53 protein-coding genes (2 of these 53 only partly in view) are annotated in these 57671 nt (G+C 44.0%); 26 read left to right on the forward strand and 27 right to left on the reverse strand.

Annotated elements, in window-relative coordinates; all coding sequences use genetic code 11:
- The 3 genes from treR to treC all read left to right on the forward strand — a co-directional run.
- Window positions 1-234, forward strand: the 3' end of a protein-coding gene (treR, locus tag JKJ11_RS03665; RefSeq protein WP_038225420.1) for a trehalose operon repressor TreR. Its footprint begins 711 nt before the window's first position; 234 of the gene's 945 nt are visible here — the last part of the coding sequence; its start codon lies off the left edge, out of view; its stop codon occupies window positions 232-234.
- Window positions 235-467: 233 nt separating this feature from the next.
- Window positions 468-1892 (forward strand): PTS trehalose transporter subunit IIBC, encoded by a 1425-nt coding sequence (gene treB, locus JKJ11_RS03670; protein ID WP_062456962.1) that lies wholly within the window; start codon window positions 468-470, stop codon window positions 1890-1892.
- Window positions 1893-1968: 76 nt separating this feature from the next.
- Window positions 1969-3651 (forward strand): alpha,alpha-phosphotrehalase, encoded by a 1683-nt coding sequence (gene treC, locus JKJ11_RS03675; RefSeq protein WP_252038753.1) that lies wholly within the window; start codon window positions 1969-1971, stop codon window positions 3649-3651.
- 48 nt (window positions 3652-3699) lie between these two features.
- Here the strand turns inward: treC and JKJ11_RS03680 are convergent, their stop codons facing one another.
- Complete coding sequence (locus JKJ11_RS03680; RefSeq protein ID WP_006075748.1) at window positions 3700-4299, reverse strand: YitT family protein; 600 nt, start codon at window positions 4297-4299, stop codon at window positions 3700-3702.
- Window positions 4300-4647: 348 nt separating this feature from the next.
- Here JKJ11_RS03680 and glyA point away from each other — a divergent pair, with 348 nt between their 5' ends.
- Window positions 4648-5898, forward strand: a complete 1251-nt coding sequence (glyA, locus tag JKJ11_RS03685) for a serine hydroxymethyltransferase (protein ID WP_252038754.1) — start codon at window positions 4648-4650, stop codon at window positions 5896-5898.
- Window positions 5899-5978: 80 nt separating this feature from the next.
- Here the strand turns inward: glyA and JKJ11_RS03690 are convergent, their stop codons facing one another.
- The 13 genes from JKJ11_RS03690 to leuS all read right to left on the reverse strand — a co-directional run bounded on the left by JKJ11_RS03690 (window position 5979) and on the right by leuS (window position 18936).
- The gene (locus JKJ11_RS03690; RefSeq protein WP_031493179.1) at window positions 5979-6308 is read right to left on the reverse strand and encodes a hypothetical protein; all 330 of its coding nucleotides are present in this window, start codon (window positions 6306-6308) and stop codon (window positions 5979-5981) included.
- A gap of 153 nt (window positions 6309-6461) precedes the next feature.
- Window positions 6462-7427 (reverse strand): lipoyl synthase, encoded by a 966-nt coding sequence (gene lipA / locus JKJ11_RS03695; protein WP_062456972.1) that lies wholly within the window; start codon window positions 7425-7427, stop codon window positions 6462-6464.
- Between the two features lie 4 nt (window positions 7428-7431).
- Window positions 7432-8073 carry a lipoyl(octanoyl) transferase LipB gene (gene lipB / locus JKJ11_RS03700; RefSeq protein WP_031493180.1) on the reverse strand — a complete coding sequence of 214 codons (642 nt, stop codon included), beginning with the start codon at window positions 8071-8073 and terminating at the stop codon, window positions 7432-7434.
- A 175-nt stretch (window positions 8074-8248) separates the two neighbouring features.
- On the reverse strand, window positions 8249-8527 hold the full coding sequence (gene ybeD / locus JKJ11_RS03705; protein ID WP_031493181.1) for a DUF493 family protein YbeD: 279 nt from the start codon (window positions 8525-8527) through the stop codon (window positions 8249-8251).
- A 142-nt stretch (window positions 8528-8669) separates the two neighbouring features.
- A complete protein-coding gene (locus JKJ11_RS03710; protein ID WP_031493182.1) occupies window positions 8670-9848 on the reverse strand; it encodes a serine hydrolase in 1179 nt (392 codons plus the stop codon).
- Between the two features lie 100 nt (window positions 9849-9948).
- A complete protein-coding gene (locus JKJ11_RS03715) occupies window positions 9949-10749 on the reverse strand; it encodes a septal ring lytic transglycosylase RlpA family protein (RefSeq protein WP_038225413.1) in 801 nt (266 codons plus the stop codon).
- On the reverse strand, window positions 10749-11870 hold the full coding sequence (rodA, locus tag JKJ11_RS03720; RefSeq protein ID WP_124940695.1) for a rod shape-determining protein RodA: 1122 nt from the start codon (window positions 11868-11870) through the stop codon (window positions 10749-10751). The genes JKJ11_RS03715 and rodA overlap by 1 nt, the downstream gene beginning before the upstream one ends.
- Window positions 11867-13750, reverse strand: coding sequence for a penicillin-binding protein 2 (mrdA, locus tag JKJ11_RS03725; protein WP_006075609.1), 1884 nt, complete (start codon window positions 13748-13750; stop codon window positions 11867-11869). Before mrdA ends, rodA begins: the two co-directional genes overlap by 4 nt.
- Window positions 13751-13761: 11 nt before the next feature.
- Entirely contained in the window at window positions 13762-14232 is a 471-nt protein-coding gene (gene rlmH, locus JKJ11_RS03730; protein ID WP_006075610.1) for a 23S rRNA (pseudouridine(1915)-N(3))-methyltransferase RlmH, read from the reverse strand.
- A gap of 4 nt (window positions 14233-14236) precedes the next feature.
- A complete protein-coding gene (gene rsfS, locus JKJ11_RS03735) occupies window positions 14237-14554 on the reverse strand; it encodes a ribosome silencing factor (protein ID WP_006075611.1) in 318 nt (105 codons plus the stop codon).
- 69 nt (window positions 14555-14623) lie between these two features.
- Window positions 14624-15643, reverse strand: a complete 1020-nt coding sequence (gene holA / locus JKJ11_RS03740) for a DNA polymerase III subunit delta (RefSeq protein ID WP_252038755.1) — start codon at window positions 15641-15643, stop codon at window positions 14624-14626.
- Between the two features lie 19 nt (window positions 15644-15662).
- Window positions 15663-16229, reverse strand: coding sequence for an LPS-assembly lipoprotein LptE (locus tag JKJ11_RS03745; protein ID WP_252038756.1), 567 nt, complete (start codon window positions 16227-16229; stop codon window positions 15663-15665).
- Between the two features lie 133 nt (window positions 16230-16362).
- Window positions 16363-18936, reverse strand: coding sequence for a leucine--tRNA ligase (gene leuS, locus JKJ11_RS03750; protein WP_252038757.1), 2574 nt, complete (start codon window positions 18934-18936; stop codon window positions 16363-16365).
- Window positions 18937-19119: 183 nt separating this feature from the next.
- Here leuS and JKJ11_RS03755 point away from each other — a divergent pair, with 183 nt between their 5' ends.
- The gene (locus tag JKJ11_RS03755; protein WP_006075222.1) at window positions 19120-19590 is read left to right on the forward strand and encodes a zinc ribbon-containing protein; all 471 of its coding nucleotides are present in this window, start codon (window positions 19120-19122) and stop codon (window positions 19588-19590) included.
- A gap of 71 nt (window positions 19591-19661) precedes the next feature.
- Here the strand turns inward: JKJ11_RS03755 and cysZ are convergent, their stop codons facing one another.
- Window positions 19662-20399: a sulfate transporter CysZ gene (gene cysZ / locus JKJ11_RS03760; protein WP_031495762.1), complete on the reverse strand. Its 738-nt coding sequence runs from the start codon at window positions 20397-20399 to the stop codon at window positions 19662-19664.
- Between the two features lie 182 nt (window positions 20400-20581).
- On the opposite strand from cysZ, the gene zipA reads away from it, so the two are divergent.
- From zipA to JKJ11_RS03775, 3 genes are all read left to right on the forward strand, one after another.
- Window positions 20582-21580: a cell division protein ZipA gene (gene zipA / locus JKJ11_RS03765; protein ID WP_006075224.1), complete on the forward strand. Its 999-nt coding sequence runs from the start codon at window positions 20582-20584 to the stop codon at window positions 21578-21580.
- Between the two features lie 67 nt (window positions 21581-21647).
- Window positions 21648-23651, forward strand: a complete 2004-nt coding sequence (gene ligA / locus JKJ11_RS03770; protein ID WP_252038758.1) for an NAD-dependent DNA ligase LigA — start codon at window positions 21648-21650, stop codon at window positions 23649-23651.
- Between the two features lie 481 nt (window positions 23652-24132).
- Window positions 24133-25257: a porin gene (locus tag JKJ11_RS03775; RefSeq protein WP_006075226.1), complete on the forward strand. Its 1125-nt coding sequence runs from the start codon at window positions 24133-24135 to the stop codon at window positions 25255-25257.
- Window positions 25258-25456: 199 nt separating this feature from the next.
- On the opposite strand, the gene JKJ11_RS03780 is transcribed toward JKJ11_RS03775, so the two are convergent.
- The gene (locus JKJ11_RS03780; protein WP_198557409.1) at window positions 25457-26086 is read right to left on the reverse strand and encodes a YccT family protein; all 630 of its coding nucleotides are present in this window, start codon (window positions 26084-26086) and stop codon (window positions 25457-25459) included.
- A gap of 175 nt (window positions 26087-26261) precedes the next feature.
- On the opposite strand from JKJ11_RS03780, the gene cueR reads away from it, so the two are divergent.
- Window positions 26262-26672: a Cu(I)-responsive transcriptional regulator gene (cueR, locus tag JKJ11_RS03785; RefSeq protein ID WP_006075228.1), complete on the forward strand. Its 411-nt coding sequence runs from the start codon at window positions 26262-26264 to the stop codon at window positions 26670-26672.
- Window positions 26673-26704: 32 nt separating this feature from the next.
- Here the strand turns inward: cueR and JKJ11_RS03790 are convergent, their stop codons facing one another.
- Both JKJ11_RS03790 and JKJ11_RS03795 read right to left on the reverse strand, forming a co-directional pair.
- Complete coding sequence (locus tag JKJ11_RS03790; protein ID WP_006075229.1) at window positions 26705-26878, reverse strand: hypothetical protein; 174 nt, start codon at window positions 26876-26878, stop codon at window positions 26705-26707.
- Window positions 26879-27278: 400 nt separating this feature from the next.
- A complete protein-coding gene (locus tag JKJ11_RS03795; protein WP_252038759.1) occupies window positions 27279-28136 on the reverse strand; it encodes a TraB/GumN family protein in 858 nt (285 codons plus the stop codon).
- Between the two features lie 549 nt (window positions 28137-28685).
- Here JKJ11_RS03795 and JKJ11_RS03800 point away from each other — a divergent pair.
- The 3 genes from JKJ11_RS03800 (at window position 28686) to JKJ11_RS03810 (ending at window position 31051) form a co-directional block, all read left to right on the forward strand.
- Window positions 28686-29408, forward strand: coding sequence for an oligogalacturonate-specific porin KdgM family protein (locus JKJ11_RS03800; protein WP_006075231.1), 723 nt, complete (start codon window positions 28686-28688; stop codon window positions 29406-29408).
- A gap of 222 nt (window positions 29409-29630) precedes the next feature.
- Window positions 29631-29984 (forward strand): DUF2799 domain-containing protein, encoded by a 354-nt coding sequence (locus JKJ11_RS03805; protein WP_006075232.1) that lies wholly within the window; start codon window positions 29631-29633, stop codon window positions 29982-29984.
- Window positions 29985-30304: 320 nt separating this feature from the next.
- Window positions 30305-31051, forward strand: a complete 747-nt coding sequence (locus JKJ11_RS03810) for a porin (RefSeq protein ID WP_252038760.1) — start codon at window positions 30305-30307, stop codon at window positions 31049-31051.
- A 55-nt stretch (window positions 31052-31106) separates the two neighbouring features.
- On the opposite strand, the gene JKJ11_RS03815 is transcribed toward JKJ11_RS03810, so the two are convergent.
- Entirely contained in the window at window positions 31107-31556 is a 450-nt protein-coding gene (locus JKJ11_RS03815) for a DUF411 domain-containing protein (protein WP_006075234.1), read from the reverse strand.
- A 57-nt stretch (window positions 31557-31613) separates the two neighbouring features.
- The gene (locus JKJ11_RS03820) at window positions 31614-34361 is read right to left on the reverse strand and encodes a heavy metal translocating P-type ATPase (RefSeq protein WP_252038761.1); all 2748 of its coding nucleotides are present in this window, start codon (window positions 34359-34361) and stop codon (window positions 31614-31616) included.
- A 163-nt stretch (window positions 34362-34524) separates the two neighbouring features.
- Here JKJ11_RS03820 and gltX point away from each other — a divergent pair, with 163 nt between their 5' ends.
- The gene (gltX, locus tag JKJ11_RS03825) at window positions 34525-35952 is read left to right on the forward strand and encodes a glutamate--tRNA ligase (RefSeq protein WP_038225397.1); all 1428 of its coding nucleotides are present in this window, start codon (window positions 34525-34527) and stop codon (window positions 35950-35952) included.
- A gap of 105 nt (window positions 35953-36057) precedes the next feature.
- Here the strand turns inward: gltX and dxs are convergent, their stop codons facing one another.
- From dxs to xseB, 3 genes are read right to left on the reverse strand one after another with little or no spacing between them, the layout of a single operon-like run.
- Window positions 36058-37923 (reverse strand): 1-deoxy-D-xylulose-5-phosphate synthase, encoded by a 1866-nt coding sequence (gene dxs, locus JKJ11_RS03830; RefSeq protein WP_006074252.1) that lies wholly within the window; start codon window positions 37921-37923, stop codon window positions 36058-36060.
- Window positions 37924-37945: 22 nt separating this feature from the next.
- A complete protein-coding gene (ispA, locus tag JKJ11_RS03835) occupies window positions 37946-38830 on the reverse strand; it encodes a (2E,6E)-farnesyl diphosphate synthase (protein WP_006074253.1) in 885 nt (294 codons plus the stop codon).
- Window positions 38831-38850: 20 nt separating this feature from the next.
- The gene (gene xseB, locus JKJ11_RS03840; RefSeq protein WP_006074254.1) at window positions 38851-39093 is read right to left on the reverse strand and encodes an exodeoxyribonuclease VII small subunit; all 243 of its coding nucleotides are present in this window, start codon (window positions 39091-39093) and stop codon (window positions 38851-38853) included.
- A gap of 343 nt (window positions 39094-39436) precedes the next feature.
- Here xseB and pomA point away from each other — a divergent pair, with 343 nt between their 5' ends.
- The 3 genes from pomA (at window position 39437) to thiI (ending at window position 42866) form a co-directional block, all read left to right on the forward strand.
- Window positions 39437-40201 carry a flagellar motor protein PomA gene (pomA, locus tag JKJ11_RS03845; RefSeq protein WP_031493735.1) on the forward strand — a complete coding sequence of 255 codons (765 nt, stop codon included), beginning with the start codon at window positions 39437-39439 and terminating at the stop codon, window positions 40199-40201.
- Window positions 40202-40241: 40 nt separating this feature from the next.
- On the forward strand, window positions 40242-41177 hold the full coding sequence (locus JKJ11_RS03850; RefSeq protein WP_031493734.1) for a flagellar motor protein MotB: 936 nt from the start codon (window positions 40242-40244) through the stop codon (window positions 41175-41177).
- A 240-nt stretch (window positions 41178-41417) separates the two neighbouring features.
- Window positions 41418-42866, forward strand: coding sequence for a tRNA uracil 4-sulfurtransferase ThiI (gene thiI, locus JKJ11_RS03855; RefSeq protein ID WP_065311685.1), 1449 nt, complete (start codon window positions 41418-41420; stop codon window positions 42864-42866).
- A gap of 92 nt (window positions 42867-42958) precedes the next feature.
- Here the strand turns inward: thiI and JKJ11_RS03860 are convergent, their stop codons facing one another.
- Window positions 42959-43726, reverse strand: a complete 768-nt coding sequence (locus JKJ11_RS03860) for a DUF1853 family protein (RefSeq protein WP_124941224.1) — start codon at window positions 43724-43726, stop codon at window positions 42959-42961.
- Window positions 43727-43810: 84 nt separating this feature from the next.
- On the opposite strand from JKJ11_RS03860, the gene JKJ11_RS03865 reads away from it, so the two are divergent.
- Entirely contained in the window at window positions 43811-44569 is a 759-nt protein-coding gene (locus tag JKJ11_RS03865; protein ID WP_198557416.1) for a Nif3-like dinuclear metal center hexameric protein, read from the forward strand.
- 75 nt (window positions 44570-44644) lie between these two features.
- Here JKJ11_RS03865 and JKJ11_RS03870 read toward each other — a convergent pair whose 3' ends face one another.
- Entirely contained in the window at window positions 44645-45934 is a 1290-nt protein-coding gene (locus JKJ11_RS03870; protein ID WP_006074261.1) for a citrate synthase, read from the reverse strand.
- Window positions 45935-46329: 395 nt separating this feature from the next.
- Between JKJ11_RS03870 and sdhC the strand changes: the two genes are divergently transcribed.
- The 8 genes from sdhC (at window position 46330) to sucD (ending at window position 55924) form a co-directional block, all read left to right on the forward strand.
- Window positions 46330-46722: a succinate dehydrogenase cytochrome b556 subunit gene (gene sdhC / locus JKJ11_RS03875; protein WP_038222929.1), complete on the forward strand. Its 393-nt coding sequence runs from the start codon at window positions 46330-46332 to the stop codon at window positions 46720-46722.
- Window positions 46716-47063: a succinate dehydrogenase, hydrophobic membrane anchor protein gene (gene sdhD / locus JKJ11_RS03880; protein ID WP_006074263.1), complete on the forward strand. Its 348-nt coding sequence runs from the start codon at window positions 46716-46718 to the stop codon at window positions 47061-47063. The genes sdhC and sdhD overlap by 7 nt, the downstream gene beginning before the upstream one ends.
- Window positions 47064-48830 (forward strand): succinate dehydrogenase flavoprotein subunit, encoded by a 1767-nt coding sequence (gene sdhA / locus JKJ11_RS03885; protein ID WP_038225391.1) that lies wholly within the window; start codon window positions 47064-47066, stop codon window positions 48828-48830.
- Between the two features lie 15 nt (window positions 48831-48845).
- Window positions 48846-49556 (forward strand): succinate dehydrogenase iron-sulfur subunit, encoded by a 711-nt coding sequence (locus JKJ11_RS03890; RefSeq protein WP_240206560.1) that lies wholly within the window; start codon window positions 48846-48848, stop codon window positions 49554-49556.
- Between the two features lie 102 nt (window positions 49557-49658).
- Window positions 49659-52469: a 2-oxoglutarate dehydrogenase E1 component gene (gene sucA / locus JKJ11_RS03895; RefSeq protein WP_252038762.1), complete on the forward strand. Its 2811-nt coding sequence runs from the start codon at window positions 49659-49661 to the stop codon at window positions 52467-52469.
- Window positions 52470-52497: 28 nt separating this feature from the next.
- A complete protein-coding gene (gene odhB, locus JKJ11_RS03900) occupies window positions 52498-53703 on the forward strand; it encodes a 2-oxoglutarate dehydrogenase complex dihydrolipoyllysine-residue succinyltransferase (RefSeq protein ID WP_006074267.1) in 1206 nt (401 codons plus the stop codon).
- A 182-nt stretch (window positions 53704-53885) separates the two neighbouring features.
- A complete protein-coding gene (gene sucC, locus JKJ11_RS03905; protein ID WP_038225388.1) occupies window positions 53886-55052 on the forward strand; it encodes an ADP-forming succinate--CoA ligase subunit beta in 1167 nt (388 codons plus the stop codon).
- Window positions 55052-55924: a succinate--CoA ligase subunit alpha gene (gene sucD, locus JKJ11_RS03910; protein WP_006074269.1), complete on the forward strand. Its 873-nt coding sequence runs from the start codon at window positions 55052-55054 to the stop codon at window positions 55922-55924. Before sucC ends, sucD begins: the two co-directional genes overlap by 1 nt.
- A 78-nt stretch (window positions 55925-56002) precedes the next feature.
- Here the strand turns inward: sucD and znuB are convergent, their stop codons facing one another.
- Both znuB and znuC read right to left on the reverse strand, forming a co-directional pair.
- Window positions 56003-56788 (reverse strand): zinc ABC transporter permease subunit ZnuB, encoded by a 786-nt coding sequence (gene znuB, locus JKJ11_RS03915; protein ID WP_252038763.1) that lies wholly within the window; start codon window positions 56786-56788, stop codon window positions 56003-56005.
- Window positions 56785-57567 carry a zinc ABC transporter ATP-binding protein ZnuC gene (znuC, locus tag JKJ11_RS03920; protein WP_006074271.1) on the reverse strand — a complete coding sequence of 261 codons (783 nt, stop codon included), beginning with the start codon at window positions 57565-57567 and terminating at the stop codon, window positions 56785-56787. The genes znuB and znuC overlap by 4 nt, the downstream gene beginning before the upstream one ends.
- An 81-nt stretch (window positions 57568-57648) precedes the next feature.
- Here znuC and znuA point away from each other — a divergent pair, with 81 nt between their 5' ends.
- Window positions 57649-57671, forward strand: partial view of a zinc ABC transporter substrate-binding protein ZnuA gene (znuA, locus tag JKJ11_RS03925; protein ID WP_006074272.1) — the 5' portion only. Its footprint extends 865 nt past the window's final position; only the first 23 of its 888 coding nucleotides appear in the window; its start codon is at window positions 57649-57651; its stop codon lies beyond the right edge, outside the window.

A 57671-nucleotide genomic window follows, 5' to 3' on the forward strand; every position in this document is an offset into this window, starting at 1 on the left:
GTCTGCGCCAGCGATACTCTAGCACTGGGTACCATTAAGCGCTTACAAGAGTTAGGAAGAGAGGACATTATTGTCACGGGTATTGGTGGCAATGAATTGTTGTCATTTTTATTCCCGAATATCTACAGTATTGATCCTGGCTATCATCAAGCAGGTGAAAAAGCAGCTAACCTATTGATTAAGCAATTGAAAGGCGACGCTATCGTCTCTCATCTCACACAAGAAGCTGTGTAAACACGGCTTCTACTCTGTCTTCTCATCCTTTTCTTTTGATGCATTTCTCTACAATTATTGTGATCACTCTCAATTAATGGGAATGTTCCCATTTACGTTTTTTTCTCGTGTGTCACACTGCATTTAGATTTTTGGGAATGTTCCCATTGGCGCATTGCGGTATTATTAATACAACGAGACACATGGACGCTTGTTATCCAACGTCTCTATATCAGTAAAAAGGTGTACATACGATGAGCAAGATAGCGAAGCAAGATATTGCAGCCATCATCGAAGGGGTCGGCGGTGCCGACAACATTGCCAGTGTGAGTCACTGCTTAACTCGTCTGAGATTTGTTCTTAACGACACAGAAAAAGCAGATAAATCAGCACTAGAAAGCTTAAAGGTTGTTAAGGGCTGCTTTACCAATGCTGGCCAATTCCAAGTCGTAATTGGTACTGAAGTCGATGAAGTATACAAGCTACTTATTGACATGGCGGGCAAGAAAGCTGCATCAAAAGATGATGCCAAACTGGCTGCTCGCCAAAATATGAATATTCTCGAGCGCGGTATTTCGCATCTAGCCGAAATTTTTGTTCCTCTTTTACCTGCGATTATCACTGGCGGTCTGATTCTTGGTTTTCGAAATGTCATTGGCGACATTCGCATGTTCGATGGCAAGACGCTGGTTGAAATCAGCCAGTTCTGGGCCACGGTTCATTCGTTCTTATGGTTAATTGGTGAAGCAATCTTCTTCTTCCTGCCTGTTGGTGTGTGCTGGTCGACAGTGAAAAAACTGGGAGGCACACCTATTCTGGGTATTACTCTGGGTGTGACCTTGGTGTCGCCACAACTAATGAATGCCTACTTAATCGGTAAGCAGGTTCCTGAAGTCTGGGACTTTGGTTTATTCGTGATAGAGAAAGTGGGCTATCAAGCTCAGGTCATTCCGGCCATGTTAGCCGGTGTTGCGTTGGCCTTTATCGAAACGAACCTTAAACGTATTGTTCCAAGTTACCTGTATCTGGTTGTGGTGCCTTTCGTTTCAATCATTCTATCTGTGATTTTAGCGCACGCACTTATTGGTCCTTTTGGTCGCGTGCTGGGTGACGGTGTTGCATTTGCAGCGAAAGCTGCGATGACGGGTGACTTCGCGGTTCTTGGTTCTATGGTATTTGGCTTCCTATACGCACCACTTGTGATAACGGGTATCCACCACACGACTAACGCCGTTGACTTACAGCTTATGCAAGACCTTGGCGGTACGCCAATCTGGCCTTTGATTGCTTTGTCAAACATTGCTCAAGCTTCTGCAGTTGTCGGTATCATCATTATTAGTAAGCGCGAAGGCGAACGAGATATTTCAGTTCCTGCTGCTATCTCTGCGTACTTAGGAGTAACAGAACCTGCAATGTACGGTATTAACTTGAAATACAAATTCCCGATGTTGAGCGCCATGATTGGTAGTGCGCTTGCTGCAGCGATTTGTGGTAGCGCTGGTGTAATGGCGAATGGTATTGGTGTTGGTGGTCTACCGGGTATTCTTTCCATCCAACCTCAGTACTGGACGGTATATCTAATGGCGATGCTAGTAGCTATGGCGGTGCCAATTATCCTAACCCTGTTCCTGTATAAACGCGCTCAGTCAAAAGGCGAGCTAGAGCTTGCAAGCGCGTAACTCCCCCATTAGTGGCTCAATTTGAGCCACTGTTTTCTTTTTGTTTCTTTTGTAATGGTAAGTGAGATTGAAATCGATGAGTCAACAAGCTCAACAAGACTGGTGGAAAACCGCCACTATTTATCAAATCTATCCGAAGAGTTTTTGTGACAGCGGCAACAAAGGTATGGGGGATATCAAAGGCATTACCTCAAAGCTAGATTACCTTGATCAGCTTGGTGTTGATGCTATCTGGTTAACACCAGTGTATGCCTCTCCAATGATTGATAACGGTTACGATATTGCTGACTATTACGCTATTAACCCTGATTTTGGCACCATGCAAGATTTTGATGAGCTACTAGAACAAGCTCATCAAAAGGGGATTCGTATAATCATGGATATCGTAGTGAACCACACGTCAACACAGCATGAATGGTTCCAGTCGGCTCTTGGTGATAAGCAAAGTCCTTATCGTGATTATTATATTTGGAAACCTGGTCGTGATGGGCAAGCCCCAAACAACTGGCAATCTAAATTTGGTGGCTCTGCATGGGCACTAGATGAAGCCACAAACGAATACTATTTGCATTTGTTTGCCAAAGAGCAGGCCGATCTGAACTGGGAGAACCCTGCTGTTCGAGACGACGTAAAACGTGTGATTGAGTTTTGGGCGCAAAAAGGAGTCGATGGATTTAGGTTAGACGTCATTAACCTGATTTCAAAGCAGCAAGATTTTGCAGATGATCATATTGGTGATGGCCGTCGCTTTTACACTGATGGCCCTAGAGTGCATGAATATCTACAAGAGATCAGCGAAGCGGTATTCCAAAAGTATGGTTCAGTGACGGTCGGTGAGATGTCTTCGACAACGCTAGAGCATTGCCAGCAATACAGCGCGTTAGATAGCAAAGAGCTGTCGATGGTGTTTAACTTTCATCACTTGAAAGTTGATTATCCAAATGGAGAGAAGTGGACTAAAGCGGATTTTGACTTTGCCCAGCTCAAGCAGATTTTCAACCATTGGCAAACGGGTCTGAATGGCAAAGGTTGGGGAGCACTGTTTTGGTGTAACCATGACCAGCCACGTATTGTGAGCCGCTTGGGTAATGATACCCGCTATCACAATAAGTCGGCGAAAATGCTCGCAGCATCCGTCCATTTAATGCAGGGAACGCCATACATATTCCAAGGCGAAGAGATTGGTATGACTAACCCAGGCTTTACTGAGCTTGCTCAGTATCGTGATGTGGAAAGTTTGAATATGTACAAACTAATGGTTGAAGAGGGCACAACGTCTCATGATGAGATGATGGCGATTTTGCAGCAAAAATCTCGCGATAACTCTCGTACGCCGATGCAGTGGGATGGCAGTGTTAATGCTGGCTTTACTTCAGGAACACCTTGGATTGGAGTCTCTGAAAACTACTCGCAGATCAATGCTCAGGCAGCACTTCAAGACGAACAATCCGTGTTCTACTTCTACAAGGAGCTTATCGCTCTTCGCAAAACGATGCCTGTGATAACCGATGGTAGTTATACTGATTTGTTCCCGGAGCATGAACAGGTGCATGGATATCTGCGAGAAAACGCTGAAACCATGTTGCTATGCCTGAATAACTATTTCGGGCAGGAGACTCAGGTCACTCTACCTGAATCTTTCGTTGCGCTCACTGGACAACGAGTCTTGAGTAACTACGGCCTAGAACGCAAAGTAACGCTTGAGAAAAAAGTAGTCATGAAGCCGTATGAGACGGTAGCTATTTTGATTAATAAGTAACGAGCAATGCCCTTCGCCGAACTGAGAGGAAAGCGAAGGGCATTGGTATTAACCGTAGGTCACTACGTAGCGGGTAGGCTTATGGTTCATAGCTAGAACAAGGTTCAGCATCACTGCACCCAAGATGGAGATCATAATGACGCTCGGTGAGACAAAGAAGAACGAAGCGACTAGGATCGAGCAATCTATTGCCATTTGAGTTTTGCCAACTGAAATACCAAATTTATCTTGAATAAACAGGCAAAGCACATTGAACCCACCAAGACTTGAGCGATGTCTGAATAGAATCAGCATGCCGAGCCCCATCAGCAAGCCGCCAGCAATAGCACAATAAATATCGTTAATCTGATCCAGTGACACGACACGGTACATGTTATCTGTGATAACAGAGACCAACGCCCCCGAAATAGCACTACTCGCGGCAAAACGTTTACCAAAGCGTTTCCATGCTAACAGATAGAACGGGCTATTGAAGGCAAAATACAAGGTACCGAAAGAAACTGGCACAAACTGGCTTACAAGAAGCGCCAGGCCTGTGGTACCGCCAGTTAATAGTTGAGCCGACTGAAGAAAGAAAATACCTTGGGCAACAATAAATGTACCAGTCAGTATTGCTATCCAATCTTCTCTACGTGAGTGTTTTTGCATCAGTTCAAAATTCTTCTTAGTAATAATCGCCGCAATAGTATTGAAAAGATGATCTTTTCGGTAGCTTGAAGGCGAAATTTGCGGTAAACCTATGTAATTCAAATTTTACACTGTGTAAATGGAATTATTGACACTTAGTGTACACATTGTCGTACTAATTCAGGCGCCCATGATGATACCTAAGGTTCACTATGAGAAAACTGCATGAGAAATTTCCAATTTTCTCTTTATGACCTAGATCAAATTATGTATGATGCAAGTCATCAAATGTGGTGACGAAAACGTTTGCTTTTGGTCATTGTGTGGTTTTTTTGAAACTTTCAGAACAATCTGAGTCAGGAGATACAGATGCTTAAGCGTGATATGAACATCGCTGATTACGATGCGGAGCTATTTGCAGCTATTCAAGAAGAAACCCTTCGTCAAGAAGAGCACATCGAGCTTATCGCTTCGGAAAACTACACCAGCCCTCGCGTAATGGAAGCGCAAGGCTCTCAGCTAACAAACAAATATGCTGAAGGTTATCCGGGCAAGCGCTACTACGGTGGTTGTGAATACGTCGATAAAGCGGAAGCACTAGCGATTGACCGTGCGTGTGAGCTATTTGGTTGTGAGTATGCGAACGTTCAGCCTCACTCTGGCTCTCAAGCGAATAGTGCCGTGTACATGGCTCTACTTAACCCAGGCGATACAGTATTAGGTATGAGCTTGGCTCATGGTGGTCACCTTACTCACGGTTCTCCAGTTAACTTCTCTGGTAAGCACTACAACGTAATTCCTTATGGTATCGATGAAGCTGGTCAAATCAACTATGACGAGATGGAACAGCTAGCACTTGAGCACAAGCCAAAAATGATCATTGGTGGTTTCTCTGCGTATAGCCAGATCGTAGACTGGGCTCGTATGCGTGAAATTGCGGATAAAGTCGACGCGTATCTGTTTGTTGATATGGCGCACGTTGCAGGTCTTATTGCAGCTGGTGTTTATCCAACGCCTGTTCCTCATGCACACGTTGTGACGACCACAACACACAAAACATTAGCGGGTCCTCGCGGTGGTCTAATCCTGTCTAATGCAGGCGAAGACATGTACAAGAAGCTAAACTCAGCTGTTTTCCCTGGTGGTCAAGGTGGTCCTTTGATGCATGTTATCGCTGGTAAAGCAGTAGCATTCAAAGAAGCAATGGAGCCTGAGTTTAAAGAGTACCAAGCTCGCGTAATTAAGAACGCAAAAGCGATGGTTGCCCAGTTCCAAGAGCGCGGCTACAAGATTGTGTCTAACGGAACTGAGAACCACCTGTTCCTTGTTGACCTAATCGACAAAGATATTACAGGTAAAGAAGCGGATGCAGCCCTAGGTGCAGCGAACATTACTGTAAACAAAAACTCAGTACCAAATGACCCTCGTAGCCCGTTCGTAACGTCTGGTATCCGTGTTGGTTCTCCAGCGATTACTCGCCGTGGTTTTACTGAAGCAGATGCGACTGAACTTGCTAACTGGATGTGTGATGTTTTAGACAACATCAATGATGAAACAGTGATTGAAGCGACAAAAGCTAAAGTACTCGAGATCTGTAAGCGTCTACCTGTTTACGCTTAATAGATTTATCTAAGAAATAATAAAAGCGAGCTATGAGCTCGCTTTTTTGAGCTTGTATTCGTTTGAAAAGTAAACGCTAGCTATTTATTGATATTCAGTAAAGTTCCAGATTTACACTTGAACGAGTAGTACTTGCGACTTTCACTAAATTGACCCAAGCCTTCACCATTACAGTAATCGATATTAATGTCACGCATGATATCCAGCGTTTTCTCGCTGTTCAGTGCGAATTTAGCGCCGTCTTTACAAACGATACGAACTCGACCATCGTCGCTCACCGAGTACAGATTTACCTCGGTATTACACAGTTCAAATGACGCCTCTAAGTAGTTGTCTTGTTGAGTATTCTGCGCACAACCACCAATAACAGTAGCGGCTAAAATAGGCAGACCAACTTTAAGTAACTTCATGCTACATCCTTGATTGAATAATATTTTTCTTTAAGCCTACCTAAATATAGCGAAAATGCGAGTATGAGATTGTCATCTTGGCGATTTTTCTTAAAAAAAACACGGATGGCTCCGAGAGCGAAATCCGTGTTTAACAAAAAACCACAAATGGAATTACTTAATTTCTACGCCTTGAGCCTGTAAGTCCGCATGATAAGAAGAACGAACGAATGGACCACATGCCGCGTGAGTAAAGCCAAGTTCCAGTGCAATATCTTTTAGCTCATCGAACTCAGAAGGTGGAACGTAGCGTTCTACAGGTAAGTGGTGACGGCTTGGCGCAAGGTACTGGCCTAACGTTAACATGGTAACGCCGTGCTCACGAAGGTCTTTCAACACTTCCACGATCTCTTCTTTTGTTTCTCCCAAGCCCATCATTAAGCCCGACTTTGTTGGTACGTCAGGGTGCATCTCTTTAAACTTCTTAAGCAGTTGTAGCGACCACTTGTAGTTTGCACCTGGACGAGCTTTACGATAGAGACGAGGAGCGGTCTCTAGGTTGTGGTTGAAGACATCTGGTGGGTTGTCTTTCATTGCCTCAAGCGCAACATCCATACGGCCACGGAAATCTGGAACTAAGGTTTCAATACGGATTTCTGGGTTAAGTGCTCGGATTTCGCGGTTACAGTCAGCAAAGTGTGTTGCACCACCATCACGAAGATCATCGCGGTCTACAGAAGTCACCACAACATACTTCAGCTTCATGTCTTTGATTGTTTGCGCCAGCTTTTTAGGTTCACCAGCTTCTGGAGCGTTGGGGCGACCATGGGCAACATCGCAGAATGGGCAACGACGAGTACAGATTGCGCCAAGAATCATGAATGTTGCTGTACCGTGGTTGAAGCATTCAGCTAAGTTAGGGCAGGATGCTTCTTCACAAACAGAGTGCAGGTCATTTTTACGCATTGCAGATTTGATATCTTGAATACGTTGGCTGTCTGCTGGGAGTTTGATCTTCATCCACTCTGGTTTACGAAGGATCTCTTTCTGCTCGGTAGGCATGTTCTTAACTGGAATCAATGCCATTTTGTCAGCGTCACGGTACTTAACGCCTTTTTCCATTTGGATAGGTTTGCTCATCGTCTTATGCTTCTTCGCTGAATTCTACTTGCTCGTAATCAAGTATTGTTATGAGTGCTTTGATTAATTGGTCTTCTACGACGGACACTTGCTGTGGACCGCCCAACTGGCTGACCTGAACCATTTCCATTCCGGCATAGCCGCAAGGATTAATTCTTAAAAAGGGAGTGAGATCCATATTGACGTTCAACGCCAGTCCATGGAAAGAGCATCCTTTTCTGATGCGTAAGCCCAATGAACATACTTTTTTATTGTCAACATAGACGCCAGGTGCGTCGGGTCTCGCAGCCGATTCGATATTGTATTCTTTTAGCGTTTGAATAACGAGGTCTTCGATATGAGTAACCAGTTCACGAACGCCCAGTTTTTTACGACGGAGATTGATTAAGAAATAGGCCACTAACTGGCCTGGACCATGATAGGTGACTTGGCCACCACGGTCACTTTGTACAACGGGAATATCACCAGTGTTAAGTAGATGCTCGGCTTTGCCTGCTTGACCTTGCGTAAACACAGGGTTGTGTTCAACTAACCAAACTTCGTCGCGCGTTTGTTCTGTGCGATTATCAGTAAACTCATGCATCGCTTTCCAGACAGGCTCATAGTCCTTTCTACCAAGCTTTTTTACAACTAGTTGATTTTCCACCAATCACTCCGCTGCCACTTAATAAAGTATTCGCATTATAAACATGTTGGTGGTTTTGAACTACCAATAAATAACGAATTCTTAACGACTGAATCACTATTAAGTGCTAGGTTTTTGAAATATAAAAAGAAAGCAGCCTAAGCTGCTTTCAAAAAAAATTTAATTTTTCAAATTTTTATAGAACCATGCGAACAATATCGATTTCACCAAGTTCTTTGTATAAGGTCTCTACCTGCTCGATAGACGTTGCAGTGATGTTGATCGATACTGCATGGTAGTTGCCTTTTGCACTTGGTTTGATAGTTGGGCTGTAGTCCCCTGGCGCGTGGCGCTGGATTACTTCCACTACCTTTTCAGGAAGTTCTGGCTTAGCGTAACCCATCACTTTGAATGTAAAAGAGCAAGGGAACTCTAGTAGGTCTTTGAGTTTTGCATCAGAGTTGATGGTCAACATATTAGGGACTCCAAAAATACCAATTCGTTATAACGATGCGAATAGTAATGCCTTATGTGGATGATCTCAAGCCAACAAAAAGTAAAGCCGCATTATGCGGCTTTACGGAAACTTGATTACTTTTAGCTCTAGAGTTTGATTATTAGAACAAGCTCTTGAAAAGTAATACGATGTAATCCCATAGACGACTGAATAGGCTACCTTCTTGAACATCTTCAAGTGCAAGTAGTGGGTATTCAGCAACATCTTCGCCGTCTAGTTGATAGTATAGCTTACCAACGACATCGCCTTTAGATATTGGTGCTTCAAGCTGTTTTTCAAGTACGAAACTTGCTTTTAGGTTTTTCGCTTGGCCGCGTGGAAGTGTGACAAAGGTATCTTGGTCAACACCTAGTGCTACAGCGTCTTTGTCACCCATCCAGACTTTTTCTTCTACGAAGGTTTCGTCGGCTTTATGTGGATTCACTGTTTCGAAGAAACGGAAGCCATAGCTCAACAGCTTTTTACTTTCAGATTTACGTGCATTGGCGCTCTTAGTGCCCATAACTACCGCAACTAAACGCATCTTACCTTCAGTTGCTGAGCTCACTAAGTTATAACCAGCTTGGCTTGTGTGGCCAGTTTTAATGCCATCAACGTTCATGCTCTTATCCCACAATAAGCCATTACGGTTATATTGGGTAATGCCGTTGTAGGTGAATTTTTTCTCTGAGTAAATACGGTACTCATCTGGAACGTCGCGGATCAGTGCACGACCAAGTAGCGCTAAATCGTAAGGCGTAGAATATAGGTTCGGGTTATCCAAGCCGTGTACGTTGGCGAAGTGTGAATTGTTCATGCCAATAGACTTTGCCCACGCATTCATTAGATCGACAAACGCGTCTTCTGAACCTGCGATATGCTCAGCCATTGCTACACATGCATCATTACCTGATTGAATAATGATGCCTTTGTTAAGCTCTTCAACGGTTACCTTTGTGCCAACTTCGATAAACATCTTCGATGAATCAGGGAAGTTCTTTGCCCAAGCGTTTTTACTGATGGTAACTTCATCTTCTGGAGTGATGTTGCCACGCTTCAGTTCTTGGCCGATAACGTAGCTGGTCATCATTTTTGTCAAGCTAGCCGGGTGAAGTTGAGTGTTCATCTCTTTTTCAGCTAGGACTTTACCTGAGTTGTAGTCCATCAAAACGAAGCCTTTCGCTGCGATTTGAGGTGCATCCGGCATAACAACAGGCGCCGCAGAAGCAGAAGTTGCTGCTAAAGTTGCGGTAAGAGCAATGGAAGTTAGAAGTTTCATAGAAGGTTTATTCTTATTCATTTGAATACAATTTTTGTTTGTTGTCCGTATATTAACAGAACGGTCTGGGCAAACTAGATAGCTTACACTAAGTAACAACCGTTATTTATGTCAATGATGTTTACATTTTTTTGACGAAAGCTGAGGAGTAGCCAATCTTTTTCACTTGTTCGAGAACATCTTGAGTCTGCTTGTAGTCTTTGAAAGGACCAAGCATTAGACGGTAGTTGCTATTTACAGGTGCTAGAAATGTGTCCACTGATAGCTTTTGACCGAGTTCTTTCGATAAAGTTTCGACGCGATCCTTATGTGGAGATGCGGCAACTTGAATGGTGTACTCTGGGTGTTTGTCTACTTTATGTTGGCTAGTGGAGCGTTCGACAATGATTACCTCAATCTCAACATTGGCGGTACCTGTCTTAATGACATCGAGTTTCTTTGCCGCCGCATAGCTCAAATCAATGATTCGCCCTTCGTGAAAAGGACCTCGATCATTGACGCGAACGATGGTTTCTTTGCCATTGTCTAAATTGGTGACCTTAACATAGCTTGGTAGAGGCAAGGTTTTATGGGCAGCCGACATAGAATACATGTCATACACTTCACCATTCGACGTCAGATGACCATGAAATTTTTTCCCATACCACGAAGCCTGTCCGCGCTCTTTAAATCCGGTTGGATCTTTAATCACCTTGTAGCTGTTTCCTCGCAAGGTGTAGTTCTTGTTGCCGCCTAAGCTATAAGGTTCATATTTAGGTTGAGCTCCTTCAATATGGTCAACAGAGATAGGACTTGAAGGTGCAACATCATCGCTTAACTCATAGCGACTGTCAGACGACGAACAACCAGCAAGAGCGACCAATCCCACAGTAAAGCAAAGCAATGTTTGGTAGTGACGGTGGCGGATAGAAAATCGATTCATTACGTTGCCTTTGAAAATGCCTTTCTGTGCGTATGGATAGACATTAAGATGCCGAAACCAGCCATTAACGTCACCATGGAGGTGCCGCCATAACTGACAAGAGGTAGGGGTACGCCTACTACAGGTAATATACCGCTTACCATACCAATATTTACGAAAACGTAAACAAAAAAGCTAAGTACAATGCTGCCTGCCATCATTCTACCGAATGCGGTTTGTGCTGAACTGGCTAAATATAAACCACGGCCAATAATAAATAGATAGAGGGAAAGCAATAATAAAATGCCTATCATGCCCCATTCTTCGGCGATAACTGCAAAAATAAAGTCAGTATGTCGTTCTGGAATAAATTCAAGTTGTGATTGAGTACCTTGCATCCAGCCTTTGCCAGTAATCCCACCGGAACCAATGGCTATCTTACTTTGGATAATATGATAGCCCGCACCGAGTGGATCTGATTCTGGATCGAACAAGGTTCTGACACGGACTTTTTGGTACTCACGCATCAAAAAGAACCATAACACAGGGATAAAGGCTCCAAGTGCTACAACCGCACTAATAATGATTTTCCAACTGATACCTGCAAGGAAGATTACGAAAATACCAGAAGCGGCTATTAGTATGGATGTACCTAAGTCGGGTTGTTTCGCAATCAGAATAGTTGGTACAAATACCATCACTAAAGACATCACTAAAGTTTGGAAGGTGATAGGAAGTGAACGCTTACCTATGTATCGAGCGACCATTAAAGGCACGGCAAGTTTCAGTAGTTCTGAAGGTTGAAAGCGAACAAAGCCTAAATTGAGCCACCTCTGCGCTCCCTTAGATGCTTCACCAAAAAACAATACTCCGAGTAGCAATAGTACCCCAACAAAGAACATGATTGGAGCGAGTGACTCGTAGGTTCTCGGGGAGAATTGTGCGAGTACAATCATAACAACGAGGGCGAGAACCATACGCATGGCTTGCCTGTCCATCATGGCCAAGCTCTGCCCACTTGCACTGTACATAACAACTAGACCAAAGGCCATTAAAGCCAGAATACCTAATAGCAGTGGCAAATCGATATGGAAGCGTTCGAATAGAACTCTATTTTGTCCTGTTGATGGATCAAATCTCATTCTTCTTCACTCTTTTCGTCTCGAAGGGCCAAATCAAACAGCTGACGTGCTACAGGTGCGCCATTAGAAGAACCACCTCCGGCGTTTTCTAGTACAACTGTCACAACTACCTTTGGATCTTTGAAAGGTGCAAAACCCGTGAATAATGCGTGGTCTTTTAGGTGCTCCTCCAGTTCCTCAGCGTTGTACTCCTGGTCTTGAGCCAAGCTAAACACCTGTGCTGTACCGGACTTACCACCCGACTGATAAGGCATGTTCTTAAATGCGCGGCGAGCAGTACCTTTGACACCATGGTTAACCAACCGCATTCCTTCGAGTGCGATGTCCCAGTAGCTCTCTTTCACTCCAGTAATCGGCGGGCGAGAGTCAACTTCAGCCATTGTTTGGTGTTCAAAACTATCACCATTATCGATGGTGGCACGTAATAGGTGTGGAGATAAAACTTCTCCATGATTAACCAGCACGGAAGTAGCTTTGGCTATTTGCATTGGTGTTGCAGTCCAATAACCTTGTCCAATACCTACTGGAATCGTATCACCTTGATACCATGGCGTGCGATGACGAGCCATTTTCCATTCACGTGTCGGCATATTCGCTTTACTTTCTTCATAGATGTCAATGCCAGTATAGTCACCAAAACCAAACATCATCATCCACTTAGATAGTCTATCAATGCCCATATCATAGGCGATTTGATAGAAGAAAGTATCCACTGATTCTTCAATGGCTTTAAGGATATTGACTTTACCGTGTCCCCAACGCAACCAATCACGGAAGGGACGCGTTTTCGAGTTTGGAATTCGCCAATATCCAGGGTCATTACGCGTGGTTTGAGGCGTAATGACGCCTTCTTGGAGCGCCCCAACTGCAATAAAAGGTTTTACCGTTGATGCTGGAGGATAAATACCAAGCGTTGCACGGTTCACCAGTGGACGGTTTTTATCTTCCAAAAGGGCTTTATAAGCTTTACTTGAAATGCCATTTACAAAGGCGTTAGGGTCATAACTAGGGCTAGACACCATCGCGAGTACGCCATTGTCATTTGGGTCTAGGACAATCGCAGATCCGCGTCTTCCTGCTAACAGTTTATGAACTTTAAGTTGTAGTTTGATATCGAGGTTTAGCACGATATCTTTGCCCGGAATTGGCGGAACAAACTTTAAGGTACGTAGTACTCGACCACGACTGTTCACTTCAACTTCTTGATAACCTGCGGTGCCGTGTAAAATTTCTTCGTAGTAACGTTCGATGCCTAACTTACCAATGTCACGAGTAGCTTGGTAATTCGCGTCTCTTTCTTCTCTGACGAGGCGGCGCATATCACGATCGTTTATTCGTGATACGTAGCCAATAACATGCGTCAGTACATCGCCAAATGGGTAATAGCGCTTCAGATTTGCTGCTATTTCTACGCCAGGGAACTTATGTTGATTAACGGAGAAAACAGCAACTTGCTCCTCGGTTAATTGAGTAAGAAGAGGGATAGATTTGAATCGGCGAGTACGTTTTCGGTCTCGTTCAAATGCTTCAATACGTTCTTCGGGGATATCTAAAAATTTACGCAGCCCAGCAATAGTCTCATCCATGTTTTTCACCTTTTCTGGGGTGATTTCTAGGTTGAAGACTGGACGGTTCTCTGCCAATAGGATGCCATTTCTGTCATAGATAAGGCCGCGATTTGGCGCGATTGGTACGACTTTAATGCGGTTATCATTAGAGCGAGTTTTGTAGTCTTGATACTGATTAACCTGAATATTATAAAGGTTTGCAACAAGTACTAGCATCATGGCAATGATAAATACGAATGCAACGACAGCACGGCTTTTGAACAGCCGTGCTTCTGCCTGATGGTCCCGTATCTGGCTACGTTTACGTCTCATAACTTGTTGGCTTACTCTCTATGGTAAGGATGGTTTGCAGTAATTGACCAAGCGCGATAGAGGCTTTCCGCCATGACAATTCTCACCAGAGGGTGGGGTAGCGTTAGCGCTGAAAGTGACCAGCTTTGATCGGCAGCGGCTTTACAAGCTGGTGCTAGACCTTCTGGACCACCAATCAAAATAGAGACGTCGCGCCCATCTAGCTTCCAGCTCTCGAGTTGCTCAGCCAGTTGAGGGGTATCCCATTTCTTACCTGGAATATCTAATGTCACAATACGGTTTCCTTTAGGAACCGCTGCTAACATCGCTTCGCCCTCTTTTTGTAAGATACGTGCAATATCAGCATTTTTGCCTCGCTTCCCCGCGACAATTTCCACCAGTTCAAGTGGCATATCATGAGGGAAGCGACGCTTGTATTCTTGAAAGCCTTCTTCGACCCACTTCGGCATTTTAGTACCGACTGCGATGAGTTGGAGTTTCAATGTATTAGCTCCAAAGCTTTTCTAATTGGTAAAGATCACGATGCTGTTCCTGCATGACATGCAGCATGGTTGATCCCATATCGAGAACTACCCATTCACCTTCTTGTTCACCGTCAACGCCGAGAGGTTCCATACCCGCTTTCTTCACTTCAGAAGCAACATGATCGGCAATTGAAATTACATGTCTTTTTGACGTACCCGTACAGACAATCATAAAATCAGTCACGCTAGACTTCCCTTCAACATCAATCGTTACGATGTCTTGTGCTTTCATATCGTCGGCTTTGTCGGCTAGAAATAGTTTCAATTCTTCGCGTTGCAAAAGTTTTTCCTCGTTGTTCTTAATTAAGTTGAGCCTCAGGCTCAATTGACCCGCGATTATACCACGAAATTATGGATGTAAAGACAGGCTGCTGTCAGTAGCACTCAGGTTGAGCGTTAGCTGGTGTAGAAAGGGCCACGGGCTCAACTCGTATTGGGTCTTTACTTGGACCTCGATTGAAGCGAGTAGTTGCATGGCTTGTTTAAGTCGTATTGCGGTAAGGCGCTGCAGAGCAGCGCTATAGAGTGGTTTTTTATTTTGCCACACTCTGAAGCTATCAAAGACTTGGTTAAGCGAAGATTGAGTCAACATCTGTTGCATTTTGATGAGCTGTTGTAGCTCTTTTTGAATCGAACGCAACAAAATAACGGCTTCTACTCCTTCTGCTTCAAGTTGTAAGAGAATTCGATTCGCTCGCTTTGGTTTACCCTCTAAGATCGCATCTATCCAGTGGAACACTGTAAAATGGTTATGACGGCTCAGGGACTCTTGAACACGGAGCAGATTGAGTTGGCCATCAGGATAGAGCAATGACAGCTTCTCTAAGCTTTGAGAAAGAGCAAACAGGTTTCCCTCATGCCACTGACATAGGAGCTGTATCGCTTCACCGTCAGGCTTAAGCCCTGAGGCATTGCATCGCCTCATTACCCATTGAGGGAGGTGTTTGACATCAGGGGCGGCGCAGCTCACCAAGCAGCCATTTAGAGCCTTGAACCATTTTGCTGATTCTTGAGCTCGCGTCAGCTTGGTTCCAGTGATGATAACAACAATGTCTTCATGTAGGTGTGACGATATTTCTAACAGCTGTTTGGCGATAGCTGCGTTAATACCTGATTCAGGGATGGATAACTCTATAATTTGCTTAGATGAAAACAAGCTAAGGGCTTGTGTGCAGTCATAGACATCATTCCAGTCCAATGAACTGTCCACGGAGAACCTATGATGTTCTTCAAATCCTAACTGTCGAGCATGACGAATGATCAAGTCTCGACTTTCTTGTACAAATAATGGTTCATTACCAAAAACAAGGTAGCAGTCATGCCACTGACGGTTCAGTGTTTCTGCAAGGCGGTCAGCAAATACTCTCACGTCGTTCTACTCTGCGTCACTAGGATTGAGGAGACGAGGTAGCGTCTGACTCTACGGTTTCTTGTTGTGCTTCGTACTGTTCAATATCGGTTTTAAGACGAGCCATTTGACGCATCATTTGTTGAGCTGAAAAGTTTCTCATCTCGTCTTCAATCAAAGAGCGCTCTTCTGACTTTGCCAGAGCTGAAAGTGGGTTATCGAGGTAGCTACGTGTGATTTGCGCAGAAAAATCTTTTGAGCCAAGTTCTGGAACAGTAACTCTATAGCGTACCCTGTAGGTGATTTCTTTTTCTGCTGCTCTCGTATTTTGATACAAAGATAGTGTGCGAGTACCGATAGACTCTCCGGTAATATGGAGACTAGGGATGTTAGGCTGTGGGTTGACGATTTCTATTTTACTTAATCTTAGTTGTTCTTTAACCAGTCGGGTGATCTTTCCATATGGGTCAAAGCTGGTGACTGAGATTTCTTTGATATCTTCGGGAACGTTGTACTCTCCACGCAAGTGAAAACCACAAGCAGTCAACAAAGTAGATAAGAAAAGGACTAAGCTGACTCTTGCAGTGTTGTTTTTTAGTAGGCGCATAGTGCTCGCAGACTCTGTTAAAAAGGCTTATGTAAGTTTCATCAGGCAGTGAACTTAAATAAGGCTTTTATGTTTGGCTGAAAAAGAGCCGCGAAGTATTTTCGCGACTCTTGGTATCATAAAGACAACTAAATTAATTAGCTACAATATTCAATAGTTTACCCGGTACGTAAATCACTTTACGGATGGTTTTTCCATCAGTGAATTTCGTCACGTTCTCGTCGTTAAGACCAAGTTCTTCTACTTGTTCTTTAGTTGCATCCGCAGCAACGGTCAGTTTAGCGCGTAGCTTGCCGTTAACTTGAACAACGATAAGTTTCTCATCTTCAACGAGGGCTTTTTCATCAAATGTTGGCCACACAGCATTGTCGATGTCTGCATTACCCAGTGCCGTCCACATTTCGAAACAGATATGTGGAGTGATAGGGTAAAGCATGGCAACGACTGCTTGTAGTGCTTCATCAAGAATCGCACGGTCTTGTGCTGAGTCTTGAGGTGCCTTAGCAAGTTTGTTCATTAGCTCCATGATGGCTGCAATCGCTGTATTGAATGTTTGGCGACGGTCAACATCATCGGTTACTTTTGCAATGGTCTTATGAACATCACGGCGCAGTGCTTTTTGGTCTGAAGATAGAGCCGAAACGTCAACGCTTTCTGCTGTACCTTTTTCTGTATGTTCTTTTACCAACTTCCAAACACGTTTAAGGAAGCGGTTTGCACCTTCCACACCAGATTCTTGCCACTCTAATGTCATATCCGCAGGTGAGGCGAACATCATGAAAAGACGTACAGTGTCAGCACCGTATTTGTCTACCATTTCTTGTGGGTCAATACCGTTATTCTTTGACTTAGACATTTTGATCATGCCCGAGTGTTCTACGTCACGACCTTGGTTATCTGTTGCAGAGGAAATGCGACCTTTACCGTCACGCTCAACTTTTACGTCTGTTGGAGCGATCCATTCTTTGGTGCCTTTTTCGTTGGTGTGGTAGAAAGCATCAGCAAGCACCATACCTTGGCATAGGAGTTTCTTGAACGGTTCGTCGGAAGTCACATAGCCAGCATCACGAAGCAACTTATGGAAGAAGCGAGAGTACAGCAAGTGCATACATGCGTGCTCGATACCACCGATATATTGGTCTACAGGTAGCCAATAGTTCGCTTTTTCTGGATCTAAAATATCATCAGCTTGCGGAGAGCAGTAACGTGCATAATACCAAGAAGACTCCATAAAGGTGTCGAAGGTGTCTGTTTCACGTAGTGCTGGCTCACCGTTGAAGGTCGTTTTTGCCCACTCTTTATCAGCTTTGATTGGGCTAGTTACGCCATCCATAACAACATCTTCCGGAAGGATTACAGGAAGTTGCTCTGCTGGAACCGGGTGAACTTCACCATCTTCAGTCGTTACCATTGGAATTGGAGCACCCCAATAGCGTTGACGAGAAACACCCCAGTCACGTAGACGGAAGTTTACGGTCTTGTGACCTTTGCCTTCTGCTTCTAACTTAGCAGAGATAGCATCGAACGCAGCCTGGAACTCAAGTCCATCGAACTCACCAGAGTTAAATAGTATGCCTTTCTCAGTGTAAGCCGCTTCTGAAATATCAAGCTCGCTGCCGTCAACCGGTTTGATTACAGGAAGAATATCTAGGTTGTATTTAGTAGCAAACTCAAAGTCACGTTGGTCATGACCGGGAACCGCCATAACTGCACCTGTTCCGTAATCCATCAAGACGAAGTTAGCAACGAATACTGGCACTTCACGACCATTCAATGGATGAATGGCAGTAAGGCCAGTTGCCATACCTTTTTTCTCCATTGTTGCTAGTTCAGCTTCTGCAACCTTGTTGTTTTTACACTCATCGATAAATGCAGCTAACTCAGGGTTGTTTTCAGCCGCAACAGCAGCAAGAGGGTGACCTGCAGCGATACCTACGTATGTAACACCCATAAGAGTATCTGGACGCGTCGTATATACTTCAAGGTCTTGATGACCCTGTACTTCAAACTTCAGTTCAACACCTTCAGAGCGACCAATCCAGTTGCGCTGCATGGTTTTAACCATTTCAGGCCAACCTTCTAAGTTGTCTAAATCATCAAGAAGCTCTTGGGCGTATTCTGTGATTTTAATAAACCACTGTGGGATTTCTTTTTGTTCAACTGGAGTATCACAACGCCAGCAACAGCCATCTTCAACCTGTTCGTTTGCTAGAACAGTTAAGTCATTTGGACACCAGTTAACAGAAGAGGTTTTTTTGTATACTAAGCCTTTTTCATAAAGCTTAGTGAAGAACTCTTGCTCCCAACGGTAGTACTCTGGTGTGCACGTAGCAAACTCACGGTTCCAGTCGTAGCCAAAACCAAGCAACTTAAGTTGGTTTTTCATGTACTCAATATTCTCATAAGTCCATGGTGCTGGCGCTGTGTTGTTTTTTACTGCTGCGTTTTCAGCAGGTAGGCCAAACGCGTCCCAACCAATTGGTTGCATTACGTTTTTACCTTGTAGGCGTTGGAAACGAGATACCACATCACCGATGGTGTAGTTACGCACGTGACCCATGTGCAGTCGTCCACTTGGATAAGGGAACATAGACAGACAGTAGAATTTTTCTTTATTTGGGTCTTCACTTACAACAAAGGTCTTATTGTTGTCCCAGTGCTGTTGAACGTTACGTTCAATATCTTGCGGGTTATATTGTTCTTGCATCGATGACTTCCGGTTATCTTGGAATTTGTGAGTTCTGTTACCACAGAAACTATTAGATCGTCATAGAATACCTAAAGGAAGCCCGGTCAACAATAGTCAATATACCCTTCGTGGGAGAAGAGGTGATGCACGTTAACGGTAATCACATAGTGTTCTGCTACTTTGGTGAAAATAGGGGGATGTATGCCTAAGCGTAAAGCCAGTTATGAAGAAATGATTGAAGATGTGGTTGACAACCTAAAACACAGTCCTGAAGAGTTACAGCACGTGCTTGAAAAATCAGGACAAGTGGTTGAGGCCGCCAACGATATGACTAAGGACGAAATGGCGTTAATTTCTGCGTATGTGAAGTCTGATCTAAAGGAATTTGCCGAAAACTACGAAGAGAGTAAAAGCGGGCCCTTTTATCTCATGATTGCTAATTCAATTTGGCAAGGTCTGCTGGATATCACAGATAGAACAAAAGTCGAGTGGGTCGAGCTGTTCCAAGATCTTGAGCATCAGGGCGTTTATTCCTCAGGAGAAATGATAGGGTTAGGTATTTTGGTGTGTGAGCAGTGTGGGCATAAGACAGAATACAACCACCCAACAACCATTTCTGATTGTCCAAAATGTGGTCATAGTACATTTAGTCGACAGCCCCTAAAACCATAGAAGCTAGCTGTTCTAGAGACTGTATGGCTTGCCTACAGTCTCTTTGGATACTGCTAGATAGTGAGAAACACTTACTTATATTGCTGTTTGAATTCTTGTACCCACATCGCTGTTGCGCCACATACTGATACTGGAACGATAAACAGGTTAAGTATTGGGATTGTTGTAAATACCGAGACAAGCATACCGAAGCTGTAGGCTTTTCCTTGTTTTTGCTTCATAGACATTCGCATGTCGTTAAATGGTACCTTGTGGTTATCAAATGGATAATCACAGTATTGAATTGCTAACATCCAAGCGGTAAAAATGAACCAAAGAAAAGGTCCTATCGTCTGACCAAGCGCAGGGATAAGTAGCAGTAAGAATAAGCCGATAGCTTTAGGCAAGGTATACAATAGCTTGCGCCATTCCCGAGCCATAATTCTTGGAACGTCTTTGACAACGCTCATTATCCCGTCTTCTGAAACTTTTTGACCGGTTAGCATTTCTTCCACTTTCTCTGCTAAAAGGCCATTGAATGGAGCGGCGATAAAGTTAGCTAATGTGCTAAAGAAGTAAGAAAAGGTCGCCAATATAGTGATGGCGAGTAGCGGCCAAAGCACATAACTCAGCCAAGAGAGAAATTCAGGCAAATAGCCCAGCCAGCCTTCAATCCATGCGTTGAGGTTGGAGAAAAGGTAGTACATTGCTGAACCAACTAACAAAATATTGGCAAGTAATGGTAGCAGTACATAACGACGGATACCCGGTGTAAAGGCGATTTGAAAACCTTGATGAAAGTAACCGAATCCGGTTTTGGCTTTGTTCAAAATATGTTTCCTTTTACCTTTTGCTACTGTTGTTTCTTAGCGACTATATCAAAAAAGACTTAAGGAAATCACAAACTTCTTATACTAAGGTGTTCTAATAGTCTATAGAGTTTTGGTAAAGTAGAGTGAGCTGAGGTGTATTCACCTCATTAAGGACTATTTTTTAACGTTGAGAGCAAACAATGCAGGAATTGCGATTCGTACTCATTATTGTCGGTGCCCTAGCTATCGCGGCGCTGCTGTTCCATGGCCTATGGTCTAGCAAAAAAGAAGGACAGAAGAAGTTCGGTGATAGGCCGTTAGGAAAGTTGGATGACAACGCTGAGCAAGAAGACGAATACGTTGCGCCAGAAGACGATTTCGAAATTATAAGAAAAACGCGTAATGAACCTGACTTTGGTTTGAACCAACAACAGACTAATTATGATCCCTTAGACGATGTCGCTAGTCACTCTGAACAGAGCTTTGAGCATGAAGAGCAGATTCATCATCAACCTTTAGAAGAACAATTCGAAAAGCCTCCGGTCTCTGCATTATCAGAAGAAATGGTTGAAGAAGAGCTACCATCATTTTCGGCCAAAACCGATGTCGAACCCGAAGAATTTGAAAAACTTGAACCTCAGCTAGATCTAAACAAATTCGATGATACTGACGAGGAATTGGAAACAAAACCTCAGCCTATTGAGGCATCAACCCTAACGTCGGCAAAGGAATCGAGTGCACCTATACAGGCTGAAAGTGAACCTGAAGAGCCCGAAATGCAGGTGATTGTGATGAACGTGCATTGTGCTGGTTCTGAAGATTTTGTTGGTACTCAGCTGTTTGATAGTATGCGCCAGAATGGTCTTATTTACGGTGAAATGGATATCTTCCACCGTCATGCCGATTTATCAGGCACAGGAAAAGTACTGTTTAGTGTGGCAAATATGATGCAGCCAGGTACGCTTCAACATAATGATCCAGCCACTTTTACTACTAAAGGTATCTCGTTCTTTATGACTCTACCTTGTTTTGGTGAAGCCGAGCAGAACTTCAAGTTGATGCTAAGAACAGCGCAGCAAATTGCTGATGATCTTGGTGGCAACGTTCTTGACGACAAGCGTAACTTAATGACACCGACAAGACTCGATGCCTACCGTAAACAAATTCAAGATTTTAACGCAGCGAAAGTAAGCGCGTAATCGTTCCACTTATGTTAGAGAAAAGGCTCCTCGGGAGCCTTTTTTATCCGTACTACCAAGGTATACCATGTCGCAACAACGATTAAATGAACTGAAAGAGCAACTTCACTATCATGGCGTGAAGTACTATGTAGAAGACAGCCCGGAGATTCCGGATGTCGAGTACGACAGACTAATGCAAGAATTGCTCGCTATTGAAGCTGAGCATCCTGATTGGGTAACTGTAGATTCGCCAAGTCAACGAGTCGGAGGGCTACCACTTGACAGTTTTACCCAAGTGAAACATGAAATACCGATGCTGTCTTTGGATAATGCTTTCTCAGATGAAGATTTAGATAGTTTTAATAAGCGCATTTGTGATCGCGTAAATCGAACCGATATTGGCGCTTATTGTTGCGAAGTAAAACTCGATGGATTAGCAGTGAGTTTACTTTATGAAAGTGGTGTACTTGTTCAAGCTGCAACTCGAGGTGATGGAACCACGGGGGAGAACATCACAGAGAATGTTCGAACTATTAGTGCAATTCCACTGAAGCTGCAAGGCGACGACATTCCAGCGCGCATTGAAGTACGCGGTGAAGTATTTATGCCTAAAGCTGGGTTTGCAAAACTTAACGAGCTTGCCGAAAGAAAAGGCGAGAAAGTGTTTGTAAACCCAAGAAATGCGGCAGCAGGTAGTTTACGTCAATTAGACTCTCGCATCACCGCAACTCGTCCTCTAAGCTTCTATGCCTATAGTCTGGGCATTGTTGAAGGTACTGAGTTACCAGCAAGTCATTTTGATCGTTTTCTAAAACTCAAATCTTTAGGCTTTCCAATGGGGCCTGAAACCAAACGCGTTAACAGTATTGAAGAAGTTAAAGCTTACCACAAAGCGATCCAGGAAAAACGTGATGAGCTTGAATATGAAATAGATGGCGTCGTCATTAAAGTTGACGACATTGCCCTGCAAGAGCAGTTGGGTTTTGTGGCTCGAGCTCCTCGCTGGGCGATTGCCTACAAATTCCCCGCTCAAGAAGAAATTACCGTACTGAACTCTGTCGAGTTTCAGGTTGGACGTACCGGAGCTATTACCCCTGTTGCGAAGCTAGAGCCAGTGTTTGTTGGTGGCGTGACGGTGAGCAATGCTACCTTGCATAATGCCGATGAAATTGAGCGTTTAGGTGTGAAGGTTGGTGATAGTGTTATTATTCGCCGTGCAGGGGATGTTATTCCTCAAATTGTTTCTTATGTGCCAGAGCGTCGACCTGCGGATGCGAAAGAAATCGTTTTTCCTTCTGAGTGTCCGGTATGTGCATCTCTGATTGAACGGATTGAAGGAGAAGCTGTAGCCCGTTGTACCGGTGGCTTGGTTTGCCAAGCACAGCGTAAAGAAGCGCTAAAACACTTTGTTTCTCGTAAGGCTTTAGACGTTGATGGTCTTGGGGAGAAAGTAATAGAGCAGCTTGTAGACAAAGAAATGGTCGAGACACCAGCAGATTTGTTCAAGTTATCTGCGGGGCAACTCACTATTTTAGAGCGTATGGGGCCGAAGTCCGCACAGAATGTCGTCAATGCCCTAAATGTGTCAAAAGAAACCACACTAGCGAGATTCCTGTACTCACTGGGGATTCGTGAAGTTGGTGAAGCCACCGCTGCGAATCTATCAACGCATTTTGAAACTTTAGAAAATGTGATGAACGCGACTCATGATCAGTTGATTGAAGTTCCTGATGTCGGTGAGATTGTTGCTAAGCATATTCGGTTCTTCTTTGCTGCTGAATCTAATCAAAAAGTAATTGAGGCATTGATTGCAGCAGGTATTCATTGGGCGGCAGTAGAAGCACCAGCGGAAGATACACCTCAACCACTTGCGGGCAAGACGGTGGTTTTAACAGGGTCGTTGTCACAGCTAAACCGCAATGATGCCAAGGCAGCGCTTCAGGCGCTAGGGGCGAAAGTGACGGGAAGTGTTTCTAAGAAAACCGATATTTTATTTGCAGGAGAAAATGCAGGTTCTAAATTGGCTAAAGCACAAGAGCTCAATATTGAGATTAGAACTGAGGACGACCTAATAGAATTAATCGGCTGATTTAAGGAATAGAAAAAAGAGCTCCTAATATGGGGCTCTTTTTTTGCGAGTGAGTTCAAATAATGATGGTTCTACTACGTCATAAATAAAAAACAATCGTATAAATAGCGTTTTTTTATTTAATTAAATTAAATAAAAAATCCATGCGATCCATATCACGAATGGCAATGTTGATGGTGTTTTAACTTCTTGAAAACAAAGGATGTAAAGCATTTCATTATAGCTGTGTTTGAAAAATAAGATCTTCATCAATAACCATGGTAAAAGTTTGTAGTGCGTCCTATTTTTTTTAGCTTAATTGATTTTGAAATTGATAATTTTCTCTGCGAAGTTAGTCTTGTGAATATGGATACACAAGGTGTAGACAGGAAAATTAACCAGTCTATTTTGGTTAAATAAATAAGGAAATATTTCACCCTTCGGCGGCCAACTTAAGAGTGAAATATAAAAAACAGCTATATCCATTTTTAGGAGTTATTCCATGGAAAAAATGTTTAAACGCACTCTTATCGGTGCAGCAGTGGCGTCTTTAACAATGGCGGGTGCAGTACAAGCGAAACCGGCAACAGATACAGTTGATCTTTATGGTCAAGTTGCATTGTCTGTATGGCAATATGGTGAAGATAAAATTGGTGGCGGTGATGCTCCACTGAAACTAGAAAATGAATCTCGCTTTGGTTTACGCGGTTCACATGAACTAGCACGTGGTCCTAAGTTTATTTGGCAATTGGAAGGTGGTAACGTTGGTGATGACGGTGCTGGTAGTGGTCTAGGTGTTCGTGATACCTACGGTGGTTTTGAGTTCGAGGAAGCTGGTCGCGTACGTATTGGTCGTATGTTGACACCACTCTATGAAATCATCGACTGGCCATACTCAGGTCAACGTGCTGGTGCTATTTTTGACTGGGGTGGCGATGTACTAGGTGGCGCACGCTATGATCGTCAATCTAATATGGTTCGTTATGACTCTGCTAACTTAGGAGGGTTTACATTCAACCTAGCAGCTGGTCGTGGTGATGAAGCAAGTGCTGACTCAAACTTCTATGGCTTAGGGGCGCACTATACTGTTGGAATGCTTACTCTACACGGTGGCTACGAGTACGGTAAGGATCGTAAGTTTGATACTCTCAACTCAGCTTACCAGAACTTCTTGAAGCAAAACCCTGGTGCTCCAATCATTGGTGATAAAGATACAGTTAATGGTCGTTCAGATACGCAAGCTGGATTGTTAGGTTTTGAGCTGAACTTTGACACATTTGCCTTTAATGGTGCATGGAAATACGAAGAAGCAGACTATAAAGAGTTGAAAGACAAAGACGATAATGATCTTCTACAGTATGGTTCGAAAATTTCTCAGAATAGCTACTCGTTAGGAGCTGTATTCAGTGGTGTTGAGAATTGGCAGTTCAAGCTTAATTATGCTGCGAATCTAGATCCTAAAATTGATAGTACCGATGCAGATGGCTATGCAGATTACATCGTTTCAGCACAGGCACTATATTTCTTGGATGACTCAGCGATTACCTATGTACGTCCTTATATGATTTCTAAAGACGAATCTTCTGCTGAATTCGGCTGGGGTCTAGGCGTAGAATACTACTTCTAAAATACAATCTGATACTGCCTTATACCTTCGGCTCCTAGAAATAGGGGCCGTTTTTTTATTGTGTAATTCACAGTGAGATTAATAAATAGTTGTTTTGACGAAAATATAGAAGATGGACGTTAAATAAAGTTGAGTTAAGAAAAGGAGATCTCGCGATAAAATGAAAATGTGCCCGCGAGTGCGAGCACAGTCGGTTAAATTACTCTTCGAGGTTGCTGATTGCCCAAGTAAGAAACTTCTTTCTTTCTTCGTATGAGGCACTTTTGAAAGAGCGTTTTAAAGATTGGTACACATCACCATCAAGTTGGATGTCAGCGGTTTCTATTTTGGATTGTGAGTAGTGTGACAAGCTAGCAACAGCGTTGGTTTGATTGTAGTCTTTTACTTCTTGTGCCATATCCGCAGTTAGACTAAACGTTAAACCTAACTGATCTTTCTTCACGCCAACGAGGGGCTTTGAATCGCTAACAAGTTCAAAGGTAGGTTTACTATTGAACTCTACACCTTGTTGCAGTGTCTTAATGTTAGGCACGGATATAGAGATATCCTTATCTTTTGCATCAAATGTTGCAACTAAAGGTTGAGATTTAAATTTGGTTTTGTCTGAGCCCGTTTCCATAACTATTTTAGAAATTCTAAAAACCAGTTGGTTTACACCGTTATCGAGAACGATGTTGTCGTTACTATCGAAACCAAAGTTTGAGTAGCCAGCGTCTTTACCATTAACAGTGAGCAGTTGGATGCCAGACGGCACGTCAATGGTCACTGACGAGTAGGCTAGTGACGGTGCCAAAATTAGACTCGCAAGTAGTGTTTTTGTTAATTTCATTACCACTCCTTAGTACTTTGCCAATATGGCAATTCTCTTGTAGGGTCTGTTTCATCTTAGTTTTTTTACATCGCGAATAATAGCGTTGTTATGAAAGCAGAAAGCGTCTGTACAGAAATTTGCGAGTCACTTATCATTTGAATAATTGTGTAGGTTTGCCTAAGTGGAGTTCGATATGAACATCAGTGAAGTTGCTAAAAAGACCGGTCTAACAACGAAATCAATCCGACTGTATGAAGAAAAGAAAATCATCTCGTCACCGTTGAGAAGCGATAATGGCTATCGCATTTATTCGGCCAAGCATGTTGATGAACTAAGTGTTGTTGCTAAGGCCAAACGAGTCGGTTTTACGCTTGATGAGTGTCGCGATATGGTGTCGTTAGCCTTCAAAACGGACAGGACGAGTGCCGAAGTTAAACGTCGAACCAGCGAAAAACTGGCGGAAGTTAAACGCAAGATTTCAGAGTTGCAAGCTATTGAACAGCAACTGGAAGTCTGGCTTTCTCAGTGCCCGGGAGACACTAATTCGGCATGTCCAATCGTTGATGATTTGATGCAAGGCTGCAATACAAAAGTCCAAAACTGATGTTCGTACTATGCAGCCAAGGGCTTGATATATCAAAAGCGTTTTTGGCCACCTAAACGTTCGCAACGCTCAATCGGAGTATACGTTTGAGAGCCATCGCTTAGTTGGCAGTCGACATATGGACCTAATGCAGAACTGTTTGAGGCATGGGTGATTGGAGCAAGCGTCAGCATGATGCCGAAGATTAGTGCTGAGAAAATTTTCATAACGATCCCTTTCAATTATTCAATATTTAGAGGCATCTCACACTTCGAGATAATCCTAAGTATGAACAAGAGAGAATAAAGATCAAAAAAAAGAGTAAGAATTAAAAAATTTTTAATTCCAAAAAAGTGAAACTTATTAATTGTGTGAAATTAATAACTATATGATTTAGATGGTAAAAATAATCTATAGTTTTATCATGTAGTATGGGGAAATGCCGCTCAACTACTTAAATTAACTTACTTAGTTTCTAGAACAATCTATGGCAATGATGGTTAACTAGTTGGTAATTAAGGACTCTAAGGAAATCTGATTTGCGGTGACGTGCTCCCAGCTCAAAAAGAGCTCGTTTTCGATGTTTTGTTCTAACTAGCAGGTAAAATGAACGAATTTCGATAACAGTCAGTTGTCTTGACTGGAATCAGAGATCGAGCAATTTGCCTTGTTTGGTGTGGAAAGTAGGTTTATGGCATAACCTTGCTCTCCTAGCTGTTCAACAACACTGTGTTTTCCAACAAGGTGCAGAGCGCCCACAGCCACAAAATGGGTTCCTGCTTTGTATTCTTGTGATTGGCTTAATATCTCTACCCACTTTTCGTTCCGCTCGTAAATGAATGAATGATAGAAGTCATCGTTATAGGCCTCTGCTTGTAACACTTCTTCAAGGTTCTTTTTATCCCCCATACGCCAAGACTCGATTAAACATTGGATGCTTGCTTCACTATTTGGCCACTCTTGGATTGTTTGTTTCAACATATCTAATCCGTCATCAGGCTGATTTGCGAGTAAATCGATTTGAAATTGTAAACTCTCTAATCCCTTTATTGGTAATTGATGAGTGTTTGCCCACTGAACAAACTGCATATCAATGCCGAACTGAGGTTGATAGTTAAGAGATTGGAATTGTAATTGTTGTAAGGTTAAGGCTGCTTGCCAAGGTGGTAAGTTCAATATTTTAGTTGGAGCTAGGGAGGTCTGTTTTAAGATTTTAACTAATGTAGCTAAGTGTTCTTCGTCTAACATTTGCTTAGTACTGGGTTGTGGTTCTTGCGGGAAACGAACTTTTTCATTTAGGCGTGTTTCGACAACCAGGCTATCAGAGCTATCTAAAGCTTCTGTCACTTTTCTAGAAAATGGATCGAGTTTGGTATCCCCAACGTGAATTGTCCCCATGAGATAGAGGCGCTGTTCACCTTTGTCTGCTTGCCATAACAACGGTTCTGCATGAGAGAAAAATGAGATCAACAACAGAAGGTTCATGAATGAAGGCCCCAAGTGAGCTCTCTTTATATAACTCGAAATATCTCTAAGCAATCTATCCACCACTTTCTGAACTACGGTTGAGTGTTCAGACTAACACAAGTTCGCTCCTCAAATGCCAAGGTTGAAGTAGAGAGTTACTGCTCTAGGTTGTTTTTCCTCGATAAAACTACTTTTTTAATGCGAATTAAATGCTATTTTAAACCTAAAAGTACGTTTGATATCACGATTTTATAAGAGTTATTTTGGACGGGTGTGGTTTTTACGACATTTTTGTCATCAATATGGCGATGTGAGTATGGTTTTTGTGACTTTCATCATAGGTAATTTTTCTTTGTGAATTTACGGTATTTTATATAACTTTTTTAAGTTACTGTTTTTTATGTGTTTATGTTTTTTGTCATTTTCTTGTTGTGATTTTGATCACTTTGGTGGGGTAATTATTTGTTAGCGCGAATTAAATCTAGTTATAGTGTGCTCAAGCCAGACGGCAGCATATCAAGGCAGCAACATAAGCTGCTCAAAACTAAAGCATATATAGGTGTTATAATGAAAAAAGTTCTCGCTCTTACCGCTCTTGCAGTTGCATCAACTAGCGCTTTCGCAGGCTCTTCTTACGTAACTGGTAACGTTCAGTTTCATGACACGTACCTTCAAGGTTCTAAAGCAACGTCTACGCTAGAAGCTGGCCACACATTTGACTCTAACACTACGTTATTAGTTGAGTTTGATGCTATTCCTCTAGGGAAAACTCAAACTCCAGCTCCAGGAACAAAAGGTCCTCTACCTGCGACCACGCTAGGTGTAGAGCAAGTGTTCAATGCAACTGATCATCTATGGTTTGCAGCAGGTTACCATCACTTGATTCAGGATGGCGAAACAATTCAGTATCGCCCACTTATTAAGATCGGTTATAACTTTGATAATGGTCTTTCTTTGAGCAACCGTACTCGTGTGCACATTAACAACCAGCTAGATGGCCAAGCACGCAAGTCAGATACAGATGTTCGTTTGGACAACAAAATTGCTTATCAATTCGCTGATCAGCCTATTGCTCTTTCTTATAACAACGTATACGTAGTAGCTGGCGACAAAGATGCGAACGGCGATGATAAAGTTAATACGATGGACCACGAGCTTCGTGCAACTTGGACTCGTGATGGCGTACAACCATACTTTGAGTTCCGTAGCCAAGCTCACGGCCTAAAGAATGCTGACGGAAGCAGTGCAGTAAACAACGCTGTTGTGTTCGGTGCTTCATACGGCTTCTAATCTATCCCCCAAGATTGTTCATATTTCCATATTTAGGGCTCCGTCAGGAGCCTTTTTTCTGTTCTAAGTTCGGATTTAGAATAGAGGTGCCTCGCAATTTCTTTTTATCTGTTCCTTATCTTAAGAGTGACACGATAAAATACGTGAACGACACTGAACGAATACTCAAGTCATGGCGTACTAAACTTCTTGTTTTCAGTAATGACTTAAAAGGATGATGAGATGAACATTAAATTTCTTGTATCTAGCTTAATCACAGTTGTATTTATGAGTGGTTGTACACAGACAGCTTTTCCAACAGATGGGACGAGTGATTCATGGCAGACATTTGGTTATGAGCAGTCAAAAAAAGGCTACATGAAAAAAACACCTGAAGAATTAAGTGTCAATGATGCGGCTTTAGAAACGGCTTACTCTGAAGGGTATGAAAAAGGCCGAACTGAATACTGCGCGCAAGATGCCTATAAGTTAGGGATTATGGGGAAAAGCTATCTGGGGATTTGTGACGACCTCGATTGGCGATTCCGAATGAAGTATAACGATGGACGTTCAAATCAAAGTCTTGGTCGCTTATAGAGTAACTGAGGCGGTACGCTGATATAAATCTGAACGTTTAGTTTGTTTTAATAAATTTGCGGTTTACTGAGCAACTTTTACTTATCCTTACTGAGGTCGACTATTGGTCGTCCTTTGTCGTTTTTCTGTCCAGAAAATATGTCTTTCAGACGGTTTATTTACATAGCGAAGTTAGGGTTAAGCTAGTTGATTGAATTTCCAGTATTTATCTGATTTTTTGACAATTTGTGTCTTGCAGAGTCATGACTTTGTTAGAATTTGCCACAAGGTAAATCGAGCGTGAAGATGCGTTTTTTTCTGACTAAGTTAGGACTAACGTCTTGCGTAAAATTACATTCTTGGCACTCGCATTTAGCTCGAGCAGCGCATTTGCTGCATTGTCATATATTGAAGGTAACATCCAGTTCAATAGCAGTTATCTCTATGATTCCAAAACCACAGCTAAGATGGCGGCAGGCCATACTTTTGATACGGATACAACGATTAAGTTCAAAATAGAAGATATTGCGATTGGTGCAACGCCTCACAGTGATGGTCACCATCACCACCATAATATGTACTATGGACACCGCGTGAGAGCTCCTTTGGTAACGCTAGGGGTAGAGCAGCGTTTTCAAATGTCGGACAACTTCTGGCTAGGGGCTGGATATGAACACCTAATGCAAGTGGGTGAAACCATGCAGTACCGTCCACTCTTTAAAATCGGCTATGACTTTGAGCAAGGTCTCTCTTTGAGTCATCGCACTCGAATCGAAGTTTATGCACAACATGACCGTTGGGGGTATAAGCCGGATACAGATTATCGATTTGATAACAAAATTGCCTATACGTTCCAAACGCACCCAGTGAAAATCCACTATAACAATGTGTACCATGCTATAGGAGCTTATGGGCCATACTACCCATACACGGACAGCACCATGGACCATGAGTTTAGGTTGACGTTAACGAAATACGCTTTTCAGCCGTATTTTGAGTACAAGAGTCAAGGGGATGTCAAAGTATCACGTTATGGCCATGGTGTAGCGAATAGTGCATTTCTTATAGGTGGGATTTATAACTTTTAGCCAGATAAACGCCACAGCGATTGCTGTGGCGTTTTTCTAGTATCAGTGCTTCACGTTACATATTGTAAGCACGGAAACTGTAGACTTGACCTTTCTCATTGTAAGCATAGACATGATAAGGGTCTTTCTTGTCGCCATATTCCATACCTGGAGAACCAACGGGCATGCCTGGAACAGCGAGTCCCTTAGCGTTCTTTGGTGGGTTCTCTAGGAAAGCCTTGATGTCATCGGCTGGAATATGGCCTTCGAAGACATAGTCACCGATAACCGCCGTATGACACGATGCGAGTTCGGGCTTTATACCTAGTTTTTCTTTTATTGGGTTCATATTCTTATGCTCTTCAACCGTAACGTTAAATCCAGCATCTTCCATATGCTTCACCCATTCTTTACAGCAGCCACAATAAGGTGACTTATACGTGAGCATATCCGTGGCAAACGCTGAACCTGTTACCATCGCAAACGACAGTGTTGCTAGTTTGAATAGACGTGTTTGCTTTGACATATTGAATCCTTTTAACAAGTAATTATTGGCTATATCGTTATCGGTTAACCAACTCGATTAGCCTTTATATTGAAAGTTTCTGAGTCTATTTGCGTTGCTGACAACGGTAATAGAGGACAGTGCCATAGCTGCTCCAGCAAAAACAGGGCTGAGCAGAAAACCAAAAATCGGGTAAAGAATCCCTGCTGCAATCGGGATCCCTAACGAGTTATAGATAAATGCACCAAATAGGTTTTGTTTTATGTTCTTCACTGTCGCCTTAGACAGTGAAATAGCGTATGCCACAGTCGCAGGGTTACTATTAAGCAATGTCATTGGCGCGCTTTCGATGGCCACGTCACTCCCTGAGCCCATGGCAATACCGACATCAGCAAGTGCTAAAGCAGGTGCGTCATTGATGCCATCACCAACCATAGCGACAGACCCAAACTTAGCCTTAAGTGACTCTACATGAGCGGACTTCTCATCTGGCAGTACTTCAGAAACCACCTCGTCGATACCTAGCTTCTTAGCGATTACGTTAGCAACATGTCGGTTGTCACCCGTTAGCATCACAGTATGAATACCTTGCTGTTTCAATGATGCCACTGCAGATGCGGCTTCTGGCTTAAGCTCATCGGCGATAGCAATCACAGCTACCGCTGAATTATCGATAACCACGACCACTGGTGTCGCAGCCATATTTGCTGCTTCATCGAGGCCATCTTGAATCGGCGTTGTATCAATGTTCAAACTTTGTACGTGATTGAGCGATGCAATGGTTATTTGCTTATCGTCAACTATCCCTTTAACCCCTTTGCCTTTAAGATTCTCAAATTGTTGGGGCTCACTTGTGTCAGTGGCCGACCAATATCGAGTGACCGCTTTTGCTAGAGGATGTTCTGAACGTTTTTCTAATGGCAATACCAATTTGGCCAGCTCATGTTCTGTCAGCTCATGTGCTGATGATAGGTTCGATGTAAATACTCGCTGTACGGTTGGCTGACCCATGGTCAGTGTGCCGGTTTTATCGAATACGACGACTTTTACTTTACTTAGTTTTTGTAAGGCGTCGGCATCTTTAATTAATACTCCTGCTTGGGCTGCTTTGCCTATACCTACAGTAATAGACAGCGGTGTTGCCAAACCTAATGCGCATGGGCAGGCGATGATAAGTACTGTTGTCGTCACAACAAGCATATAACTGGCTCTAGGCTCTGGTCCGACAAAGAACCAAACTGCCGCGGCTAACAAAGCGATAACCACAACGACGGGAACAAATACTGCTGAGATAGAGTCTGCTAATTTGGCAATGGCAGGTTTACTGCTTTGCGCTTCCCTTACTAGGTTAATTATACGCGACAACATAGTATCTGCGCCCACACCTGTTGCTTTGATAACCAAGCTACCATCGGTGTTTAATGTGCCTGCAGACACCGTGTCATTAATATCTTTTGCTGCGGCCACAGGTTCACCCGTCAACATGGATTCATCAATATAGCTGTGTCCTTCAAGTACTAGTCCATCAACAGGAACTTTTTCACCTGGCTTTATTCTAAGCAGCATCCCGAGACGAATATCGGACACTGCCATAGACTGATCTTGACCATCAATAATGGCAGTCGCATATTGTGGTTGAAGGTTCATTAGCGCTTGAAGCGACTGATTGGTTTTAGACTTTGCTTTGGCTTCGATGTAGTGCCCGAGAGATATTAATCCCACAATCATCGCGCTTGCCTCAAAATAAACATGTCTAGATTGATGTGGGAACCAACTAGGCTTAACCACCACTAACATAGAGTAAAACCATGCTGCGCCCGTGCCTAACGCGACGAGGGTATCCATCGTTGCTCGTTTGTGTGTTAGCGCTTTATAAGCATTTACATAGAAGTCGCGCCCGGCAGTAGCGAGTAGCCATAAACAGATGACACCAATTAGCCCCCAGGTCATTTGGTCTAGAGGGTTGCGGATCATCATATTGCCACCTAATACTCCCCAAAGCATGAGCGGAGCACCAATGGCTAAGGCAACAATAGTGTGTTTTTTTTGAGTCGCTTGATGGTCGAAAAGTGCTTGCTGTTGCTGACTTTGGCTTGTGGCTAAGTCTTGAACTAGCTCCCCTTGATAACCAGCACTCGAAACCGCAGCGAGCAAAGCGTCATTGATGCTTTCTACATCTTTGGAAGCTACTACCAAAGCACTTTGTTCAGCAAGGTTAACGCGAGCGTTCTCGACGCCATCAACACTGGCTAGTGCTTTCTCTACTGAGCTCACACAGCTTGCACAAGTCATTCCATGAATCAGGTAATTAAGTCTGTAGCCTTCTTGTGTTAACAGCAGTTCGTCATTTGACTCGTTTAGCAACGAGATATCAGGAGAAATAGGCTCAATACTTTCGCTTTGCGTAGACGTATCAAGGTCATTGCCGCTGGTAGAATTAGCCTCTTGCTTTGCTTGATATCCGACAGCTTCTACGCTATCGATAATAGTTAGCGGATTATCTAATGTTGCAATGGTCAACTCTGATTTACTCAAAGAGAGAATTTCGCAATCTTCCAATGATTCAAGTTGAGTGCGCAATTTCGCTACACATTTTCCGCAGTTCAGGCCTGAAAGTGCAAAGTGCCATACAGGAATGGCATGGTAGTTAAGGGATTGGACTATGGAAATAATCTCTTGGACATCCGACGAACTCTCCACGATAAGTTGTTCAGTGGTGAGTGTTTTGATATCCATCGATAGCGGGGAGGCATCGAGTGCTTTTTGCAGCTTATTCACGCACCCCATGCAGGAGAGTCCTGATAGATTTAGCGTATATTGATTCATAAAACACCTCGAAGAAATATTGAACTGTGACTAACGATAAACCTTACCGCAAGGGTAAGGTCAAGCTATTGATTGTAGATTTAGCTTAAGGTGATAAAATAGCGCCCAAATTTGCAACGCACGATGAAGCGCATCGTGCGACGTTGACAACAAGGTACATTCGATGACGGTTAAAACACGTTTTGCTCCTAGCCCTACAGGCTATCTTCATGTCGGTGGTGCACGTACTGCACTGTATTCTTGGCTATTTGCTAAAAACCAAGGCGGCGAATTCGTTCTTCGTATCGAAGACACCGATCTAGAGCGTAACTCGCAACAAGCAGTGGATGCGATCTTGGAAGGCATGCAGTGGATGGGTTTGGAATGGGACGAGGGTCCTTATTACCAATCTAAGCGTTTTGATCGATACAATGAAATGGTTGATAAGCTACTTGCGGAAGACAAAGCATATAAATGTTATGCGCCGAAAGAGTTGCTAGAAGAGATTCGTGCAGAGCAAGAAGCGAACAAAGAAATTCCTCGCTATGATGCGAACCACCCTAAAATTGTTGCAGCGAACGCAGCAGCAAAAGAAGGTGACCCGTGTGTTATTCGCTTCCGCAATCCGAAAGAGGGTAGCGTGGTGTTTGATGACCAAATCCGTGGTCGCATTGAAATCTCAAACAGCCAAATGGACGACCTGATTATTCGTCGTACCGATGGCGCGCCAACATATAACTTTGTGGTAGTGGTTGATGATTGGGATATGGGTATTACACATGTTGTTCGTGGTGAAGATCACATCAACAACACGCCTCGTCAAATCAACATCTATGAAGCTCTAGGTGCTCCAGTACCTACATTTGCACACTGTGCAATGATTCTGGGTGATGATGGTGCGAAACTGTCTAAGCGCCACGGCGCGGTTTCTGTGATGCAGTATCGTGATGAAGGCTACCTTCCGAATGCTTTGAACAACTACTTGGTGCGTCTAGGTTGGTCTCATGGTGACCAAGAAATCTTCTCACAAGAAGAGATGATCGAACTGTTCTCTTTGAATGCTATTTCAAAATCAGCATCTGCGTTCAATACTGACAAACTAAACTGGTTGAACAACCATTACATCAAGACATCTGAGCCAGAGTATGTGGCAAAGTATCTACAATGGCACCTTGATGAGCAAAAGCTAAACACAGAGAATGGTCCTGCTATCACAGAAGTCATTAAGCTAGTTGGTGAGCGTTGCAATACATTGGTTGAACTTGCACAGCAAATCCGTTACTTCTACGAAGATTTCTCTGAGTTCGAAGCTGGTGCTGCGAAGAAACATCTACGCGGTGTAGCTAAAGCGCCTTTAGAAGCTGCGCTAGCGAAAGTAGAAGCGTTGGAAGAGTGGACAACAGTAAATATTAAAGAGCAAGTCATTGCCGCGGTCTGTGAAGAATTAGAAATTGGTATGGGTAAAATCGGTATGCCACTTCGCGTAGCAGTAACAGGCGGTGGTCAATCTCCATCGGTTGATGCAGTTATGGAACTGGTTGGCAAAGAGCGTGTTATTGCTCGCATTAAGATGGCTTTAGCATTTATTGCTGAGCGTGAAGCGAACGCTTAATTACTCCTAATCTAAGATATTGAAAAGGCCGCAATAAATATTGCGGCCTTTTTTTCATAAAAACAAAAAAGCGACTCACAAGCCGCTTTTCATATGGAAGTAAGATTACTTCTCTAGATAGTCTCGAATGGATTTTTCTATACCCACCGCATCCAGTCCAAGCTCTGCGTGCAACTCATCTTGAGTGCCTTGAGCGACAAACCTGTCAGGAAGTCCTAGGTTTAGGACGGGCTTCATTAGTTTCTCACTCATCATGAACTCAATTACGCCAGCGCCTGCACCACCTGCAATAGCGTTTTCTTCTAGAGTAACTATGACGTCGTGACTATTGCAAAGCTCTCTAATTAGCGCTTCATCAAGCGGTTTGACAAAACGCATATCAGCGACGGTAGCATTGATGTTCTCCGCCGCGATAAGCGCATTATCTAAGAAAGTGCCGAAGGATAATATCGCTACTTTTTCGCCTTCACGTACGATGCGACCTTTGCCGATTTCTAGGGCGGTAAATTCAGCTTCTGGTGTTGTTCCATTGCCCCCACCACGTGGGTAGCGTACGGCACTTGGACCATTGTGCATGTGACCAGTGTAGAGCATCTGGCGACATTCATTTTCATCACTTGGTGCCATGATGACCATGTTAGGGATGCAGCGCATAAAGCTTAAGTCGAAGGCACCTTGGTGAGTTTGACCATCAGCGCCGACTAATCCTGCTCGGTCGATAGCAAACATTACAGGCAAATCCATAATAGCAACATCGTGGATCAGTTGGTCATAGCCGCGCTGTAAGAACGTAGAGTAAATGGCAACGATTGGGCGGTTACCAGCAATAGCCATACCAGTGGCTAATGTCACGGCGTGTTGCTCTGCAATCGCGACATCGAAATATTGGCTCGGATACTCTTTCGAGAAACGTACCATGCCAGAGCCTTCACGCATGGCAGGAGTAATTGCCATTAATGAAGGGTCTTTGGCTGCCATATCACATAGGAAATCGCCAAAGATCTTTGAATAGGTTGGTTTGCTTGAGCTGCTTTTTGGCAGACAGGAGTGAGAAGGATCGAACTTAGGTACGCCATGGTAACCGATTGGATCTTTCTCAGCTGGTTCGTATCCTTTACCTTTCTTGGTCATAATGTGCAGGAACTGCGGGCCTTTAAGCTCACGCATGTTCTTCAACGTTTTAACCAGTTCATTGACATCATGACCATCAACAGGGCCGATGTAGTTGAAGCCTAGCTCCTCAAATAGCGTGCCCGGAACGATCATACCTTTTAAATGTTCTTCTGTACGACGAACTAGCTCTTTAATTGGTGGCAAACCAGATAGTGCTTTCTTACCGCCTTCACGAATCGAAGTGTATAAACTACCAGATAAGACCTGAGCGAGGTGGTTGTTTAGAGCGCCAACGTTTTCTGAGATCGACATTTCGTTATCATTGAGGATTACGAGCATATCAGGATGAACATCACCAGCGTGGTTGAGTGCTTCAAATGCCATTCCTGCAGTAATGGCGCCGTCGCCAATAACGCTGACCACTTTACGGTCTTTGCCTTCTTTAGCCGCAGAGATGGCAATACCAAGTCCCGCACTGATAGATGTGGATGAGTGGCCAACGGATAAAACGTCGTACTCACTTTCTTCACGCCAAGGGAAAGGGTGAAGCCCATCTTTTTGTCGGATTGTCGACATCTTCTCGCGTCGACCCGTCAAGATTTTGTGTGGATAAGCCTGATGGCCCACATCCCAAATCAATTGGTCGAAAGGCGTGTTGTATACGTAATGTAGGGCGACAGTTAATTCAACCGTCCCTAAGCCAGAAGCTAGGTGTCCGCTTGATTGGCTCACAGAGTTTAACAAATACGTTCTTAGCTCCTCACAAAGCTTCGGAAGTGACTCTTTTGGCATCAAGCGAAGTTCTTCCGGTGTATTTGCTAATGTCAGTGTTGGATATTTTGAAATATCAAGTGTCATAGTGTTAGCGCTTTAATTCTGTTTAGTTGTTGCGCTCGATGACATATCGGGCGAAATCTTCGAGTAATTGAGTATTGTAGGGTATAGCCTCTAAAGCACAAAGTGCTTCTTCAAAAAGCTGCGCTGCTTTTTGCTGAGCCCCTTCTAATCCTAGCAAAGCAGGGTAGGTACTTTTGTTAAGTTCGACGTCTGAACCCTGAGGTTTACCTAAGGTTTCCGTGTCACCGACAATATCTAGAATATCGTCTTGCACCTGAAACGCGAGTCCAATTGCATCAGCGTAATTTTCCAACTGAGGTAGGTATTGAACCCCTTTATCCCCAGCTGCCAAAGCACCTAATTGAACAGCGCACTTAATCAGTGCCCCTGTTTTATGACGATGTATACGCTCAAGCTCTTCCAGCGTCACATTGCGGTTCTCTGCTTCTAGATCGAGTGCTTGCCCAATGCACATACCAGCAGCACCTGAAGCGTGAGCAAGCTTTTGTACCATAGTAATACGTTGCTCATTGGCAAAGGATGCCAATTCACCTTCAGATAAAATGGTAAAGGCCAGTGTTTGCAGAGCATCACCAGTTAGAATAGCAGTCGCTTCATCGAATTGAATATGGCAAGTCGCTTGACCTCGACGGAGTTCGTCATCATCCATTGCAGGAAGATCATCGTGGATCAATGAATAGGCATGGATACACTCAATAGCAGCGGCCGGAGTATCTAATTGTTCATTGGTGCAACCAAAAATCTGTCCGGTAGCATAAACAAGGAAAGGGCGAGCACGTTTACCGCCAAGTAGCAATGCATATCGCATTGCTTCTATTAATCTTTGTTCTTGGAAAGGGTAGTGGTCGAGCCAAGCGTCCAGTTGCTCGTTATTACGTTGTTGATAAGACTTTAAAGCCTCAATCATGGGGATACTCACTTTTGTTTCTATTCCGCTGACTGGGAGAAGTCATCAAGTTCTGCATCGTCATCTTTGGCTAGCAGGATGCTGACTTTTTGTTCTGCTTCTGTAAGCTTATGTTGCCCAGCACGAGCTAAAGCGATACCACGTTCAAACTTCTTCAAAGCGTCGTCCAATGCAAGGTCACCATTTTCTAATTGTTCGACAAGCATATCTAGCTCATCCACTGTCGCTTCAAACGACATGTTCTCTGGTTTTTTCGTCGCCATAACTTACTTGTTTTATCAGAAATGTTCGAACGTTACATTAGCCTTAACGGATGGTCAAACTAATGGTGCCAAAAATGTAACCAAGATGCTTTCCACTTTTTGTTTCTGCTACAAATTTGTTCAACAGGATGGATATAGAAACTGGGGAAGGTGTTGTTTTACGGCGATTTCTCGAATTGACTCCGGCTAAAAGAAGAGGGAACAGGGAATTTTGTGATTTTCAGGTCATAAATTACTTAAAGATATGGGCATGTGGTCGATAACCTGAATATAACGCGATAGACTCGTGCGGATATTCAGGTTCGTCAATGTCGATTGATGGCAATTATTTATGGAGTGTTGAGTGGATTTAGCAACGCTGATAGGCCTAATTGGTGGGGCCGCTTCGATCATTATGGCGATGGTGCTAGGTGGCAGCATCATGACTTACTACGATACCACGTCGGTATTCATCGTAATCGGTGGTTCGACATTTGTGGTGTTGATGAAGTTCACTCTGAGCCAGTTCTTTAGTGCAACGAAGATTGCTGGCAAAGCGTTCATGTTCAAAACCGATGAACCTGAAGACTTAATCGCGAAAATCGTCGAAATGGCGGATGCGGCACGTAAAGGTGGTTTCCTAGCTTTAGAGGAAATGGATATTCAGAACAGCTTTATGCAAAAAGGCATCGATCTATTGGTTGATGGCCACGATGCAGAAGTTGTGCGTAACGCGATGCAAAAAGACATCGCATTAACCGATGAACGCCATGTGAAAGGAGCGGGCGTTTTTAAGGCATTTGGTGATGTTTCTCCTGCAATGGGAATGATCGGTACCCTCATTGGTCTAGTTGCGATGCTTTCTAACATGGACGATCCGAAGTCGATTGGTCCTGCAATGGCGGTGGCACTTTTAACAACCTTGTATGGGGCGATTCTTTCCAACATGCTTTTCTTCCCGATTGCTGACAAGCTTACGTTGCGTCGCGAGCAAGAAAAACTCAATCGTCGTTTGATCATGGATGGTGTCTTGGCGATTCAAGATGGTCAAAACCCTCGCGTGATTGATGGCTATTTGAAAAACTACCTCAATGAGAGCAAGCGAGCCTTTGATTTGGACGGTGAGTAAACATGCTGGTCTCACATATTAAATTGGCGTAGGAGGAGCTGTGGAAGAGGAACAAAAATGCGATTGTCCACCACCGGGTCTTCCCCAATGGATGGGCACATTTGCGGATTTGATGTCGCTACTCATGTGCTTCTTTGTACTTCTGTTGTCATTTTCTGAAATGGATGTACTGAAGTTCAAGCAAATTGCGGGCTCTATGAAGTTTGCCTTCGGGGTACAAAATCGCCTTGAGGTGAAAGATATCCCTAAGGGTACCAGCATCATCGCACAAGAATTCCGACCAGGTCGCCCTGAACCAACGCCAATTGACGTCATTATGCAGCAGACCATGGACATCACTCAGCAAACGCTAGAGTTTCATGAAGGTGAGTCAGATCGCGCTGGTGGTAATCAGCGAGACGATGGCAAAATGACGGGTGGTCAAACAGCGGATAGGACTCAAAAGAACCAGATTGGTACGGCATCGGCACAGAGCGAACAAGAAAATGAAGATCTCGATAAACTAGAAGAGATCATCAAGAAAGCGTTGCAACAAGAGATTAAACAGGGTGCTGTTGAAGTAGACAACTTGGGACAACAACTGGTGATTCGGATTCAAGAAAAAGGAGCCTTCCCAGAGGGGTCGGCCTTCTTGCAGCCTAAATTTAGACCTCTTGTTCGTCAGGTTGCTGATTTAGTTAAGGATATACCTGGCCAAGTCCGTGTGTCAGGGCATACGGATAACTTGCCCTTGGATTCTGAGCTGTACCGTTCTAATTGGGATTTATCGTCTCAGCGAGCTGTTTCTGTTGCCCAAGAGATGGAGAAAGTAAAAGGCTTCTCTCATCAAAGGTTGCGAGTGCTGGGAGTGGCTGATACCGAACCTTTGGGCCCGAATGATACTGAGCGACAGAGAGCGCGCAACCGCCGTGTTGAAATCAGTATTATGCAAGGGGAGCCAGTGTACACTGATGAGGTGTCTGCAGACGGTCAATAAAATGTGCACTATTACTATGAAACACCAGCGTTCAGCGCTGGTGTTTTTTATTGTGCTGAACGCTACAATTGCAACACTCGCATCTTAACTACGTAGAGTATATACTTGCGCCCCAAATAGACGAATGCCCGCTCTAGTCTCAAACTTGGCACGATGAGTTGGGTGAGTTTGTACTAAAGTTGATATTTGTTACCTATACTGTCGTGCTCAGACAGCATTGCAACGAGATGTGAAAAGACTATGAGATTTATCGTAAAGCCCCATCCAGAGATTTTTGTAAAAAGCGATTCAGTGCGTAAGCGCTTTACAAGAATCTTAGAGTGCAACCTGCGAATTATTATCCAGCGCCGTACGGAATCTGTAGCGGTATATAACCGTCGTGACCACATTGAAGTGAATGCTAGCTCTGATGAATACTACAACGAGGTGTTGGAGATCCTAACTCACACCCCGGGTATCCATCATGTTCTTGAGGTTCAACAATCTGATTTTGAAGATATGCACGATATCTACGAGCAGGTGTTGGAACTAAACGGCAGCCGTATCGAAAACAAAACTTTTGTTGTTCGAGCTAAGCGACGCGGCAAACACGACTTCACCTCAATCGAGCTCGAGCGCTATGTTGGCGGTGGCTTGAATCAAGCTGTCGAAAGTGCTCGTGTGAAACTGTCTAAGCCTGACGTAACAGTAAACATCGAAGTTGCGAACGATAAACTGAATCAGATCATCGCTCGCCATAAAGGGCTTGGTGGTTTCCCTCTTGGCACACAAGAAGATGTGCTGAGCTTGATTTCAGGCGGCTTTGATTCTGGTGTGTCAAGCTATCTGCATATTAAACGCGGTTCTAAAACGCATTACTGCTTCTTCAACTTAGGCGGCCCTGCTCACGAGATTGGCGTTAAGCAAGTTGCGCATTACTTGTGGAACAAGTACGGCTCTTCAGCGAAAGTGAAATTCATCTCGGTGGACTTTGAACCGGTTGTTGCTGAAATTCTTGAAAAAGTAGAAGACGGCCAAATGGGCGTTATTCTTAAGCGTATGTTTATGCGTGCTGGTGGAATGCTTGCTGAAAAGTTTGGCATTGAAGCCTTGGTAACGGGTGAAGCACTCGGCCAGGTATCAAGCCAAACGCTGACTAATTTACGTCATATAGATGGTGTCACTGACACATTAATTCTTCGCCCTCTAATCAACTGGGATAAAGAAGACATTATCGACCTTGCACGTGAAATTGGTACTGAAGATTTCGCTAAGACCATGCCTGAGTACTGCGGTGTGATTTCTCGTAAGCCAACCGTGAAGGCTGTGAAAACTAAGTTAGAAGCTGAAGAAGAGAAATTCGACTTTGGGATTCTTGAGCAAGTCGTGCGTGATGCGCGAATGATGGACATTCGTGATATCGAAAAAGAAAGTCAGGAGCAAGCGCCTGAAGTTGAGCAAGTTCAAGCAGTTGAAGAGCACGCTATCGTTTTGGATATTCGTAGTGCAGAGGAAGAGGAAGAGAGTCCGTTGGAACTCGATGGCGTTGAAGTTCAACACCTTCCATTCTTTAAGTTAGGGACCAAGTTTGGTGACTTAGACCAGTCGAAAACATATCTGCTGTACTGTGATCGCGGCGTAATGAGTCGTCTTCAAGCCTTGTATTTGCAAGAACAAGGTTTTAACAATGTGAAGGTGTATCGCCCTTAGGGATCGTCTTTAAAGCGATAGACAAATCACAAGGTAAAAATGGGCGCTTTATTAGGGCCCATTTTTTATGCCCGTTATTTATGGCTTTAAAGTTACATACTACTCTGCGGCCAGTCATCGGGAACAATAAACCAAAACTGACCAGTTTCAGACTGACAATGGATAAAGTGTTGTGGCAGTTCAGTCACTGGCACTTTGTTTTCGTTGTTGAATCCCGTAGCCCAAAGAGGTTTGGATAGTTGGTACAAAGGCTCCGTAACCCTTTCAAACTGACTTTGATAACACCAAAAGCCAGTGACTCGCTCCGGATTGATCTTCAAACCTAGGCAGTATTCTGGAACTGTAGTCTTTTCAAATGGGTTGACGTAAAGTCTGCCTTGCATCAGTAGGTGCTGAGAAATGTCATCAATGTTCGGATACAAAGCTTGAAACGCTTCTGTACGAGTCATCATAAGTTGGTGCTCAAGCATGCGATGCAATTTCTTATCCAGGCGATCTTTGGCATTTGGTCCATACCAATAGCCGTCCTTGAGTAGATAGAACTTTATTGCCACTTCCCAATGCTCAATTTGCTCAGTGGCAAGGTTATCCAAAATAAAGTCGATAGCACCAATAGTTCGGTTATTTTGCTGCAACTGCAATTCTTCGACTATAACTTGATACTCATGACTGGCTTCAAACTGTCGACGACACAGTTCCTGATACAAAAAACCGAGTCTAGGGTTGCCGTCATAGTCTCTGTGAATCGTAACTTCTGAATCCATATTGACGCAGGGGAAGTAAGGCGAGATTCTGTGGTCATTCATCATTAGACTAGGACTAGTCCTTATCCAAGATAAGAATTCCTTTATAATATTCATGCTCATGTGTTTGCGTTTTCCTTTCGACAATCCTAGATTAAATTGCTATAACCACGGAAATCAAGAAATTGCTCTGGAAGTGCTATGAATAACTTACAACTCGAAGCGGTGCTCAATGAAAAGTTGTCTCCTCAATTGATTAAAGACTATTGTCCAAATGGACTACAAGTTGAAGGCGCTAGTGAAATAAAAAAGGTAGTGACAGGTGTAACGGCCTCGCAAGCACTGATCGATTATGCGGTATCTGTTAACGCGGATGCTCTATTGGTTCATCATGGTTATTTCTGGAAAGGCGAACCTGAAGCCATTCGTGGTATGAAAGGAAAACGTATTCGCACCCTTATCAAAAATGATGTTAATTTGTATGGTTACCATCTACCTCTGGATATACACCCTGAACTTGGCAACAATGCGAGATTAGCTGAATTACTCGACATTGAAGTGATTGATGGACTAGAAGGGCACCCTCAGTCTGTAGCTATGTTTGGTAAACTGGCTCAACCGATGACTGGTGAAGCCTTTGCTCAGAAAATTGCTCAGGTTCTCTCTAGAGAACCGCTTCACATTGCACCTGAACAAGCGGAGAAAATGATTGAAACGGTAGGTTGGTGCACCGGTGGTGGTCAGGACTATATTGAACTTGCTGCATCTAAAGGGCTCGATGCATTTATCTCAGGTGAGATCTCTGAGCGCACAACCTACACAGCCCGTGAATTGAACATCCATTATTTTGCGGCGGGCCACCATGCAACTGAAAGATATGGTATTAAGGCTCTGGGTGAGTGGCTAGCATCAGCGCATGGCCTTGATGTCGAGTTTATCGACATTGATAATCCAGTTTAGATTTTCTTCTAATAAAAAAGAGCAGCGTAAGCTGCTCTTTTGTTTTCAGATGTTGTGTCTGATTGATGTGCTCTGTTATTCACGCTCGTGAAGCGGTTTGAAATCACGCATTTCTTCACCAGTATAAAGCTGGCGAGGACGACCGATACGGTTGCCTGGATCGCTGTGCATTTCGTTCCAATGAGCAATCCAACCCACAGTACGAGACATCGCGAAGATAACCGTAAACATAGAAACAGGGATACCAATCGCTTTAAGGATAATACCTGAGTAGAAGTCTACGTTTGGATACAGTTTCTTCTCAACGAAGTACTCATCTGAAAGTGCTATACGCTCAAGTTCCATTGCCACGTCGAGTAGTGGATCTTTGATGTTTAGCTCTTTCAGTACTTCGTGACACGCTTCGCGCATTACTGTTGCACGTGGATCGTAGTTTTTATAAACACGGTGTCCAAAGCCCATTAGGCGGAATGGGTCGTCTTTATCTTTCGCGCGCTCGATGAATTCAGGGATCTGATCAACAGAGCCGATTTCTTCAAGCATACGCAAACATGCTTCGTTGGCACCACCGTGAGCAGGGCCCCATAGTGATGCAATACCAGCTGCAATACACGCAAATGGGTTAGCACCCGATGAACCAGCAAGACGTACTGTAGAAGTCGAAGCGTTTTGCTCGTGATCTGCGTGCAGAGTGAAGATTTTATCCATCGCACGTGCAACGATAGGGTTCACTTCATACTCTTCACATGGATTAGCAAACATCATGTGTAGGAAGTTTTCCGCATACGTTAGATCGTTACGAGGATAGATGAATGGTTGACCGATTGAGTACTTGTAACACATAGCTGCAAGTGTCGGCATCTTAGAAATCAAACGATAAGCCGCGATTTCACGGTGCGTATCATTATTAATATCTAAAGAATCGTGATAGAAGGCTGCAAGAGCACCTACAACACCGCACATAACCGCCATTGGGTGAGCATCGCGACGGAAACCGTGGAAGAAACTCGCGATTTGTTCGTGAACCATGGTGTGGCGTGTAACGATTTGTTTGAAACTCTCATATTCTTCTCGTGTAGGGGCTTCACCAACAAGAAGGATATAGCAAACTTCAAGATAGTCTGCATTGTTAGCTAACTGATCGATTGGGAAGCCACGGTGCAGTAGTACACCTTTGCCGCCGTCGATATAAGTGATTTGAGATTCACAGGATGCAGTGGCAAGAAAACCGGGGTCAAAAGTAAAGTAACCATTGGCTCCAAGTTTACGAACGTCGACTACTTGTGGTCCGATAGAACCATCCATAATCGGCAGCTCGATTGGCGCTTGACCTTCAATATGAAGGGTCGCTTTCTTATCTGCCATAACAATCTCCTTTGTTTATTATTTAATCCGTCCAGGATGTTTGTGTGCCAATTTTTTACTTCGCTTCGCAGTTAAAGTCAATTTTTAAACGGTGATGTGTGCACTTGTTATGATTTTTTATAGAAAAATGGTTAAAAATCTGTTCTGTGTAGCATATTTTGTTACACCAATTGTATTAGAATGTTGCCAACCGTATAGTTGCGGTGAAATTGTTGGTCAAATCCTTATAAATTCTAGGGTACAAACCGAGGTGAGGTCGATTTGGATCTTAGTCTGTTAACATTATTGTTACAATTATCTCTCTTGTAACACGAATTTATTGTTAACTTTATGTTAACTTTTGAGGCTTACGGACCAAAATTTATTCATAACAATAAATGGCTCAATGGAGCTGAGTGAGCAAGCCCGTGAAAGAAAGAAAGTCCAGACCTGTTAATTTAGATTTGCAGACAATTCGCTTTCCGATCACAGCAATCGCTTCCATCCTGCACCGTGTGTCGGGTGTGATTACGTTTGTGTCGATCGGTATACTTCTTTGGTTACTATCCAAATCACTCTCTTCTCCGATTGGTTTCGCAGAAGCTGCTGACATCGTCGATGGTTTCTTCGTGAAATTTATCCTTTGGGGAATTTTGACGGCATTGGCGTACCACATTGTTGGTGGTGTGCGTCATTTGATTATGGACCTAGGCTATTTTGAGGAGCTCGAGTCGGGCACCAAAAGCGCTAAGGTTGCCTTCATCGTGACAGGTGTTCTGTCACTGCTGGCTGGAGTATTGGTATGGTAAACAACGTCTCAACATTTGGTCGTAATGGCGTACACGATTTCTTATTGATTCGTGCTACCGCTATCATTATGACGCTTTATACGATTTATCTCGTGAGCTTCTGCGCTTTTGCAGGAGACATTTCCTACGTATCGTGGACCAATTTCTTTGGTGGTACTTTCACTAAAGTCTTCACTATGTTGGCGCTAGCTTCAGTGCTTATTCATGCGTGGATTGGTCTATGGCAAGTTCTTACAGACTACATCAAATGTGCCAAGCTTCGTGGTGCACTGCAACTGACTTTCATCGCAGTGCTTCTTGGTTATTTCTTCTCTGGTTTCTTTATTCTGTGGGGTGCGTAAGTGTCTATTCCAGTTCGTGAGTTTGATGCCGTAGTAATCGGCGCTGGTGGTGCGGGCATGCGTGCCGCACTACAAATTTCAGAGCAAGGCCTATCATGTGCATTGCTATCCAAAGTATTTCCTACTCGTTCACATACAGTATCCGCTCAGGGTGGTATCACAGTAGCGCTAGGAAACTCTCATAAAGACAACTGGCAGTGGCATATGTATGACACTGTTAAAGGTTCTGACTACATTGGTGACCAAAACGCTATCGAGTATATGTGTAAGAATGGTCCTAAGTCTGTTATCGAACTAGAAAAAATGGGTCTACCGTTTTCTCGTTTTGAAGATGGCTCGATCTACCAACGTCCATTTGGTGGTCAGTCTAAAGAGTTTGGTGGCGAGCAGGCAGCACGTACTGCAGCTGCAGCTGACCGTACTGGTCATGCTTTGCTTCATACGCTTTATCAGCAAAACATTAAGCACAAGACCACAATTTTCTCAGAGTGGTATGCACTTGACCTAGTGAAAAACCAAGACGGTGCGATTCTTGGTTGTACTGCGTTATGCATGGAAACTGGTGAGATTTGTTACTTCAAGTCCAAAGCAACCATTCTAGCGACAGGCGGTGCAGGTCGAATCTACGCTTCTACTACTAATGCTCACATCAACACTGGTGATGGTGTCGGTATGGCGTTACGTGCAGGCGTTCCTATGCAAGACATGGAAATGTGGCAGTTCCACCCAACTGGTATCGCTGGCGCTGGTGTACTAGTAACAGAAGGTTGTCGTGGTGAAGGTGGCTATCTTCTTAATAAAGATGGCGAACGCTTCATGGAACGTTATGCACCAAATGCAAAAGACCTTGCTGGTCGTGATGTAGTTGCTCGTTCAATGATGATTGAAATTCGTGAAGGTCGCGGCTGCGATGGTCCATGGGGTCCACATATTAAACTGAAATTGGATCACCTAGGCAAAGACGTACTTGAGTCGCGCCTTCCAGGTATTTGTGAACTTTCTCGAACGTTTGCACACGTTGATCCAGTTAAAGAGCCAATCCCTGTTATTCCAACGTGTCACTACATGATGGGTGGTGTACCAACGCAAGTTTCTGGTCAAGCTATTAAACAAGATGCTTCTGGAAACGACCTTGAAGTACAAGGCCTATTTGCTTGTGGTGAAATTGCTTCTGTATCGGTTCATGGCGCTAACCGTCTAGGTGGTAACTCATTGCTTGACCTCGTGGTATTTGGTCGTGCTACTGGTCTTCATCTTGGTGAAACTCTGGCCGCGCAAACAGAAGCTCGTCCAGCGACGGAATCAGACATTGAAGAGTCACTGGCACGTACTATGCGCTGGGAAAACAGCACTTCAGGTGAAGATCCTGTTCAAATTCGTAAAGATCTACAAACTTGTATGCAAAACAGCTTCTCGGTATTCCGTGAAGGTGATGCAATGGCAACAGGTCTAGAAGAGCTAAAAGTGATTCGTGAGCGCCTACAAAACGCACACCTTGCTGATAAGTCTTCAGAATTTAATACCCAACGCGTTGAGTGTTTAGAGCTTGATAACTTGATGGAAACGGCATTCTCTACAGCGGTTGCGGCAAACTATCGTACAGAAAGCCGCGGAGCACACGCTCGTTTTGACTATCCAGACCGTGATGACGAGCAATGGCTATGTCACTCTATCTACAACCCGGAAACTGAACAGATGACGAAACGTGATGTCAACATGACACCAGTTCATCGTGAAGCTTTCCCACCGAAAGCACGTACGTACTAGAGGGAGGACCAGACTATGAAACTTAATTTCTCTCTATACCGTTACAATCCGGATGTAGACAATAAGCCTTACATGAAGGCATACACGCTTGAAGTCGATGAAGGCTCTGACATGATGGTGTTAGATGCTCTGATTCTTCTGAAAGAGGAAGACCCAACGTTATCATTCCGTCGTTCTTGTCGTGAAGGTGTTTGTGGCTCTGATGGCCTAAACATGAATGGCAAAAATGGCCTGGCTTGTATCACGCCACTGTCAGCTCTGGAAGGGAACGAGATCGTAATTCGACCACTTCCTGGATTACCTGTAGTGCGTGACTTGATTGTCGACATGACTCAGTTTTATGATAACTACGCGAAAGTTAAGCCGTTTCTTATTTCGGATGGTAATTTGCCACCTTCGCGTGAAAATCTGCAAATGCCAGAAGAGCGAGCGCATTTGGATGGATTGTATGAGTGCATTATGTGTGCATGTTGTACGACATCTTGCCCGTCATTCTGGTGGAATCCAGATAAATTCATCGGACCAGCAGGTCTACTTGCCGCGTACCGTTGGTTGATTGACAGCCGCGATACAGCAACAGATGAACGCTTATCAAATCTTGACGATGCATTTAGCGTTTTCCGTTGTCATGGCATCATGAACTGTGTCAGTGTATGTCCTAAAGGACTAAACCCGACAAAAGCAATTGGCCACATCAAGTCAATGCTTGTGAATCGTTCGGTGTAACAAATAATAAAATTGCCGGCTCGACCTTTTGGAAGAGCCGGCTTCTAATAGCTCGGCGTAGACCGAAGCATACGTGAAAACTACTACTGGTTAAGGGAAAATATGCACAATGGTGTGATGAAGGCATGGCTCGAGTCTTCACACTTGGCAGGCGCCAATGCAACGTACGTAGAAGACCTCTACGAACTGTATCTAAGTGATCCCGATCAGGTAAGTGAGGAGTGGAGACGTGTTTTTGAAGGGTTGCCTGTGCAACCTGACGATGTGGTTGAACAACCGCATTCACGTGTCCGTGATTACTTCCGACGACTCGCTCAAGAAACAAAGCATTCAAGTGTTCAAGTAAGTGACCCCGAGGTCGATGCTAAACAAGTAAAAGTACTGCAGCTAATCAACGCTTACCGCTTCCGCGGTCACCAAGCTGCTAACCTAGATCCGCTGGGTTTATGGAAACGTCCGATTGTTGAAGAGCTGGAACCTGCTTTCCACTCTCTTACTGAAGACGATTTAGATGAGACATTTAATGTTGGCTCTTTTGCTATTGGGCAAGAAAGCATGACATTACGTGATCTTCATAAGGCGCTGCAAAAAACCTATTGTGGCTCCGTTGGTGCAGAATACATGCACATGACCAACACCGCACAAAAACGTTGGATCCAGCAGCGTTTAGAATCAGTAGTCGGTCAACCCTCCTTTGATATTGAACATAAACACACTTTCCTTGAAGAACTGACAGCTGCGGAAGGGCTTGAGCGCTATTTAGGTGCCAAATTCCCAGGTGCAAAGCGTTTCTCTCTAGAAGGTGGCGACGCCCTTATTCCAATGACTAAAGAACTTATCCGCCATGCTGGTAGCAAGGGGATGCGTGAAGTTGTGATTGGTATGGCGCACCGTGGTCGTTTGAACATGCTGGTCAACGTCTTGGGTAAGAAACCACAAGATTTGTTTGATGAGTTTGCGGGTAAGCATGACGAAACATGGGGTACTGGTGATGTTAAGTACCACCAAGGTTTCTCTGCTGACTTTGCAACGCCTGGTGGAGATGTGCATTTAGCTCTAGCATTTAACCCATCTCACCTTGAGATCGTTAACCCAGTAGTTATTGGTTCTGTGCGTGCTCGTCAAGATCGCTTAGGCGACAAAGATGGTCGTTCGGTACTGCCGATTACCATCCACGGTGACTCTGCAATCGCAGGTCAAGGTGTAGTTGCTGAAACGTTCAACATGTCTCAAGCACGAGGCTTCCGAGTTGGTGGTACGGTTCGCATTGTTGTGAATAACCAAGTCGGCTTTACTACTTCAAACCCACATGACATGCGTTCTACGATGTACTGTACTGACATCTCTAAGATGGTACAGGCACCGATATTCCATGTTAATGCTGATGATCCTGAAGCCGTTGCATTTGTTACTCAAATCGCATTGGACTTCAGAAATGAATTTGCTAAAGATGTGGTCATTGACTTAGTTTGCTATCGTCGCCACGGCCATAACGAAGCAGATGAACCAAATGCTACTCAACCATTGATGTACCAAAAAATCAAGAAACACCCAACTCCACGTAAGTTGTATGCCGATGTGCTAATCGAGCGTGAAGAGAGTGATATTGAAACTGCGACTCAAATGATCAATGAATATCGTGATGCATTGGATAGAGGCGAAGTGGTATGTAAAGAATGGCGTCCAATGGCTCTGCATTCAGTAGACTGGTCTCCATATATGGACCGAGAGTGGGACGAAAAATGGGCAAGTGAAGTGAAGACAGAGCGTCTTGTTGAGCTTGGCCAACGTCTTGGACAGTATCCAGATAGCCATAAACTGCAAAGCCGAGTCAATAAGCTCTACAACGATCGCGCTGCTATGATGAGCGGTGAGAAAATGATCGATTGGGGTATGGCTGAAACACTGGCGTACGCCACTCTTCTGGATGATGGAAAACGTATTCGTATTTCTGGTCAAGATTCAGGTCGAGGAACCTTCTTCCACAGACATTCGGTTCTGCATAATCAAGATGATGCAAGTACCTATATTCCTCTGGCTAACCTGCACGACAAACAGGGACCTTTCCAAGTCTTTGACTCCGTACTGTCTGAAGAAGCGGTACTGGCATTTGAATACGGTTATGCTACGGCGGAACCAAGCGGCCTAACTATTTGGGAGGCGCAGTTTGGTGATTTCGCTAACGGTGCACAAGTTGTCATCGATCAGTTCATATCTTCTGGTGAACAAAAGTGGGGGCGTTTGTGTGGCCTGACTATGCTATTGCCACACGGTTATGAAGGCCAAGGCCCAGAACACTCTTCGGCAAGACTGGAGCGCTACTTACAGCTTTGTGCTGAACAAAACATGCAAGTGGTAATCCCATCTACGCCAGCCCAGGTGTATCACATGATTCGTCGTCAAGTGGTTCGCCCGATGCGTAGACCGCTTATCGTTATGTCGCCAAAATCGCTACTAAGACATCCACTGTGTACTTCAACTATTGAAGAGCTTGCACAAGGTACGTTTGAACCTGCGATCGGGGAAATTGACGATATTGCTCCAGAGAACGTGAAACGTATCGTTTTCTGTTCAGGTAAAGTTTACTTTGACTTACTTGAGCAGCGTCGTAACAACGACCAAGATGACGTTGCTATCGTTCGTATTGAGCAGTTGTATCCATTCCCAATGGATGACGTTAGAGCGAAGATTGCTGCTTATACCAATGCGAAAGATTTTGTGTGGTGTCAAGAAGAGCCTCAAAACCAAGGCGCTTGGTATTCGAGCCAACATAACTTCCGTGCGGCAATCCCTGTAGGAGCAGAACTGAGCTATGCTGGCCGACCAGCATCAGCGTCTCCGGCAGTAGGTTATATGTCAGTACACTTAAAACAACAGAAAGCGTTAATTTCAGACGCGTTGACTCTAGATTAAGAACTAGAAGTAAAAGGAAGACACAGATATGACAATTGAAATTCTGGTTCCAGACTTACCTGAATCAGTTGCAGACGCGACAGTCGCAACTTGGCATAAAAAACCAGGCGAAGCGGTAGCGCGTGATGAAGTTATCGTTGATATCGAAACCGATAAAGTAGTTCTAGAAGTACCGGCTCCTGATGCGGGTGTTCTAGAGGAAATTATTGAAGAAGAAGGTGCAACGGTACTTTCTAAACAACTAATCGCTAAGCTTAAGCCAGGTGCTGTCGCAGGTGAACCAACTAGCGACACGACTGACTCTACAGAAGCTTCTCCAGATAAGCGCCATAAAGCCTCATTAACAGAAGAGTCCAATGATGCATTGAGCCCAGCGGTTCGCCGCTTATTGGCCGAGAATGATTTGACGGCAAATGATGTGACAGGCACTGGTGTTGGTGGTCGTATCACACGTGAAGATATTGAAGCGCACCTAGCGGCGGCCAAAGCAGCACCTAAAGCGGAAGCTGAAGTAGCTGTGGCTCCTGTGCTTGCTCGTAGCCAGAAGCGTGTTCCGATGACGCGCCTACGTAAGCGTGTTGCTGAGCGTTTGCTGGAAGCGAAGAACAGTACTGCGATGTTGACAACATTTAACGAAGTGAACATGAAACCTATCATGGACCTTCGTAAGCAGTACAAAGACCAATTCGAAGAGCGTCATGGTACACGTTTAGGTTTCATGTCTTTCTATGTGAAAGCAGTAACGGAAGCATTGAAGCGTTACCCTGAAGTAAACGCGTCGATTGATGGCGATGATATTGTGTATCACAACTACTTCGACATCAGCATGGCCGTCTCCACTCCTCGTGGCTTGGTTACGCCGGTACTTAAAGATTGCGACACTTTAGGTTTTGCTGACATCGAGAAAGGTATCAAAGAGCTAGCGATTAAAGGTCGTGACGGTAAGCTAACTGTTGAAGAGTTGACAGGTGGTAACTTTACTATCACAAACGGCGGTGTCTTTGGTTCTCTTATGTCTACGCCAATCATCAACCCTCCTCAGGCTGCTATTTTGGGTATGCACAAAATCCAAGATCGCCCAATGGCGGTGGACGGCAAAGTAGAAATTTTGCCGATGATGTACCTAGCTCTGTCTTATGATCACCGTTTAATCGATGGTCGTGAATCCGTAGGCTTCTTGGTAACCATCAAGGAACTACTGGAAGATCCAGCACGCTTGCTACTTGATGTGTAATTAAGCGTTGTTTTCATTTTGGACGTATGGACGTCTAAAATGAAAGGAGCTAGACTTGCTCACGTCTAGCTCCTTAGTAAGCCCTTAAGGCGACTCTAACGAGTACTCCTACAGACGTATAACCGATACCGGTTTTATGGAAATAAAAAATCCCTCAGGGATATAACAAATGGAATCGCACAATGAATTTGCATGAATATCAAGCCAAACAGCTGTTTGCAGAATTCGGATTGCCTGTACCAGAAGGCTACGCATGTGACACCCCACAAGAAGCGTTCGAAGCCGCTGGTCGTATCAGTACTGAAAAGAAAGTAGTCAAATGTCAGGTTCACGCTGGTGGCCGCGGTAAAGCGGGCGGCGTTGAACTTCACGATACCAAAGACGGTGTTAAAGAGTTTGCTCAAAAGTGGCTAGGCAAAAACCTAGTGACTTACCAAACAGACGCCAATGGTCAGCCAGTTACAAAAATCCTAGTAGAAGAAGCATCAAATATTGCTAACGAGCTGTACCTTGGTGCAGTCGTTGATCGCGCTTCTCGTCGTATCGTTTTCATGGCATCAACAGAAGGTGGTGTGGAAATTGAGAAGGTAGCAGAAGAGACACCTGAGCTGATTCACAAAGCAGCGATTGATCCATTGGTTGGCCCTCAAGCTTACCAAGGCCGCGAGCTTGCATTTAAACTGGGCCTTGAAGGCGACCAAATCAAACAATTTGTGAAGATCTTTATGGGTCTTGGCAACATGTTTGCACAGTACGATCTTGCTCTGCTGGAAATCAACCCTCTTGTTATTACTGGCGAAGGCAATCTACTGTGCCTAGACGGTAAGATCAATATTGATTCAAACGCGCTTTACCGCCAACCTAAGCTTCGTGAAATGCACGATCCTTCACAAGAAGACGAGCGCGAAGCACATGCCGCACAATGGGAGCTAAACTACGTTGCTCTTGATGGAAGCATCGGTTGTATGGTTAACGGTGCAGGGCTAGCGATGGGTACTATGGACATCGTAAACCTTCATGGCGGTCAACCTGCAAACTTCCTAGATGTTGGTGGCGGCGCGACAAAAGAGCGTGTTACAGAAGCATTCAAAATCATCCTATCTGACAGCAATGTAAAAGCTGTATTGGTAAATATCTTCGGCGGTATTGTACGTTGTGATCTAATTGCAGACGGTATCATCGGTGCGGTTGAAGAAGTAGGTGTTGAAGTCCCTGTAGTTGTTCGACTTGAAGGTAACAATGCGCCTCTAGGTTCGAAGAAACTGGCAGAAAGTGGTCTTAATATCATTGCTGCAAACTCGCTAACAGAAGCAGCGGAAAAAGTAGTTGCTGCAGCGGAGGGCAAATAATGTCTGTACTAATTAATAAAGATACAAAAGTTATCTGCCAAGGTTTCACTGGTGGTCAAGGTACGTTCCACTCAGAGCAAGCGATTGAATACGGCACACAGATGGTTGGTGGTGTATCTCCTGGTAAAGGTGGTCAAACTCACTTAGGTCTACCTGTATTTAACACTGTGCGTGAAGCTGTTGAAGAAACGGGTGCAACGGCATCTGTGATCTACGTTCCTGCACCATTCTGTAAAGACGCGATCCTTGAAGCTATCGATGCAGGTATTAAGCTTATCGTGACTATTACAGAAGGCATTCCGACACTTGACCTTCTTGATGTAAAAGTACGTCTCGATGAAGCTGGTGTGGTAATGATTGGTCCAAACTGCCCAGGTGTTATCACTCCTGATGAGTGCAAAATTGGTATTATGCCTGGTCACATCCACAAGAAAGGCAAAGTGGGTATCGTTTCTCGTTCAGGAACACTGACGTATGAAGCGGTAAAACAGACGACTGATGAAGGCTTTGGTCAGTCTACTTGTGTCGGTATCGGTGGTGACCCAATCCCTGGTTCTAACTTTATCGACATTCTTAAGCTGTTCGAACAAGACCCTGAGACTGAAGCGATCGTAATGATTGGTGAAATCGGTGGTACGGCAGAAGAAGAAGCGGCGGCATTTATCAAAGATAACGTCACTAAGCCAGTTGTGTCTTACATTGCTGGTGTTACAGCGCCTCCAGGTAAGCGTATGGGCCACGCTGGAGCGATTATCTCTGGTGGTAAAGGTACCGCTGAAGACAAGTTTGCAGCATTAGAAGCAGCAGGCGTTAAAACAGTTAAGAGCCTAGCCGATATCGGCAAAGGTCTGCGTGAAATTACTGGTTGGTAATTCAACGCATAACAAAAGCCCCTGTCTTGAAAAAGGCAGGGGCTTTTTTGTGTAAGGGCTTTATTTTGTAATGGAGGTTTAGGCTTTAGACGGTGCCAACTGAGCCAGTAAGAAAAAGCTCGCCGCACTGATGACTACCGATGGGCCTGCCGGTGTGTCATAAAACCAAGATAAACTCAGGCCACAGAATACTGAGATGATGCCAATAAACGAGGCGGTGATGGCCATCTGTTCTGGTGTCACGGTAAATTTTCGTGCTGTCGCGGCGGGAATAATTAACAGCGACGTCATGATTAACGCGCCAACAAATTTCATACCTATGGCGATAACTAACCCTACCATTAACATAATGATAAGACGCATTAAGTCGACATTGACACCTTCTACTGCGGCCAGATCCTCGTTGACTGTGGTAGAGAGCAGTGGTCGCCAAAAAACAAACAGCAAGGCGCCTATGACCGCCACACCAGCATAGATATACATTAAATCAGTTGGTGATACTGCGAGCAAATCACCAAACAAATAACTCATTAAGTCTACTCGAATGTTATCCAAGAAGCTGACGGCAACCAAACCTAACGATAATGCACTGTGCGCGAGAATACCGAGCAGTGTGTCAGTGGCGACCAGTCGTTGTTTTTGCAAGGTTACTAAGATGATAGCTAATGCCATGCAACAGACCGTCAGAGCTAAATAGAGATTGATATCCAGTAGGAAACCCAATGCGAGCCCCATAAGTGAAGCATGGGCCAGTGTATCGCCAAAATAGGCCATGCGACGCCATACTACAAATGAACCAAGAGGCCCAGCAATTAAAGCAATACCTATACCTGCGACAATAGAAGGTAGTAAGAACTCAATCATGATGTATGTCCGTGGTTGTGGTGAGCACATTGTGAAGCGTTACCCTTTACAGGCTCACCGGATAAATCATGATGATGGTGGGTGTGCTGATGTTGATAAAAAGCCAGTGTCTCTTTAGTCGCACTACCAAACAGAGCGATATACGATGGGTGTTGCGTAATGGTTTGCGGGCTGCCTTGGCAGCAAATATGGTGATGCAAACAGATAACGTCGTCGGACTTTGCCATAACGAGATGCAAGTCATGAGAGACCATAAAAACCGCGCAGCCAAAACGGTGACGCAATGTATCTATGAGTTCATACAGGTCAATCTGACCTTGAACATCGACGCCTTGCGCTGGCTCATCTAAAACGAGCAAGTCAGGTCTTTGTAATAGAGCGCGAGCTAGTAAGACACGTTGATTCTCACCGCCGGACAATTGATGCATATTGCTTTTCATTAAGTGCTCTGCACCAACAAGTTTGAGTGCATCTTGTCTTTCTTGTGCGCTGTATTTTCCGGCAAGTGCAAGAAAGCGTTCCACGTTAAGTGGAAGGGTGTCATTTAATTTAAGTTTCTGAGGGACGTAACCAATTCTAAGCTTTTTGGCACGGGTTATGTTTCCCTGAAAGCGAGTTTGCAAGCCAAGTAACACTTTGACTAGTGTGGACTTACCGGCACCGTTTGGGCCAATAAGCGTTAAAATTTGGCCTTTATTTATCGTGAGGTTTATGTCGTCCAAAACCTTACGTTTACTGAACTCAACGGTTACACCGCTCAGCTTTATCAGTTCAGTCATGAATAGAACTCATTTGCAATTGCTTATTGTTATAATGTAACATTTCGAATCATCACACGCTAGTAGACAATTAGAGGGCACATGTACCGTTACATTCCGATCTT

It is taken from the genome of Vibrio sp. SCSIO 43133 (assembly GCF_023716845.1).
Lineage (GTDB): Bacteria > Pseudomonadota > Gammaproteobacteria > Enterobacterales > Vibrionaceae > Vibrio > Vibrio mediterranei.

Coding starts and splice junctions, on each gene's coding strand:
- rodA (WP_124940695.1), bottom strand. CDS start 11,870: ATGAGATTTGATCCATCAACAGGACAAAATAGAGTTCTATTCGAACGC.
- znuB (WP_252038763.1), bottom strand. CDS start 56,788: ATGATTGAGTTCTTACTACCTTCTATTGTCGCAGGTATAGGTATTGCT.
- JKJ11_RS03690 (WP_031493179.1), bottom strand. CDS start 6,308: ATGAAGTTACTTAAAGTTGGTCTGCCTATTTTAGCCGCTACTGTTATT.
- glyA (WP_252038754.1), top strand. CDS start 4,648: ATGCTTAAGCGTGATATGAACATCGCTGATTACGATGCGGAGCTATTT.
- lipA (WP_062456972.1), bottom strand. CDS start 7,427: ATGAGCAAACCTATCCAAATGGAAAAAGGCGTTAAGTACCGTGACGCT.
- dxs (WP_006074252.1), bottom strand. CDS start 37,923: ATGACACTTGATATTTCAAAATATCCAACACTGACATTAGCAAATACA.
- JKJ11_RS03755 (WP_006075222.1), top strand. CDS start 19,120: ATGCCTAAGCGTAAAGCCAGTTATGAAGAAATGATTGAAGATGTGGTT.
- JKJ11_RS03780 (WP_198557409.1), bottom strand. CDS start 26,086: ATGAAATTAACAAAAACACTACTTGCGAGTCTAATTTTGGCACCGTCA.
- treC (WP_252038753.1), top strand. CDS start 1,969: ATGAGTCAACAAGCTCAACAAGACTGGTGGAAAACCGCCACTATTTAT.
- JKJ11_RS03865 (WP_198557416.1), top strand. CDS start 43,811: ATGAATAACTTACAACTCGAAGCGGTGCTCAATGAAAAGTTGTCTCCT.
- ybeD (WP_031493181.1), bottom strand. CDS start 8,527: ATGTTGACCATCAACTCTGATGCAAAACTCAAAGACCTACTAGAGTTC.
- znuC (WP_006074271.1), bottom strand. CDS start 57,567: ATGACTGAACTGATAAAGCTGAGCGGTGTAACCGTTGAGTTCAGTAAA.
- JKJ11_RS03710 (WP_031493182.1), bottom strand. CDS start 9,848: ATGAATAAGAATAAACCTTCTATGAAACTTCTAACTTCCATTGCTCTT.
- sucD (WP_006074269.1), top strand. CDS start 55,052: ATGTCTGTACTAATTAATAAAGATACAAAAGTTATCTGCCAAGGTTTC.
- JKJ11_RS03790 (WP_006075229.1), bottom strand. CDS start 26,878: ATGAAAATTTTCTCAGCACTAATCTTCGGCATCATGCTGACGCTTGCT.
- sucC (WP_038225388.1), top strand. CDS start 53,886: ATGAATTTGCATGAATATCAAGCCAAACAGCTGTTTGCAGAATTCGGA.
- JKJ11_RS03715 (WP_038225413.1), bottom strand. CDS start 10,749: ATGAATCGATTTTCTATCCGCCACCGTCACTACCAAACATTGCTTTGC.
- JKJ11_RS03870 (WP_006074261.1), bottom strand. CDS start 45,934: ATGGCAGATAAGAAAGCGACCCTTCATATTGAAGGTCAAGCGCCAATC.
- JKJ11_RS03860 (WP_124941224.1), bottom strand. CDS start 43,726: ATGAATATTATAAAGGAATTCTTATCTTGGATAAGGACTAGTCCTAGT.
- leuS (WP_252038757.1), bottom strand. CDS start 18,936: ATGCAAGAACAATATAACCCGCAAGATATTGAACGTAACGTTCAACAG.
- JKJ11_RS03800 (WP_006075231.1), top strand. CDS start 28,686: ATGAAAAAAGTTCTCGCTCTTACCGCTCTTGCAGTTGCATCAACTAGC.
- JKJ11_RS03775 (WP_006075226.1), top strand. CDS start 24,133: ATGGAAAAAATGTTTAAACGCACTCTTATCGGTGCAGCAGTGGCGTCT.
- JKJ11_RS03890 (WP_240206560.1), top strand. CDS start 48,846: ATGAAACTTAATTTCTCTCTATACCGTTACAATCCGGATGTAGACAAT.
- xseB (WP_006074254.1), bottom strand. CDS start 39,093: ATGGCGACGAAAAAACCAGAGAACATGTCGTTTGAAGCGACAGTGGAT.
- odhB (WP_006074267.1), top strand. CDS start 52,498: ATGACAATTGAAATTCTGGTTCCAGACTTACCTGAATCAGTTGCAGAC.
- JKJ11_RS03795 (WP_252038759.1), bottom strand. CDS start 28,136: ATGAACCTTCTGTTGTTGATCTCATTTTTCTCTCATGCAGAACCGTTG.
- JKJ11_RS03680 (WP_006075748.1), bottom strand. CDS start 4,299: ATGCAAAAACACTCACGTAGAGAAGATTGGATAGCAATACTGACTGGT.
- thiI (WP_065311685.1), top strand. CDS start 41,418: ATGAGATTTATCGTAAAGCCCCATCCAGAGATTTTTGTAAAAAGCGAT.
- treB (WP_062456962.1), top strand. CDS start 468: ATGAGCAAGATAGCGAAGCAAGATATTGCAGCCATCATCGAAGGGGTC.
- JKJ11_RS03815 (WP_006075234.1), bottom strand. CDS start 31,556: ATGTCAAAGCAAACACGTCTATTCAAACTAGCAACACTGTCGTTTGCG.
- JKJ11_RS03820 (WP_252038761.1), bottom strand. CDS start 34,361: ATGAATCAATATACGCTAAATCTATCAGGACTCTCCTGCATGGGGTGC.
- JKJ11_RS03745 (WP_252038756.1), bottom strand. CDS start 16,229: ATGCGCCTACTAAAAAACAACACTGCAAGAGTCAGCTTAGTCCTTTTC.
- JKJ11_RS03805 (WP_006075232.1), top strand. CDS start 29,631: ATGAACATTAAATTTCTTGTATCTAGCTTAATCACAGTTGTATTTATG.
- ligA (WP_252038758.1), top strand. CDS start 21,648: ATGTCGCAACAACGATTAAATGAACTGAAAGAGCAACTTCACTATCAT.
- mrdA (WP_006075609.1), bottom strand. CDS start 13,750: ATGAGACGTAAACGTAGCCAGATACGGGACCATCAGGCAGAAGCACGG.
- ispA (WP_006074253.1), bottom strand. CDS start 38,830: ATGATTGAGGCTTTAAAGTCTTATCAACAACGTAATAACGAGCAACTG.
- cueR (WP_006075228.1), top strand. CDS start 26,262: ATGAACATCAGTGAAGTTGCTAAAAAGACCGGTCTAACAACGAAATCA.
- sdhD (WP_006074263.1), top strand. CDS start 46,716: ATGGTAAACAACGTCTCAACATTTGGTCGTAATGGCGTACACGATTTC.
- sucA (WP_252038762.1), top strand. CDS start 49,659: ATGCACAATGGTGTGATGAAGGCATGGCTCGAGTCTTCACACTTGGCA.
- gltX (WP_038225397.1), top strand. CDS start 34,525: ATGACGGTTAAAACACGTTTTGCTCCTAGCCCTACAGGCTATCTTCAT.
- zipA (WP_006075224.1), top strand. CDS start 20,582: ATGCAGGAATTGCGATTCGTACTCATTATTGTCGGTGCCCTAGCTATC.